We start from the raw sequence: 55,463 nt of genomic DNA on the forward strand, positions 1-55,463 counted from the left end.
AGGCCCCGGCTGCGGCCGCGCCAGCGCCCTCTCCACGCCACCAGGGCGGCGCCGCACAGCACGCCCAGCGCAAAGCCCAGGCCTGCGCCGGGATTCCACCATGTCAGCATGTCCATTGCGTCACTCCTGCTTCAAGGGTCGAAGGGTCGAGCCATGCCGCTTTACGCGGGCACCGCAATGCCGCGTTCGCGTGCCATGGTCAGCGCCGTGTCCTCGATCATGTCTTCCTGACCGCCCACCATGCCGCGCCGACCCAGCTCCACAAGCAGGTCGCGTGCCGGGATGCCGTACTTCTTCTCGGCCCGCTTGGCAAACAGCAAAAAGCTGCCGTACACGCCCGCGTAGCCCAGCGTGAGCGCATCGCGGTCGATGCGGATGGGGAAGTCCATCAGCGGCACCACCAGGTCTTCGGCCACGTCCTGGATCTTCCAGACATCCACACCGGTCTGGATGCCCATGCGGTCGAGGACCGCCACCAGCACTTCCATCGGGGTGTTGCCCGCCCCTGCGCCCAGCCCGGCAGCGGCAGCATCGATGCGGTTGGCCCCGGCTTGGATGGCCGCGACGCTGTTGGCCACGCCCATGGCCAGGTTGTGGTGGCCGTGAAAGCCCAGTTCGGTTTCAGGTTTGAGGGCATCGCGCACGGCGGCGATGCGTTCCCTGACCTGATCGGGCAGCAAATACCCGGCCGAGTCGGTGACGTAGATGCAGTTGGCGCCGTAGCCTTCCATGAGCTTGGCCTGCTGGATGAGGCCCGCTGCGTCGTTCATGTGCGCCATCATCAGAAAGCCCACGGTGTCCATGTCCAGCTTGCGGGCCAGGGTGATGTGCTGTTCGCTGACGTCGGCTTCGGTGCAGTGCGTGGCAACACGGATGGTGTGGACGCCCAGGCCGTGGGCCATTTTCAGGTGATCGACGGTGCCGATGCCCGGCAGCAGCAGGGCCGAGACTTTGGCCTGTTTCATCAGCGGGATGACGGTGCCCAGGTATTCCTCGTCGCTGTGCGCCGGAAAGCCGTAGTTGACCGAGGCGCCGCCCAGGCCGTCGCCGTGGGTGACTTCGATGAGGGGGATGCCGGCAGCGTCCAGCCCCTGGGCCACGGATTTCATCTGCTCCAGGGTCATCAGGTGGCGCTTGGGGTGCATGCCGTCGCGCAGGGTCATGTCGTGCAGGGTGATTTTTTGCGTCATGGTGGGGTTCTCCTTCAGGCGGCTTGCAGGGTGAGCTTGCCGGCCAGGATTTCCTCGGCAAACATTTCGGCGGTGCGGGCGGCGGCAGCGGTCATGATGTCCAGGTTGCCGGCGTATTTGGGCAGGTAGTCGCCCAGGCCTTCGACTTCCAGAAAGACGCTGATGCGGTTGCCGTCGAACACCGGGCCGTTGACCAGCTTGTAGCCGGGCACGTACTTCTGCACTTCGGCCAGCATGGCGTGGATGGAGGCGGTGATGGCTTGCTTGTCCGGCTCGCCTTCGACCAGGCAATGCACGGTGTCGCGCATGATCATGGGCGGCTCGGCCGGGTTGATGACGATGATGGCCTTGCCCTTCCTGGCCCCGCCGACTTTCTCGATGGCGCCTGCCGTGGTGCGGGTGAACTCGTCGATGTTCTTGCGCGTGCCCGGCCCGGCGGATTTGCTGGAGACGGTGGCGACGATCTCGGCGTACTCCACGGTCTGCACGCGGCTGACGGCCGCCACCATGGGGATGGTGGCCTGGCCGCCGCAGGTGACCATGTTCACGTTCATCTCGGCCTGGCCGACATGCTCCTTCAGGTTCACGGGCGGCACGCAGTAGGGGCCGATGGCCGCCGGCGTCAGGTCGATCATCATGGCGCCCTGGGCATTGACCTTGCGGGAGTTTTCCGCATGGACGTAGGCGCTGGTGGCATCGAAGACGATCTGCACGCCGTCGGCCTGCATGTGCGGCACCAGGCCGTCCACGCCCTCGGCGGTGGTCTTGATGCCCATGGCGCGGGCACGTTTCAGGCCGTCGGATTCGGGGTCGATGCCCACCATCCAGACCGGTTCCAGCACGGGGCTGCGTTGCAGTTTGGCCAGCAGGTCGGTGCCGATGTTGCCGGGGCCGATCAGGGCGCATTTGATTTTTTGGGTCATTGCCAGTCTCTCCAGTAATTAAACAAAGCGCACCGAGCAGCCGCCGATGCCGCCAATCGTCACGCGCAGGTTGTCGCCGGCAGCCACAGGCACCATGATGCCCAGCGAGCCGGACAGCACCACCTCGCCCGCTTCCAGGGCGATGCCCAGGCGGCCCAGGGTGTTGGCCAGCCACGCCACCGCGTTGGCCGGGTGGCCCAGGGCGGCCGCACCGGCGCCGGTGGCGACGATTTCGCCGTTTTTCTCCAGCACCATGCCGCAGGTGCCCAGGTCGACGTCACGCACATCGACCAGCCGGTCACCCAGCACGAACACGCCGCAACTGGCGTTGTCGGCCACGGTGTCCTGGATCCTGATCTTCCAGTTCTGGATGCGCGAATCGACGATCTCGAAGCAGGCCATCACGCCCTCGGTGGCGGCCAGCACGTCGGCGGCGGTGACGCCCGGGCCTTGCAGCGTTTTCTTCAGCACGAAGGCGATCTCGCCCTCGGCCTTGGGCTGGATCAGGGTGTCGGCGGGCACGGCCTCGCCTTCGTTGAAGACCATGCCGTCGGTCAGCCAGCCGAAGTCCGGCTGGAACACGCCCAGCATGTTCATCACCGCCTGGCTGGTGACGCCGATTTTCTTGCCCACCACTTTTTCACCGGCGGCCAGGCGGCGGGCCAGCATTTTTTGCTGGATGGCGTAAGCGTCTTCGATGGTGATTTCGGGGTGCTGGCTGGTCAGCGGCTCCAGCACCTGGCGGCTGCGCAGGGCCTGGTAGAGCGCATCACCGAGTTGATCGATAAGTTCAGGGGTCATCGTGGGTTAGCTCCGTGCAATCAGGGGATGAGGGGGTAAGGCTCTGCCGCATCGGCCTCGGCCAGGAAGTCGCCCACCAGCCGGGCAAAGCGGGCGGCGTGTTCGATTTGTGTCCAGTGGCCGCAGCGGCCATACACGTGCAGTTGCGCACGCGGCAGCCAGTCGGCCAGGGTATGGGCGTTGGACAGCGGGATCACCCGATCCTCCCGGCCATGCACCACCAGGGCTTCGTGCGGCAGGCGGCGGATGTCCGCCTCGCGGCTGGTCAGCGCATCCACCCAGCGCTGGCGGGGCGCGGGGAACATGGCGGCAAAGGATTCGTGAAAACCGGGGCGCACGCTGGCTTCGTAGCGCAGGCGGGCCAGCTCGTCGTTCACCAGCCCGCGGTCGAAGGCGAAGATGTCCAGCAGGCGGCGCATGGCCTCGATCGACGGCGTGTAGCCCCACACCGCATCCAGCCCCGGCGTGATGGCGAACGGCACGCCGACGCTGCCCATCAGCACCAGGCGGCGCACGCGCTGCGGGTGGCGAATGGCCAGCGCCAGCGCCAAGCCGCCGCCGAAAGAGTTGCCCACCAGGTCGGCGCGTTCAATGCCCAGGGCATCGAGCAGGCCCACAGCCTGGCGCACCCAGGCGTCCATGCCGTAGACGAAACCTGCCGGGCGTTCGCTGTAGCCAAAGCCCGCCATGTCCGGCGCGATGACGCGGGCCTGCGTGGCCAATGCGGGCATCACCAGCCGCCAGTTGGCCCAGGCCGACACGCCTGGCCCCGAGCCATGGATGAGCAGCACCGGCGGCTTGTCACCACCACTGTCGTGGTAGTTGGTGTGGATGCCCGCAGCATTCACGCTGTGGGCGATCTCGGGGTTGGCGGGGGATGGGGACATGGTTATTGCTCCTTTTAAAGAAGCTGTTACCGATCACGCATCAACAATTTCAATGAATAAATCATATGAAATTCAATGAATATCAGCGGAACAAGCTCTTTTTAAAATAGTAAATACCTAAAACTTCACCATCACGTTGCGCAGCTCGGTGTAGAACTCCAGCGAGTGCACGCCGCCCTCGCGGCCGATGCCGGACTGCTTGGAGCCGCCGAACGGCGTGCGCAAATCGCGCAGGAACCAGGCGTTGATCCAGCACAGGCCCACCTCGATCTGGTGCGCTAGGCGGTTGGCGCGGGCGATGTCCTGCGTGAACACCGCCGTGGCCAGACCGTAGCGGTTGGCGTTGACCTTGGCCAGCACTTCCTCCTCGCTGTCGAAGGGGCTGATGTGGCAGCAGGGGCCGAAGATTTCTTCCGTCACCACGGTGGCGGTTTCGGGCAGGCCCGTCCAGATGGTGGGCTGCACCCACGAGCCGTCCTTCAGCGCCTCGGGCATGTCGGGGATGCCGCCGCCGGTGACGATGGTCGCGCCTTCGTCCCTGGCGCTCTGGTACAGGCCCAGCACCTTGGCCTGGTGCTTCTTGCTGATGAGCGGGCCGATCTTGGTGTCCTTGTCGAACGGCAGGCCGGGCTTCATGGCCTCGGCACGGTCTTTCAGTGCGGCCACCAGTTTTTCAAAAATCGGGCGCTCGACGTACACGCGCTCGGTGCCCAGGCAGACCTGGCCGGCGTTTTCGAAGCACGAGCGCGTGAGCGTGTCCACGGCCACCTGGAAGTCGCAGTCGGCGAACACCACGGCGGCGTTCTTGCCGCCCATCTCCAGCGACACGGGGCGCACGCCGTCGGCGGCGGCCTTCATGATGGCGCTGCCGGTGCGCGTCTCGCCCGTGAAGGTGATGCCGTTCACGCCCGGGTGGCGCGTGAGAAATTCGCCCGCCGAGCCGGGGCCGAAGCCGTGCACCACGTTGTAGACGCCCTTGGGCATGCCCACGGCGTTCATCACCTCGCCCAGCAACGTGGCGGTGGCCGGGGTTTCCTCGCTGGGCTTGACGACCACGGTGTTGCCGCAGGCCAGCGCCGGGCCGACCTTCCAGGTCATGAGCAGCAGCGGCAGGTTCCACGGGCAGACCACGGCGATCACGCCCCGCGGCACGCGCACGCCGTAGCTGAGGGCCGTCTTGCCGTCGGGCGTGCGCAGGTTGAACGACTCGGTGGCCGTGCTCTTGATGGTGTCGATGAAGATCTGGAAGTTGGCCGCGCCGCGCGGAATGTCGACGTGCGAGGCCAGGTGGTGCGGCTTGCCGGTGTCGGCGATCTCGGCCTGCAGGAAGTCGTCGAAGCGGCGGTTGATCTCCCCCGCCACGGCGTCGAGCAGCTTGCAGCGTTCCACCACCGACAGGCGCCCCCAATCGCCCTTGAGCGCGGCCTGGGCCGCCGCCACGGCGGCATCCACCTCGCCCTGCCCGGCTTCGTAAATCTGGCCGATCACCTGGCCATTGACGGGATTGATGTCGGGAAACGTCTTGCCGCTGGTATTGCGAACGTACGCGCCGTTGATGAAATTGAGAAACTCTTGCATAGCCCTGCTCTGGTTGAAATAAAACGCTTGCCTGCGCCCCGGTACGGTGACAGCGCGAGGCCGCCACCGTGCCTGCGCCCTTGTCAGAAAGCCTTCACCAAAGTGAAGCGCACCAAGGAGCCCTTGGTGTTGTTCCTGACGCTGAACTCCTTGTAAGCCGCCGCTTTCAAGAACACCCCGGCGCCGGCAATGGGATAGACCAGCTCGGCCCCGACGGCATGGCGTCGCGCCCGGTCGGTGGTGGCGCCCGGCCCCTTGTCGTCGCTGGTCTGCCACTGGCTGTAGCCCACCACGCCGGCAGAGAAGGCGCCGAAGGATTTGCCCAGCCCCCACTCCACCGTCAGCTGCTGGCCGGGGCGGAAGCCGTCATCGTTCTTGCTGTTGAACTCGTAACGCGCCAGGGCCGAGCCGGAGAGGGTCTTGGCCCCGTCGAAGTAGTAGGTCAGCCCGCCCGTCAGCATGGTGCTTTTGAAGCCCTTGCCGGGCGAGGCCGGATGGCTGTCGCTGGCGTTGTCCAGCCACAGGCCGGCAGCGGCCACGGCATCCCACTGCGGGCCGTGCCAGCCCAGCACCAGCGGCCCCAGGTACACGTCGCCCACGCCGGAGCGCGAGTCGGAGACGCCCGGCGTGTTGAACGTCAGCGAGGTGCGCATGACCGGCACGATGGCTTCCATGCCGTAGTCCGCGCCCAGCAGCTTGTGGTTCGTGACCCAGACGAAACGGTTGGCCAGGGCGGTGACGGTGCCGGTGTTGTGGCCCGGCACCTTGCTGCTGCCCGGCGCACGCAGGCTGTCGATGCTGTAGTTCACCAGATAGCCCAGGTAATACATGCCTGCCGGGGGCACGCTGGGCCCCTGCATCCCTTCCACCCCCGGGACATAGTGACCGTCGGCCTGCGCCCCGGTGGCGGCCAGCAGGGCCAGGGCCGCGGCGCTGGCAATGTGTGTGACTTTCATTGGTTTGTTCCTTGTCTCTTTTTTCTATGCGTCGTCCAGGCCCAGCGCGGCCAGGGCGGCGCGGGCGCAGAGTTCATCCTGTTCGGCGCTGCCGCCCGACACCCCGATGCCACCGATCAGCACCCCGCCCTCGCGCAGCGGCAGGCCGCCGCCGAAGACCACGTTGCGCGGGCGGGTCGGCATCCCCAGGCGCAGCGCTTCGTCGCCTTGCAGAATGCCCGCCCACTGCGCCGTGGCAAAGCCGAAGCCGGCGCTGGTGTAGGCCTTGTCGATGGCGATGTCCACCGAGTGCAGGAAGGCGCCCGGCATCCGCAGAAAGGCGGCCAGCACGCCGGACGCATCGGTCACGGCGGCATTGATGCGGATGCCCAGTTCCCCCGCCTTGACCACCGCCGCCAGCACGGCGGCATGGGCGGCTTCGGCGGTAATGGCGCGTTGTTCGACGCTGTGCTGTGCCATCGTGCTGCGCTCCTCAGGTCACGACGCTCAGGAAGGCGTCGTTCAGCTTGCGGTCGTGGTAGAAGATGCCGCGCCCCACTTCTTCCCAGCTCCAGGTGATCGGGTGCATGTCCGGGTAGTGGTCGTAGCCGCCGGCAAAGGTTTCCAGGCGGTTGCCGCTGGGGTCGAAGAAGTAGATCGTCGTGCCCTGGGTGATGCCGTGGCGGGTGGGGCCGATGTCGATGGAGGTGCGGCTCACGCTCATGATGTCGGCGGCACGCAGCACGCTTTCCCAGCTCGGCATCTGGAAGGAGACGTGGTGCAGCTTGCCGTCCTCGGCATGGCGCACGAAGGCGATGTCGTGCGCCTTGGCGCTGCACGTCAGCCACACGGCCAGGTCGGTCTGGCCGTCTTCCAGCTTGACGCGCTCGACCAGGGTGAAGCCCAGCACTTCGGTGAACAGCTTGACGTTGCCGTCCACGTCGCCGCCGTACAGCAGGCAGTGGTCGAGGCGGATGGGGCGGATGCCCGGGCCGTCCAGCACGTCCACGTCAGGGTCGAAATAGCCCATGCCGTTGCCCACGTCGGTCTTTTCGGCGTACAGCTCGACCATGTGGCCCGTGGGAATCCGGAAACGCACGCGCTCGCCCGTTTCCAGCAGCTCGCCGGCGGGAATGCGCTCGGTCGTGATGCCGTAGGCCTGCAGCTTGCGGTCGAAGTCGTCCAGCGTGGCCTGGTCCAGCACCTTGAAGGCGAAGAAGTCGATGCCCGCCTGGTCGGCCTGGCGCAGGATGACGCTGTTGTGGTCGCGCTCGCTGCGGGTCTTGAAATAGACCCGGCCCTGGGCATCGCGGCCCATGGGCTTCAAGCCCAGCACGTCGGTGTACCACTTCACCGACTCTTCCAGGTCCAGCACCCGGATTTGTGCGTGCCCGGGACGTAAAACGCCAGTCATTGCCATGATTTGTCTCCTTTGATGTTTGATGGGTTCATGGGTTGGGGGAAAGGGAGGCCGCCCCGGCATCCGCCGGGCGGCATACGTTTTTCTTCATGGCGCCGACTACGTTCAGGCGCAGGTCGCTGCGCGGATAGATGCGGCAGGACAGCACGCAGCCGGCGGCCTCTTCCTCGGCGCTGACGTGGGCGCGGCTCATCACGCGGCGGGTGAACTGGCCTTCCAGCACCTGCACCTTGCACACGCCGCAGCCGCCCTGGCGGCAGCCCACGGGGATGCCTTTCTTGCCCAGCGCCTCCATGCCTTCGAGCACGGAGCGGGTGTCGGCGGCGGTGTAGGACTCGCCGGTTTCTTCGATGTGGATGACGAATTTCTGCATGGTTTTGTCTCCTTTGCGGTGCCCTCTTCGGGCGGGGCACCTGCAAGTCGCAAGGCAACGATAAAAAGAATTGCCGTTACCGTCCAATACAATTTTTCCTTTTGTTCAATACCGTTTCAGTATCGACAAACCGGCCCGGCCTATCCGGCTCTGGCGTGCAGCCAGGGATGCAGCCAGCGCGTCAGGCGCGGGGCCACGCCCCAGGTCATGATCACGACCACCAGCAGGGTGATCACCAGCACGCGCGGCACCAGAGGCCAGTCGGCCAGCAGCGGCGCCACGGTCAGGAACAGCAACAGCACCGTGGGGAAAATCCCCAGCCACGTCACCACCGCCACCTTCCAGCGCGGCGGGGCGGCGCGGGTGGTGCTGTCGGGCGCGGCAAACCAGTAGTCCAGCCCCGCCACGCGATGCAATTGCTGCGTGCCGACGGTGTGCGGCAGCACCTGCTGCAGCCACTGCGCCCGCTCTGCCGAGTCCTGCCAGGCGGCCAGATGCGCCTCGTTGTCAAAGGCAAAGACCACGTGGTACAGCAGCGGCTCGGCAGCGTCGCCTGCCTCCTGGGGCGGCACGAGTTGGCCGCCCAGATGGCCGGGAAAGCCTTCCGCTGCGGCCAGCATGCCCAGCATGGCGGCCTCGAAGGCGGCGACGGCAGCAGGCCGGACGCGGCGGGCAATCAGCACCGTGACGGCACGCGGCGGCGCCGCGGCACGGGCCGGGGAGGGAATGCGGGAGGCGTTGTCCATGTGACGGTCTTTCCTTGGCAGGCATCGCCGGGCAGCGACGGGGAATGCACGCCACGATAGGCAGCGCACTCGATACCTTCCAATACCGTTTACTCCAAACTTCGATACCATTTCGGCATTTCCAACTTTCCTGCCGGAGTGCGTCCCATGGACTTGCGTGACATGCGCTACTTTCTCGCCGTGGCCGAAGAAGGCCACATGGGCCGCGCTGCCGCCCGCCTGCACCTGTCGCAGCCGCCGCTGACGCGCCACATCCAGGCGCTGGAGGAAAAGCTGGGCGTGCCGCTGTTCCTGCGCACCCCCAAGGGGATGCAGCTCACCGAGGCCGGGCACACGCTGCTGCAGGAGGTGCCCAACCTGCTGGAGCTGGCGCAGCAGGCCGCCGAGCGCACGCGCCTGGCCGGGCAGGGCTGGATCGGGCAGCTGGACGTGGGGCTGTTCGGCTCGGGCATCCTGGACGTGATTCCGCGCATCCTGGCGCGGTTTCACCAGGCCCGCCCGGACGTGAAGATCGTGCTGCACAACCTGACCAAGGACGCCCAGTTGCAGGCACTGCGCGAACGGCGCATCACCGTCGGCTTCAACCGCCTGGTGCCGCAGGAGGCGGACATCCGCACCCAGACCGTGCTGCGCGAGCCGTTGATGGTGGCCATCGCCGCCACCCACCCCCTGGCGCAGCGCCCTTTGCTGCGCCTTCAGGACCTGGGCGGGGTGCCGCTGATCCTCTACCCCAACGTACCCCTGCGCGGGCTGGCGCAGGAAGTGACCGACGCCTTCCATGCCGAAGGCGTGCCGCTGCGCGTGGAGCAGGAAGTGGAGGACGTGGTGACCGCCGTGGCCCTGGTGTCGGCCGGTTTTGGCGCCGCCATTACCACCCGGTCGGCGGCCAACCTGCGCCTGCCGGGCGTGGCCTTCCGCCCGCTGCGCAGCCGCCAGCTCCAGGAGCTGGAGTTGAGCTGCCTGTACCGCCGGGGCGATCGCTCGCCCGCGCTGCGGGCCTTTCTGGACGTGGTGCAGACCTTCGCGGCCACGCCCTCGCCGCCCGTGCAGGAGTGAGGATCGGTCTGGCGCACGCATGTAGAACGACACGCTCTTAAATCTTGCGGAACAGCGGGCTGCGCACCTGCTGCGCGTCGGCGGCCGAGATGAACTTCTCGGTGTAGATGTCGCGCTCGAACAAACGGCCCTGCATCAGCGTGGTGATGCAGGCGTCGATCATCAGCGGCGGGCCGCACAGATAGGCCTTGTGGCCACGGAAGTCGTTGTTGAAATGCACCTTGGCCGCCTCGTGGACGAAGCCCCGGGCGCCGTCCCAGTCGCTGCCTTCGGGTTCGCCCGACAGCGCGGCGACGTAGGTGAAGTTGGGGTGCTGCTGCGCCAGTTGCACGAAGGCGTCGTGGTGGTACAGCTCGGCGCGGCTGCGGGCGCCGTTGACCAGGGTGATGGGGCGCGTGCAGCCCTGGGCCAGCAGGTCCAGCACCATCGAGCGCGGGCTGGACAGGCCCGAGCCGCCCGCCAGAAACAGATAGCCCAGGTCGCTGGCGCGGTGGGCGCTTTCGCGCAGGAAGAAGCGCCCGTAGGGGCCGGAGACTTTCACGCGCTCGCCCGCCCGCAACTGCTCGTGCACCCAGCCGGTGCCCATGCCGCCGGGCACGCGGCGGATGTTCAGCTCGATCTCGCCCTTTTGCGCCGGGGCGCTGGCGATGGAGAAGGCGCGGGTGCTGCCCTCGCCGGGAATGTGCAGGTTCACGTACTGCCCGGCCTGGAAGGTGATGGGCGCATCCAGTTCGATCCACACGCCCTTGATGGTGGGCGTCAGGTCTTCGATGCGCGAGACGGTGCCGGCAAAGTCCGCGACCGGCAGGTTCAGCGCGTCCGGCTCTTCCTCGATCTCGGCTTCGACCACCACGTCCGATTCGACGGTGGCGCAGCAGGCCAGGCACAGGCCTTCCTCGCGCTCGTAATCCATCAGGGCGAAGCCGCTGGCGTCGCCGTGTTCGATGTCGCCATCGGCCACCTGCACCTTGCAACTGCCGCACAGGCCATGGCCGCAGGCGTGGGGCAGGTAGATACCGGCACGCAGGGCGGCGTCCAGGATGGTCTGGCCTTCTTCAATGTCGATGGTCTGCCCCAGGGGCTCGATAGTGAGTTGATGGCTCATGGCAATCTCAATTTTTTAAAACTTATAGCTGTTTCCGCTGGATATATATTGATTTCAGATATTTTCATATCTGAAACCCTTTTATATCCAGCGGTACAAGCTCCTTAAAATTTTGCTTTGCAGCCCGGGGCTAGAAGCAAGAGCCGTTCAGCCCGGTCAGCCCCGGTGTGCGGAACCGGATGGCGCTTTTGTGGCCGATGCCGTGTTCGGCCAGGGTTTTGTCCATGTCCGGGGTGAAGGGCTGGCCGGACAGAAACCACTCGGTCTGCGCCCAGTCGATGCGGGCAAAGTCCGGGTGGGCGCTGTAGATGCCGGGCAGCGTGCCGCGCACCAGGTCGCCGAACGTGGTGGTGGGCGGCATGGGCACGCACACGGGCGAGCAGAACAGCTTGTGGTCTTCCCAGCCGATGTAGAGCAGCGGCGCGGGGAATTTGTCCACCGTGTCCTTGGGGGCGAACGGGTAGGGGGTCAGGGATTTGACAGCCATGGGATATCTCCTTTTTTTCTCTGGATTGCTGGCGCTTCAGTTGCCGGTGGCTTGCGCACGCCACGTCTCGAAGTTCTGCTTGTCCGGCGAGTCGGCGTAATCCATGTTGTCCTGGCCCTGGTTGATCTTGTACCAGCGCAGCACCTCGGCCAGGGGGTTGAAGTCGGGCTGGGTGGGGTCCACGTCTTCGGGGAAGCAGTTGCCCTGGTAGATCTGGTGGACGGGCAGCCAGCTTTGCACGTACTTCTCCGGCTCGTTGTCGAAGATGTGCTTGCAGCCGTCCGAGCAGCAGTGGTACTTCACGCCCTGGTATTCGCTCTCGCGGTAGGCGATCTTGGTGGGGTCGTCCGGCTCGGTGAAGAACATCGGCACCTGGCAGACCTGGCACAGCATGGGCAGCGTGCCGTTGTAGAAGCGCTTGCCCTCGGCCTGCTCCTTGGCGTAGTGCGTCCACAGCGGGCGGTAGTACTTGTCGAAGGTATCGGGGTACTTGGCCGACAGCCACTCCATGTCCTTCTCGCTGGGCGCCCAGGTGTGGAAGGGGGCGGCAGCGCCGTAGTTGTAGAACACGTTCCAGGCCTGGTGGCTCAGGTGGTCCTTGTCCTTGCAGGCCTGCTCCCAGCCCTTGGGCACCGTGATGCCGTAGCGGGCCAGGTCGTTGAACAGGGCCGCGCCGTTCTGCTCGGCGTAAATCTCCCAGGCTTCCTTCCAGCTCATCACGCGCTTGGGCAGCATGTAGTCCATCATCATCGCCACCAGGGTCAGCACGCGGTAGCCGCGCCAGAACCACTTGTCCAGCCAGGCCTGCACGATGGGCAGGTTGTCCGGGTCCTGCTCCAGGATGAACTTGATGATCTCCAGCCCCAGCGTCATGTGGCGCGATTCGTCGCTCTGCGCCGAGAAGCCGAAGGCCATCGCCCCCATGTCGCCGTTGTAGGCCGCGCCGCTGATGAAGGGCACGAACAGCAGGTTGGTCAGCACATATTCGAAGGCAAAGCCGATGGCGACGATGAACTCGAACGGCCCGGCACTGACGGCGTCGTCAAAGAAGGATTTGGGCACCGACAGGTACCACACGCGATCGTGCTGGTGGCGCCAGTTCTGGAAGCCGTTGTAGTGCTTGTTGTAGTTGGACAGGCTGTGAATCTGCGTCTGCGCGTGGCGGATTTCGTCCAGGCTCTGCATCATGCAGGCCACGCGCGGGCCGGCGCCGGGGTACTGGCGGCCCACGTGGGCAAAGCCCCGGTGCGCCATGTATTCCAGCGGCGAGACGCCCGTCAGGAACAGCTTCAGGGTGTTGATGTAGCGGGCATCGGTCACGCCCAGGTGGCCGTTGTTCTGCGTGAAGGCGTCGATGATGGCGTAGAGCTTGCGCTCCTTCTCGGCCTGGTACTTCCAGTACGAATCCATCGTCATGCGGAAGGGGTCCTCGAACTTGTCCCAGTCGTGGATCTTGATGCCCTCGTACTCCATGTACGGGAACACGTCCTTGACCGCCTGGTAGGTCGGCGTCCAGGCCAGGTCGCGGGTCATCAGGTTGTAGCGCTCTTTGAGGCCGAGCTTCTTGTTGGCTTTCATGTCCATGGGGTGTCTCCTTGGGTCGTCCGGATCGGTGTTACTGGTGCCAGGTGAGGGTGAACTCGTCGTCGGTCTCGTCGACGTTGCCGCTCATGGTGATGAGATGCACCTGCATCTCCTGCAGGTCGAAATCGCGGCCCATTTCTGCTTCGATGGTGCTTTTGCGCACGACCAGATGGCCGGGCACGTCGATCTTCACCATGGCCGGCTGGTCGCTGACGATGGCCTGTGGGTTGTCCGCCAGGATGGCGTTGACGATGGCGCGTGAGTCTTCGTTTTTCTGAAAGGCAATGAATACGTTGGACATTCCGGTACTCCTGAATGGAAAAGTGGTGTTCAGGCCGGAATGGCCAGACCCGCCTTGGCCATGCGGGCATCCAGCACGGCCACGCTGCGCTCCAGCGCGGCAGGGGCATCGGCGCCCAGGGCCAGCGCCGCCACGGGGGCCAGGGCCTGCTGCACGCGGCTGCGCCAGTCGGCGTACCAGCCGCTGAGCAGCGTCTGGTTGTCCGCGCTTTCGGCGGCGGCCGCCTTCATCACCGCATCCACCCACTTGTTGGCGTCCTGCGCCCATTCGGCCTGGAAGCGGGTGAGCATGGAAACGACCGGGCCGGCCTGCTGGCTCAGCGCCTCGTCCACCTCCCGGTAGGCCAGGGTGAACAGCACGCCGTCCAGCACCACGTTCTGCGCCACGAACAGCTCCATCCAGTCCTTCAGCACCCAGGTGTCCTCCACCACCCGGCGCAGCCCCTGCCAGGCGGGGGCTTCCAGCCAGGCCTGCTTGCCCGCTTCCAGCTCCCCCTGGTTGCCCAGCAGCAGGCCCAGGCGCGTCAGATACTGGGCAATGCCCAACTGGTCCATGCCCGCGTACAAACAGGGCTGGGTGATGGCCGTGCCGTAGCCATAGGCGCACTGGTAGGCGCCATTCATGTTTGCGCCCCAGGCCACGTGGCGCAGCGGCACGTAGAAATCCAGCGCCTTGCGGCGGGCGCCGTCGTCGTAGCGCTCGGCCAGCCCCCGGGTTTCGACCAGGTCGAAATCGGCCTCGGCCACCTCCTGCATCCGGGCGCGGGCCTGGGTGTAGGTGCCGTAGTAGAACTGGCGCGGGTCCTTCAGCGCATACCAGTCCTGCATCACCAGGCGGGTGCGGCGCGGGTCGAACAGCTCATGCTCGGGGTCCCAGGTCGGGCGGTAGTGGAAATTCGCATCGGGCTGCACGTTCATCGTGCCTTCGATGTAGCGTGAGGCGGGCTTGTCCGCGCCCAGCCGCTCGGCGATATGGTTGTAGGTCTGCCGCAGCGGCGTGATGCTGACGGTGCGCAAGTCGATTTGCATGAGGGGGTGTCTCCTTGGTTTGTGCAGTGGAAGAAAAGGGGGCCGGGAAAGCGGTCAGGGTGCGTGCAGGAAGTGCTGCTGGCGGGCGTCGTGCAGGCTCCAGTCCCATTCGTGTTCGGCACTGCCTGCGGCCTGCTCGGGCAGGCGGCCCCGGGTGGGCTGCACGCCGTGCATGGCGCAGAAGTCCTCGAACTCCGGGCGGGGCATGACCATTTCGACGAACAGGCCCGGCTCGCCGACGGCAAACTCGAACTCCACCATGCCGTTGTCGTGCTGTTGCACTTCCCGCACGTATTTGCGGGTCACGTCCCATTGCGCATCCGGCGTGCCAGGCGTAGCGGGCTTGGTATCCATGAAAGGCTCCTCAAAGTCGCGTAGTGCCCCGGGTTCCGCACAGACCATGCCAACTTTGGCAAAAATCCGATAAATATCGATAAATTCAGGGTAAACACTAAAAACCTTCGACTTCGCAGCCCGTCACCCCCGCCGCTGCCGCTGTAAAAAATCGGCACAGTCCTGCCGATATTGCGTTGCAACATGATGAAATACGCAACAACATTTAACCGAATTGATGAAATGATCAATTTCCCGACCGCCCAGGCATGGGGCTAGCCCCATAGGCAGGAAAAGTGTTTTTATCGATACTTTTGCGCATGTCCACGCTACTTCCTCCCATGCCTTCAGACCAGGATCTGCGCCGTCTGGTGCATTTCTCGGCCAACGATGGCCGCATCTGGCTGTCCGACCAGCGGATGCTGTTGCTGCACATGGCCGCCTTGCACGCCCTGCGCCGCGAGCTGATGGCCACTCTGGGCCGCACGCAGACGCGCCGGGTGCTGATGCGCTCGGGCTACGCCGCCGGCGAACGCGACGCCCTGCTGGCCCGCCAGATTCGCCCCGATGCCAGCCTGTTCGATGGCTTTGCCGTCGGCCCGCAGCTGCACATGCTGGAAGGGGCCGTGCAGGTCACCCCCCTGACCTTTGAACTGGACGAGGCCCGGGGCCATTTCCTGGCCCGCTTCCGCTGGGACCACAGCTGGGAGGCCGAAGTCCATGCCCGTGAATTCGGCCCACAGGACGACCCCGTGTGCTGGATGCTGCTGGGCTATGCCTCGGGCTATACCAGCGCCTTTTTCCGCCGCCCCGTGCTTTACAAGGAAGTGCAATGCGCCGCCTGCGGCCACGAGCATTGCGCCATCGAAGGCCGCTACGCCGAGGAATGGCCCGACGGCGAAGCCATGGCCCGCGACTACGACGCCGACTCCATGCTGGTCAAGCTCGACGAGCTGCAAGCCCAGGTACAGACCCTGCGCACGCAACTGCAACCGGCGGACGAGCTGGGGCCGCTGGTCGGCAGCTCCCCCGCCTTCCAGCGCACCGCCGAGCTGCTGCGCAAGGCCGCCGAAACCCAGGTCACCGTGCTGCTGACCGGCGAAACCGGCACGGGCAAGGAACGCTTTGCCCGTGCCCTGCACGCCATGAGTACGCGGGCGGACAAGCCGTTTGTCGCCGTGAACTGCGCCGCCCTGCCGGCCGAGCTGATCGAAAGCGAGCTGTTCGGTGCCGAAAAAGGCGCCTACACCGGCGCGGCCGCCCCGCGCATGGGCCGCTTCGAGCGGGCCCACGGCGGCACGCTGATGCTCGACGAACTGGGCGAACTGCCCCTGCCCGCCCAGGCCAAGCTGCTGCGCGTGCTGCAAAGCGGCGAGATCGACCGCCTGGGCGCCAGCCAGCCGCGCAAGGTGGACGTGCGCGTGGTGGCCGCCACCAACGTCGACCTGGAACAGGCCGTGCGCGAAGGGCGCTTCCGCCAGGATTTGCTGTACCGCCTGAACATCTACCCCATCCACATCCCGCCGCTGCGCGAGCGCGGCGAGGACATCGGCCAGTTGGCCATGCACCTGCTGCACAAATTCGCCACCCAGCACGGCAAGCGCCTGCTGGGCTTTACCGACCGGGCGCTGGCCGCCATGCAGGCGCACCAGTGGCCCGGCAACGTGCGCGAGCTGGAAAACCTGATCGAGCGCGGCATCATCCTCACCGCCAACGACGAGGAGGTGGACGCCGAGGCGCTGTTCCCCCACCTGAACCTGCCCGCCGGGGCCACGGTGGGGGTGGCCGGGCAACTGGAAGCCACCGCCTGCGACAGCCGGTTCACCGCCCAGTGGTACGACCACCTGCAACAAAGTGGCATGACGCTGGAAGCGCTGGAAAATGCCCTGCTGACCGAAGCCGTGGCCCGCGCCGGCGGCAACCTGGCCGCCGCCGCCCGGGCGCTGGGCCTGACACGCCCGCAACTGAGCTACCGGTTGCAACGCCTGCACGAGCGCTCCGGCCCCCTTCCTTCCTGAGCAGAAACGCATCTTTTATGGCCAAGCGCAGCTTTTCCCACCCCCTCCCCGCCCTGGACATCGGCAGCCCGCCCGCCGATGCCCCGTTCACGCACGCCAACCGCACCCTGATCGAGCAGACCTACGCCACGCTGCGCACCGACATCATCGAAGGCCGCCTGCCCCCGGGCAGCAAGCTGCGCATCGAACACCTGCGCACCCAGTACGCCGTAGGCGCCGGCACCCTGCGCGAAGCCCTGACGCGCCTGGTCAGCGATGCCCTGGTCACCACCGAAGGGCAGCGTGGCTTTCGCGTCGCGCCGATCGCGCTGGAGGAGCTGGAAGACATCACCCTCCTGCGCGTACAGATCGAAACCGAGGCGCTGCGCCTGTCCATCCGCAACGGCGATGCCCGCTGGCGGCGCGAGGTGGAGCAGGCGTATGCCGCCATCTCCACCGTGGAGCCCATCGCCCCGGAGCGACGGCCCCATTGGGAGCAGCTCAACGTCCGTTTTCACGAGGCACTGCTCGGCGGCCACCCGTCGCCCTGGACGCTGCGCGTGCTGCGCCTGCTCTCGCGCCACAGCGAGCGCTACCGCTGCTACGCCATGACCTTGCCGGGCTGCATCCGCGATGTCCATGCCGAACACGCCGCCATCGTCGAATACGCCCTCCAGGGCCAGGAAGCCCGCGCCGCCCTGGCGCTGGAGGCGCACATCCGCGCCACGCCCGACCTGCTCATCCGGGCGCTGCGCGAAGGCCGCATCGTGCTGCCGTAATGCCCTCGCGCTGCGCTGGCTTGAAACTATGAATCAAGGAGCTTCTTGCGCAGTCATACAAAAGATTTCAGATACAAAACATGCTGAAATCGTTTGAATACCTTCGGAAAAAGCTATTTTTATTGCTGCGAAAGCCGCCCGTCGATCGCCAGCAGCACCGCCAGCACGGCCTGGCTGGCCGGGCCGCAGCCGCGCTGCGCCCACTCGTATTGCGCCAGCGGATGCACGCTGCACGCGCCGGGCAGCGGCGCCCGGGCATCCAGCAGGGCGTGCAGGCGCGGCAGCAAAATCCATTGCAGCCATTGCTCGATGCGCAGGGTATCGACCATGAACGGCATGGTGGAGGCCAGCGCCTCGGGGCCGGGCGGCATCGGCTCCCAGAAACCGGCGTCGCGCAGCGCCGCTTCCAGGGCGTGCAGCAGGGGGCGCAAATCGGGGGGAAGGTCGTTGGTTTCGCTCATGCCTGCCATTGTCCGCAATGTCCGGCTGCTGCGTTCCGGCCGTGTTTTGCCCGGCTGTTCTACACTTGAACGCCTATGCCGTCTGCTGCCCTCTCCACCCTCTCGCGCCGCCGCTGGCTCCTGGCTGCCGGTGCGGCGGCGGTTGCCGTGCCCGCCCTGGCCCAGGTCGCGGTGGGCAGCGCCTCGCGGCTGCGCCATCTGGTGCCTGCCGAGCAGCTGGAACAATCCGCCGCCCAGCAGTACGCCCAGCTGCTGCAACAGGCCAGGGCCAAGGGCGCCCTGGTGCCCGATGGCGATGCGCAGGTGCAGCGCCTGCAGGCCATTGCCCGGCGGCTGATTCCGTTCACCCCGCCCTGGAACGAACGCGCCCGCCAGTGGCAGTGGCAGGTGGCGCTGATCCGCAGCGATGAGATCAACGCCTTCTGCATGCCCGGCGGCAAGATCGCCTTCTTCACCGGCATCCTGGACAAGCTGCGCCTGACCGACGACGAGGTCGCCATGGTCATGGGCCACGAAATGGCCCACGCCCTGCGCGAACATGCCCGCGAGCAGCTGGCGAAAAACTCGGCCACCGGCATCGGCCTGTCGCTGGGGGCGCAGTTGCTGGGCCTGGGCGACCTGGGCAATTACGCCGCACGGCTGGGCGGGCAGTTGCTCAGTCTGAATTTCAGCCGCAGCGACGAGACCGATGCCGATCTGGTCGGCCTGGAAATCGCCGCCCGCGCCGGTTTCAACCCGCAGGCCGCCGTGCGCCTGTGGGAAAAAATGGGCACCGCCACCGGCAGCAACGGCCAGGGGCTGAACTTCCTCTCCACCCACCCCAGCGGGCCGCAGCGCATCCGCCAGTTGCAGGCCAACGTACCCAAGGTGCAGGGCCTGTACGAGCAGGCGCGGCGGCGCTGACGGCGCCGGGGCTGGCACGCCGCCAAGCCCCCACCGCTGCCAGCCCGGCCCCCAGCGCCTACACTTGGCGCCCTTATGTCTTTGTCTGTTTCTTCTTCGGTGGACGCGGCGGCCACCCCAAAAATCACCGGTTTGCAAGGCCCCTGGCGTCGCGTGGTGTTCGTGGGCCTGTACGAGCTGATTGCCATTTTCTGCGCCAGCGGCCTGTTCATGCTGATCGGCCAGCAAGCGGGCGAATCGGGGGCCATGGCCATTGCGGCCTCGGTCATCGCCATGACCTGGAACGTGACCTTCAACCACTGGTTCGAGCGCTGGGAGCTGCGTCAGGCGGTCAAGGGCCGCTCGCTCAAGCGCCGCATCGCCCACGCCCTGGGGTTCGAGGGCGGGCTGGGGGCCATCCTGATCCCCATCATGGCCTGGTGGTTCGGCATCAGCCTGTGGGAGGCGACGGTGATGGAGGCCGGGATGCTGGCCTTCTTCCTGGTCTATACCTACGCCTTCAACTGGTCGTTCGACCGCATCTTCGGCCTGCCCGCCTCGGCCCAGGTGCAGGCCGGCAGTGCCGCAACACAATAAACGTAGCTGTTTCCGCTGACCAATTAACGACTTCAGGCATCAATCATGCTGAAATCAATGCTACATCAGCGGTAAAAGCTACTTTTTCAGGTACATCGGCAGTCAGCCGAAAGCGCCCGGCCCCGGCCTCCAGCCGCCGCGCCTGGTGGAACAGTTCCTGCGCGGCAGCGTGCGACTCGGCCACCAGACCGGCGTTCTGGCTGGTCATCTGATCGAGGGTCTGCACGGCGGCGCTGATCTGGGCAATGCCCTGGTTCTGCGCCTGCGCCGCTTCGGTGATCGAAGCGATCAGCGCACTGACCTGCTGCACGTCGCTGACGATGCGCTGCATCCGCTGGCCCGCCTGCTGCGCCAGCGCCTGGCCGGACTGCATCTGCGCGGTGGCGTGCGTCATCAGCTTGCGAATCTGCCGGGCCGCCTCGCCGCTGCGCTGGGCCAGTGCCCGCACTTCGGCCGCCACCACGGCAAAGCCCCGGCCCTGCGGCCCGGCGCGGGCGGCCTCGACGGCGGCATTGAGCGCCAGGAGGTTGGTCTGGAAGGCGATGTCGTCGATCACGCCGACGATGGCCGCCACCTGCCGGCTGCTGTGCGCCATGTCCTGCATGTTGCGCACCACTTCCTGCACCACGCTGCCGCCGCTGGCTGCGGCCTCGGCCACGCTGCGGGCGCTGCGGTCGGCATGCAGGGCGTTGTCGGCCGAGCGCGTGACCAGTTCCACCATGCTGTCGATGCTGCCCACGGTGGCACGCAACTGCCTGGTGGCATGGGCCGTGCGGTCGGACAGGGCGCTGTTGTCCTGCGCCATCTGGCTGGAGGCGGCGGCCACGGCCTCGACCCCGCCCTGCACCTCGCCCACCAGTCCGCGCAATTGCTGCGTCATCTGCGCCAGCGCCTGCATGAGCTGGCCCAGGTCGTCCCGGCGCCGGCTGTTCGGCACGTGGCTCAGGTCGCCTGCGGCAATGGTCTGCGCCAGCCGTACCGCCTCGCCCAGCGGGGTGGTGATGGAGCGGATGGCCGCCATGGACAGCAGCGCCCCCAGCAGCGCCATGCACAGGCCCACGCCCGCAGCCAGTTGCTTGGCCAGTGCGCTTTGCGCGTGGCCCTGTTCCAGCACCTCGGTGCGCTGGTGCTGCAAGGTGCCGATCAGCGCATCCTGCGCCTGCACGTAGCGCTGGGCGGCAGGGGTCAGCGCCGTGTCCACCAGGTGCTGCGCCTCCCAGGCCATGCCCAGATCGCGTGCCCGGTAGGCCTGGTCGTACACGTCCAGCACGGTCTTGCGGGCCATGTCCACCTGGGCCAGGCCGTCGCGCTCGGCTGCGCTGCGCACGTCGGCCTGCATCGATTCCTGCAGGCTGCCCGCCTGCGCCATCAGGCCCCGGGCCTTGTGCGAGAGCTGGGCGATCAGATGCTCCTCGGACGAAAGCACGCTGGCCAGCGCCGCCTCGACGCTTTGCAGCGTCAGCGCCTGCCAGCGCAGCGCCTGGTTGATGCGCTGGTCGGTGGCCTGCACGCTCTGGCTGACGCGCTGTTCCACGCTTTGCAGGTAGGCCAGCAGCCCGGCAGCCACCACCGTGCAGCACAGCAGCAGCCCCAGGAACAGGGCCCACATCTTGCGGGCCACGGATAGATTCTGAAAAACACTCAACGACGGCATGTCTGGATCGCTCCTTCCTTGCGGGCACCATGAAAAAAATCGTGAACGGGTTCTTACGATATGCAACATGTATGACGGCGCTGTGACACGCAGGCAGCCGGCGAACGGGCGGGCAGTTAATATCGCGCCCACGTTTTTTTCAAGGATCAATGCGATGGGCCTGTTTACCTGGTCAGAAAAACCTTCCTCGGCGCTGCAGGGCGGCGGAGTCATCGGCCCGGACGAGCGCCTGCCTTGGGCGCAGACCGGCCTGATGGGCGTGCAGCACGTCATCGCCATGTTCGGCTCGACCGTGCTGGCGCCGATCCTGATGGGGTTCGACCCCAATCTGGCGGTGCTGATGAGCGGCATCGGCACGCTGATCTTCTTCCTCATCACCGGCGGCAAGGTGCCCAGCTACCTGGGTTCGTCGTTCGCCTTCATCGGCGTGGTGATTGCCGCCACGGGCTACGGCGGCCAGGGGGCCAACGCCAATATCGGGCTGGCGCTGGGCGGCATCATTGCCTGCGGCGCGGTCTATACCCTGGTGGGGTTGCTGGTGCAGGCCATCGGCACGGGCTGGATCGAAAAGCTCATGCCGCCGGTGGTCACCGGCTCGGTGGTGGCCATCATCGGGCTGAACCTGGCCACCGTGCCGATCAAGAACATGGCGGCGAACAACTTTGAAGCCTGGATGCAGGCCATGACCTTCACCTGCGTGGCGCTGGTGGCGGTATTCACGCGCGGCATGTTGCAGCGGCTGCTGATTCTGCTGGGGCTGATCGTTGCCAGCCTGCTCTACGCCGCCTTCACCAACGGCCTGGGCTGGGGCAAGCCGGTGGACATGAGCGGGGTCGTCGCCGCCCCGTGGCTGGGCCTGCCCAGCCTGCACGCGCCGGTGTTCAGCGCCAACGCCATGCTGCTGATCGTGCCGGTGGTCATCATCCTGGTGGCCGAGAACCTGGGCCACATCAAGGCCGTCACCGCCATGACCGGCAAGAACATCGACCAGTACATGGGCCGCGCCTTCATCGGCGACGGCATCGCCACCATGGTCAGCGGCGCCGGCGGCGGCACGGGCGTGACCACCTATGCCGAGAACATCGGCGTGATGGCCGCCACGCGCATCTACTCCACCGCCGTGTTCCTGGTCGCCGCCCTGCTGGCGCTGCTGCTGGGCTTCTCGCCCAAGTTCGGGGCGCTGATCCAGGCCATTCCGCTGCCGGTGATGGGCGGCGTCTCCATCGTCGTCTTCGGCCTGATCGCCGTCGCCGGGGCACGCATCTGGGTGGACAACCGGGTGAATTTCGCCGACACGAAGAACCTCGTCGTCGCCGCCATCACGCTGATCCTGGGCACCGGCGAGTTCACGCTGAAATTCGGCGACTTCGCCCTGGGCGGCATCGGCACCGCCACCTTCGGGGCCATCGGGCTGCACTGGATTTTGTCGCGGGGGCGATGATACGACTACGTAAGGAATTGATTTTGTAGACCAGTACGGGTTTCTACTGATACCATTTCTTCAGAAATTTAATGAAACCGCCTGAACAGGCGGTTCTTTTTTTACCTTCTGGAGAGAGACGACACCATGAGCCTGGCCGACCGCGTTCGCTTTACCCCCTTTCACAACCGCGTGATGAGCGCAGCCGCCGCTGCGGCCCTCGTCCCCCACGGGGCCAACGTGGGCATGAGCGGCTTTACCGGCGCGGGCTACCCCAAGGCGCTGCCGCAGGCGATTGCCGCCCACGCCACGGCCGAACATGCCCAAGGCAAGCCGTACAGGATCAACGTCTGGACGGGCGCATCCACCGCGCCGGAGTGCGATGGCGCCCTGGCCCAGGCCCACGCCATCGGCCAGCGCCTGCCGTTCAACACCGACCCCATCGCCCGCCAGCAGATCAATGCCGGCGAGATCGACTTCATCGACATGCACCTGTCGCACGTCGCCCAGCACGCCTGGTTCGGCTTTTTCGGCAAGATGAACGTGGCGGTGGTCGAGGTGCTGGGCGTGACGGCGGACGGCCTGCTCATCCCCTCGACGGCGATCGGCAACAACAAGACCTGGCTGGAGATTGCCGACCAGGTCATCCTGGAAGTCAACACCAAGCTGCCCATCGCGATGGAGGGGATGCACGACATCTACTACGGCACCGCCATCCCGCCCCGGCGCATGCCCATTTCCATGACGCACGCCGACAACCGCATCGGCGAGGCGTATCTGAAGGTCGATCCCGCCAAGGTCATCGCCGTGGTGGAGACGCACGGCAGCGACCGCAACAACGTGTTTGCCGAGCCGGATGCCGATTCCAACCGCATCGCCAGCTCCATCATCGACTTCCTCACCCACGAGATGAAGGCGGGCCGCCTGCCCAAACAGATGCTGCCCATCCAGTCGGGCGTGGGCAACGTCGCCAATGCGGTGCTGGCCGGGCTGCTGCACGGCCCATTCGAGCAGTTGCTGGGCTTTACCGAGGTGCTGCAGGACGGAATGCTGGAGCTGCTGCGGGCCGGCAAGATGAGCCGCGCCTCGGCCACGGCGATTTCGCTGTCCAGCAAGGCGTTCGAGGATTTCGAAAAGAACATCGACTTCTACCGCAGCCGCATCATCCTGCGCCCGCAGGAAATATCGAACCACCCCGAGCTGGTGCGCCGCCTGGGCGTGATTGCGATGAACTCGATGATCGAGGCGGACATCTACGGCAACATCAACTCCACCCACCTGATGGGCAGCAGCATGATGAACGGCATCGGCGGCAGCGGCGACTTTGCCCGCAACGGCTACCTGTCGTTCTTCGTCACGCCGTCGGTGGCCAAGGGCGGCAAGATCAGCTGCATCGTGCCCATGTGCTCGCACGTCGATCACACCGAGCACGACACGCAGATCATCGTCACAGAACAAGGCCTGGCCGACCTGCGCGGCCTGGCACCCAAGCAACGCGCCAAGGTGATGATTGAAAAATGCGCCCACCCCAGCTACCGCCCCATGTTGCAAGACTACTTCGACCGCGCCTGCAGCAAAGGGGCGCTGCACACGCCGCACATCCTGACCGAGGCGCTGTCCTGGCACCAGCGCTTCCTGGATACGGGGGACATGCAACCGACGTAATGACAACGTCATCACAGGCGGCTACACTTTTCTGAATTTTTAGAGAAAGGGCCGCCATGACTGCCGCCAGTTTGAAGGCATCGCAACCAGCGCCACAGCGCGAGACGTTGAACCTGCGCATCAAATCCGAAGTGCGTGGCCTGATTGACCGGGCCGCCCAATTGCGGGGCAAGACCCGCACCGACTTCATCCTGGATGCCGCCCGCAGCGCAGCAGAAGAGGCGCTGCTTGACCGCGCCCTGGTGCAAGTCAGCCCCGAAGCCTACGCCGCCTTTGTGCAGCGTCTGGAGCAAGCGCCCGCCGCCAATGCCAGTCTGCAAAAAACCTTGCACACCCCCGCGCCCTGGGATGCGGCATGAGTCTGCAAGCGCCCCAGAGCCTGACGGCAACGCATGATTGCCGGGGCTTCGATTGCGGCGTTACCAGCCTGGACGACTGGCTCCAGCACCGCGCCTTGAAGAATCAGCACTCCGGCGCTTCCCGCACCTTTGTGGTGTGCGAAGGGGGGCAGGTGCGGGCCTATTACGCACTGGCGGCCAGCGCCGTCACGCCCCAGGCCGCCACCGGGCGGCTGCGGCGCAATATGCCCGACCCCATTCCCGTGGTGGTGCTGGGCCGCCTGGCGATTGACCAGCGCCTGCAGGGCCAGGGCCTGGCCCGCGCCCTGGTGCGGGATGCCGCCCTGCGCGTGGTGGCGGCGGCGGATGCGATCGGCATTCGTGGCCTGCTGGTACATGCCCTGTCCGACGCAGCCCGCCAGTTTTACCTGCATGTCGGGCTGGAGCCTTCGCCGCTGGACTCCATGACGCTGATGGCCACCATTGCCGATTTACGCCAGGGTTTGCTGGGGCAAGAGATATAAAAACAATATCTGCTACCGCCGGTATTCATTGGTTTTCAGATAGTTTTGCATCTGAAATACCGATGAACAAAGCGGAAGCAGCTCTCTTTTCAGATACGCGTCGCTTCCATCCCCTGCGCCTGCAGGGCGTGCAGCACCTGCTCGACATGCGCCTGGTTGCGCGTTTGCAGGACGAACTCGATCTCCACGTTCTGCGCGGCCAGCAGGGTGAAGGCGCGTTGGTGGTGTACTTCCTCGATGTTGGCCCCGGCCTCGGCCACGGTGGCGGTGATCCTGGCCAGCACGCCGGGCACGTCGCGGGCGCTGACCTTGATGCGGGCGAGGCGCCCGGAGCGGGCCATGCCGCGCTCGATGATCGAGGCCAGCAGCAGCGGGTCGATATTGCCGCCGGACAGGATCAGCCCGACTTTCTGCCCCTGGAATTTGTCGCCGTGGCGCACCAGCGCGGCCAGCCCGGCAGCGCCGGCGCCTTCGACCAGGGTTTTCTCGATTTCCAGCAGCATCAGCACGGCCTGCTCGATGTCGCCCTCATCGACCAGCAGCAGCTCGTCGACCAGCTCGCGCACCACGGTGCGGGTGAAGTCGCCCGCCGTGGCGACGGCGATGCCTTCGGCGATGGTGGCGTTGCCGATCGGCAGAGGGGGCAGATCGCTGCCCTGCACGGCGTTGAGCATCGAGGGAAAGCGCCGCGCCTGCACGCCGACGATGCGGATGCCGGGCTTGAGCGCCTTGGCCGCCGTCGCCACCCCGGCGATCAGCCCGCCGCCGCCGATGGCGACGATCAGCGTGTCCAGGTCGGGCTGCTCGGCCAGCATCTCCAGCGCCAGCGTGCCCTGGCCGGCGGCCACGGCCTCGTCGTCGAAGGGGTGGATGAAGGTCAGTTGCTGCTGCTCGGCCAGGGCGTAGGCGTGCTGGCGGGCCGCTTCCAGCGTGTCGCCGTGCAGCACCACTTCGGCGCCGAAGCTGCGCGTGCGCTCCACCTTCACGCCGGGGGTGAAGCGCGGCATGACGATCACCGCCCGCACCCCCATGCGCTGCGCGTGGTAGGCCACGCCCTGGGCATGGTTGCCCGCACTCATGGCGACCACGCCACGGGCCTTTTCTTCGGCGGTGAGCAGTTGCAGGCGGTTGGACGCGCCGCGCTCCTTGAACGAGGCGGTGAATTGCAGGTTTTCAAACTTCAGAAACACCTGGGCGCCAGTGATGTCGGACAGGGTCTGTGAGGCCACGCAGGGCGTTTGCAGCACCTGGTCGCGCAGCCGCGCTGCGGCGGCGTGGATATCGGGGATGGTCAGCATGGGGGCAATGGTTTAATAAATTCGTAGCTATCAGCGCTTGTATGGCAAGCGTTTCAGGCGGTTTCGCTTTATAGCGCAGAAATCGAACCGCTGCCGCCCGCAGTCGCCCGTCTGCGGGTTTTCCAGGTCCGTGCGATGGCGCAGCCCGGCCAGGGGCAGGGCAACGGGCGCACAATCGCCCGGCCCCTCCTGGCCAATGTCTGCCCGTGCCTGCCCACGCAGGCTTTGGTTTTTTGCTGGAAAGACTGTGATCCGCCGCACCGAACTGCCCCTTCTCCTGACCGGTTTCCTTGCCACCCTGAGCAGCATCGGCCTGGCCCGCTTCGCCTACACCGCGCTGATGCCGCAGATGGTGCTGTCGCACTGGTTCAACGGGGAGCAGGCGGCCTACCTGGGCGCAGCCAACCTGCTGGGCTACCTGATCGGCGCCGTGCTGGCCGCCCCGTGCGCCGAGCGCTTTGGCGCGGTGCGCGTGCTGACGCTGTCGTGGTGGGCGGTGGCCCTGAGCTTTGCCGCCAGCAGCTGGCCGCAGGGCATGGCGGTTTTCTCCTTCTGGCGCTTCGTGGCCGGGGTGACCGGGGCCATCCTGATGGTGCTGGGGCCGTCCGTGGCGATGAGCGCCGCGCCGCCCGGGCGCCGCGCCTTTCTCGGCCCGCTGATGTTCAGCGGCGTAGGCATGGGGGCGCTGTTTTCCGCGCTGATCGTGCCCGGCCTGATGCCGCTGGGCCTGGGCGCCGTGTGGTGGATGCTGGCCCTGGTCAGCGCCGTGGTCGCCCTGGCCGGGCAAGGGTGCGCCCGCCGCCTGCGCAGCCTGCCGCCGGTGGCGATCACCCCGCAGGCGGCCCCCGGTGCAGCATCCGGCACGGCCCCGCCGTTGTGGACGTGGGTGATCGTGCTGGTGTTCTGCGCCTACATGCTGGACGGCTTCGGCTTTGTCCCGCACACCGTGTTCTGGGTCGATTACCTCACGCGCGAGCTGGGCCTGGGCAGCGGCTATGCGGCCACGCAGTGGGCCTTGTTTGGCCTGGGGGCCATGGCCGGGCCGCTGGCCGTGGCATTCATCGCCCAGCGCTGGGGCTGGTGGCGCAGCATTACCGGGGCGTATCTGCTCAAGGGGCTGGCCATCAGCCTGCCGCTGTTCTGGGTCGGCTGGGTGGGGCACAGCCTGTCCAGCTTTGTCGTCGGGGCGCTGTCGCCGGGCATGTCGGCGATTACCTCGGGGTATCTGATGCAGCTCATCGGCCCGGCGCAGCACAAAAAGATGTGGGGCTACGCCACGGCAGCGTTCGCCCTGCTGCAAGCCACCGCCGGGTATGTGATGGCCTGGATTTACGCCCGCAGCGGCAGCTACCAACTGTTATTCGCCCTGGGCTGCTCGGCGCTGCTGACCGGCTGCGTGCTGGTCGCGCTGACCCGGCCCAAACCAACGCCTCATTCCATTACGAAAGGACTGCCATGACTCCCTGGATGCAACGCCTGGGCCTGCGCCACCCCATCATTCAAGCCCCGATGACCGGCACCGCCACCCCGGAGCTGGTCGCCGCCGTCAGCAACGCGGGCGCTTTGGGCTCCCTGGGCCTGGGCGCCTACGGCCTGGAAAAATCCCGCAGCGAAATCGAACGCACCCGGGCGCTCACCGCCGCGCCGTTCAACGTCAATCTGTTCTGCCACCAGCCGCCCCAGGCCGATGCCCGGCGCGAACAGGCCTGGCTGGACTACCTGGCCCCGGAATTTGCCCGCTTCGGCGCCCAGCCGCCCACGGCCCTGCACGCCATCTATCCCACCGCCCTGGGCAACCAGGCGCTACAGGAACTGATCCTGGCGCAGCGCCCGGCAGTGGTGAGCTTTCACTTCGGATTACCCGAACCCACTTTCCTGGCCGCGCTGCGCGACCAGGGCTGCATCACCATGGCCTGCGCCACCGATCTGGACGAAGCCCTGCACATCGAGCAAGCCGGCATCGACGTGGTGATCGCCCAGGGCGCGGAAGCCGGCGGCCACCGGGGCGTGTTCGACCCGGCACGCGACCAGCACCTGGGCACGCTGGCCCTGGTGCAGCTGCTGGTGCAACGCACGCGCCTGCCGGTGGTGGCCGCCGGCGGCATCATGGACGGCACGGGCATGGCCGCCGCGCTGCAACTGGGCGCGTGCGCGGTGCAGATGGGCACGGCCTTCGTCCCCTGCCCGGAAAGCGGCGCCAATGCCGCCTACCGCGCCGCGCTGCTCGACCCGGCAGTGCCGCGCACGGCGGTGACCAGCGCCATCTCGGGCCGCCCGGCACGCGGGCTGGTCAATCGCTTCCACGCCCTGGGGCAGGCCTACGGCCAGCCGCTGCCCGCCTACCCGCAGGTGTACGACGCCGGCAAGGCCCTGCACCAGGCGGCCAGCGCCCAGGGCTGCCAGGACTTTGCCCCCTTCTGGGCCGGGCAGGGGGTGGCCTTGGCGCGGGCATTGCCCGCCGCCGAGCTGGTGCAGACCCTGGCCACCGAACTGGCGCAGGCGCAAGCCAAAAAAGGCGAATGACGCGCCCTGCGTCATTCGCCATATCACTAATCTATATCAAGACATAGCCAGGAAAGCCCCCATTTTTAAGGGTTTTAACGGACAATCGCCCCCTTGTGGCCGGGGGGCGCTGCCCCTTCCTGCGCCGCAGTTGGCTGGCCCCCGGCGGGTTTGTTGTTGATTCTCTGTTGAATTGTTTATGAGTGCCTTTCACGAAGAACGTGTGTTGTCGGTGCATCACTGGACCGACCGTCTGTTTTCCTTCACCACCACCCGCGACCCCGGGCTGCGCTTTTCCAACGGTCACTTCACCATGATCGGCCTGAAGGTCGACAACAAACCCCTGCTGCGGGCCTATTCCATCGTCAGCCCGAACTGGGAGGAGCATCTGGAGTTCTTCTCGATCAAGGTGCCCAACGGCCCGCTGACCTCGCGCCTGCAGAACATCCAGGTGGGCGACACCGTCATCGTCGGCAAGAAGCCCACCGGCACCCTGGTGACCGACTACCTGCTGCCCGGCAAGAACCTGTACCTGCTGGGCACCGGCACCGGGCTGGCGCCGTGGCTGTCCATCATCCGTGACCCGGACACTTACGAGCGCTACGAAAAGGTCGTCGTCGTGCACGGCGTGCGCCACATCGAAGACCTGGCCTACAAGGACATGCTGGAAAAAGAGCTGCCCGAACACGAGCTGCTGGGCGAGATCGTCAAGGACAAGCTGATCTACTACCCCACCGTCACGCGCGAGCCGTTCCGCAACGAAGGGCGCATTTCCACGCAGATCGTCGAAGGCGTGTTCCCGCAAAAAATCGGCCTGCCCCCGCTGAACCGCGAAACCGACCGCGTCATGCTGTGCGGCAGCCCGGCCATGCTCGACGAGCTGAAAACCATCCTGGAAGAGCGCGGCTTCAACGAAGGCAACACCACCACGCCGGGCGACTTCGTCATCGAACGCGCGTTTGTGGAGAAATAAACCGCCAGCGGTTTTCCCCTCCCCTTCTTTCGCATCAGGCAGCCTCGGCTGCCTGTTTTTTTGTAGCTTCTTCCGCTGTTGAAATAAGATTATTTAATACATTTACACCTGAAATCATTATTTCATCATCGTAAAATGCTATTAAATAGTAAGCATTGACCATCAAAACCCCATGCTGCTGCACTCCGCCTTTCACCTGCCGCGCACCCTGCGCCGCGCTTTACTATCTGCCCTGGCCGTAGGGGCAGTATTGGCGGCCTATTTCCAACTACCGACACTGGCATATTACTGGGGACAAAGCCTGCTGCATGAAACGCAGCTGCGTCCCACATCGCTGTGGCTGCCGGATTACCGCGTCGTGATTCAGGGCCGACCCTTGCAAGGCGTGGATAAAAACCTGTCCGGCCTGACATTCAGCGACAGCACAGACACGCTGTTCGCTACCACCAACAACCCGGCGCAGATCGTGGAGCTGACGGCGGAGGGCGACGTGCTGCGCACCATCCGCGTGCATGGCGCACGGGATACGGAAGGTATCACCCACATCGAAGGCGGGCGCTTCATGCTCTCCGGCGAGCGCCACAACGCGCTGTATACCGTCGATATCGGCCCCGACAGCCGCGAAGTGCAGGCCCGTGAAATGGTGCGGCTGCCGCTGGAGACGCTGCACCACAACCTGGGCGTGGAAACCGTGTCCTGGGATGCGGGGGCGCAGCGTTTGCTGGTAGGCCAGGAAAAATGGCCGCTACGGCTGTGGAGCCTGCACGGTGTGCAGCCCGATATGCTGCCCCCTTTGCCGCACGCCTTGCTATCTACGCCCTCTTCGCCATCTGTGCCATCTGCGTCGCAGATAGCACCTGCCTGGCCCGGCCAGCCCTGGGGTGCACTGTTCATCAACGATCTGGCCTCGGTCACGGCCCACGCGCCCACCGGCAATCTGTTGCTGCTCAGTGAGGAATCTGCCTTGGTCGTGGAATATGACCGCCAAGGTGCGCCCGTCAGCTTGCTGCCGCTGTGGCGCGGTCTGCACGGGCTGGCACGCAAGATTCCCCAGCCCGAGGGACTGGCCCTGGCGCCCGATGGAAGGCTGTTCATCGTCTCCGAACCCAATTTGTTTTACCGCTTTGAGAAGCAGCCTGCGCTGCCAGGCCACTGCTGCGTGCCAGCGGCATCCATGCGTGCCACCTCGTAGAATCATTGGTTTTCTTTCAGGGGGGCGCAACCATTGTGCGGCCTTGTGCGGCACTTGTGTGCATGGTTGCCTGCCAACCCGCGCCCACCTGGGTTTGGCAGATTGTCTGAACGGCTGCGTTCAGTAGGCGAGAAAACATGCGCAATTCCACCCCCATCCCTCCCATGCGTCTCTCCGGCCTGGAGCCGGTGTTCATCGGCGAAGGCAGCCTGTTCGTGAACGTGGGCGAGCGCACCAACGTCACCGGCTCCAAGGCATTCGCGCGGATGATTCTGAACGAGCAGTACGAAGACGCCCTGTCCGTCGCCCGCCAGCAGGTGGAAAACGGCGCCCAGGTCATCGACGTGAACATGGACGAGGCCATGCTCGACAGCAAGGCCGCCATGGTGCGCTTTTTGAACCTGATCGCCTCCGAGCCGGACATCGCCAAGGTGCCGGTGATGGTCGATAGCTCCAAATGGGAAGTGATCGAGGCCGGCCTGCGCTGCCTGCAGGGCAAGGGCATCGTGAACTCCATCTCGATGAAAGAGGGGGTGGACAAGTTCAAGCACGAGGCCAAGCTGATCAAGCGCTACGGCGCCGCCGCCGTGGTCATGGCCTTCGATGAAAAAGGCCAGGCCGACACCTTCGAGCGCAAGATCGAAATCTGCGAACGTGCCTACCGCATCCTGGTCGACGAAGTGGGCTTTGCGCCCGAGGACATCATCTTCGACCCCAACATCTTCGCCATCGCCACCGGCATCGAGGAACACGCCAACTACGCCGTGGACTTCATCAACGCAGTGCGCTGGATCAAGGCCAACCTGCCGGGGGCGAAGATCAGCGGCGGCGTCTCCAACGTCAGCTTCTCCTTCCGGGGCAACGAGCCGGTGCGCGAGGCGATCCACACCGTGTTCCTGTACCACGCCATCCAGGCCGGGATGGACATGGGCATCGTCAACGCCGGCATGGTCGGCGTCTACGACGACCTGGACGCCGAGCTGCGCGAGCGCGTCGAAGACGTGGTGCTGAACCGCCGCGAGGACGCCGCCGAGCGCCTGCTGGAAATTGCCGAAGCCGCCAAGGGTGCCGCCAAGGACGACAGCAAGAAGCTGGAATGGCGCGGCACGCCGGACAACCCCAAGACCGTGGGCGAGCGCCTGTCGCACGCCCTGGTGCATGGCATTACCGACTTCATCGTGGAAGACACCGAGGAGGCCTACCAGCAGCTCGTCGTCCAGGGCGGGGGCCGCCCGCTGCACGTCATCGAAGGGCCGCTGATGGACGGCATGAACATCGTCGGCGACCTGTTCGGCGCGGGCAAGATGTTCCTGCCCCAGGTGGTCAAATCCGCCCGCGTGATGAAGCAGGCCGTGGCCCACCTCATCCCCTACATCGAGGAAGAAAAGCGCCAGCAGGAAGCCGCAGGCATCGACGTTTCCAGCAAGGGCCGCATCGTCATCGCCACCGTCAAGGGCGACGTGCATGACATCGGCAAGAACATCGTCACCGTCGTGCTGCAATGCAACAACTTTGAAGTCATCAACATGGGCGTGATGGTGCCCTGCCACGAAATCCTGGCCAAGGCCAAGGAGGTGAACGCCGACATGGTGGGCCTGTCCGGCCTCATCACCCCCAGCCTGGAAGAAATGCAGTACGTCGCCGGCGAGATGGACAAGGACGAGTACTTCCGCAGCCGCCAGACGCCGCTGCTGATCGGCGGGGCCACCTGCTCGCGCGTGCACACCGCCGTCAAAATTGCCCCGCAATACAACGGCCCGGTCATCTACGTGCCCGATGCCTCGCGCAGCGTGGGCGTGGCGCAAAGCCTGCTGGGCGAAAACCGCACCGCCTACCTGGCCGAAGTCGCCGCCGACTACGAACACGTGCGCCAGCTGCACGCCAAGCGCAAGAAGCAGCCCCTGTGGCCGATCGAAAAAGCCCGCGCCAACCTGCCGCAACTGGACTTTGCCAACCCGCCCCCCGTCACCCCCCGCGCCCTGGGGCGGCGCGTGTTCAAGAACTTCGACCTGGCCGAAATCGCCCAATACATCGACTGGGGGCCGTTCTTCCAGACCTGGGACTTGGCCGGCCCCTTCCCCGCCATCCTCGACGATGAGATCGTCGGCGAAGAAGCCCGCAAGGTCTTTGCCGACGGGCAGGCGATGCTGAAAAAAATCATCGAAGGCCGCTGGCTCACCGCCAACGGCGTCATGGGCCTGTTCCCGGCCAACCGCGTCGGCGACGACATCGTGTTCTACACCGACGAAACGCGCACCCAGGTGCTGATGACCTGGTACGGCCTGCGCCAGCAAACCGAAAAACAGGTGGACGCCGAAGGCCAGTTGCGCCCCAGCCGCTGCCTGGCCGACTTCGTTGCACCCAAGGAATCGGGCATTGCCGACTACGCCGGCATGTTTGCCGTGACGGCAGGCATCGGCAGCGAGAAGAAGGAAAAAGAGTTTCTGGACGCGCTGGACGACTACAGCAACATCATGTTCAAAGGCATCGCCGACCGCCTGGCCGAAGCCTTCGCCGAATGCCTACACCACCGTGTGCGCACCGACCTGTGGGGCTACGGCGCGGGCGAGGCGCTCACGAACGACGAACTGATCGCCGAAAAATACCAGGGCATCCGCCCCGCCCCCGGCTACCCCGCCTGCCCCGACCACACCGCCAAGATCGACCTGTTCAAAACGCTGCAAACCGATGAAATCGGCATGGCGCTGACCGACAGCATGGCCATGTACCCCGCCTCCAGCGTCAGCGGCTTCTACCTGGCGCACCCCCAGGCCACCTACTTCAGCGTCGGCACCATCGGCGACGACCAGGTACAGGACATGGCCCGGCGCCGGGGCATGGATGTGGAAGAACTGCGCCGGCGGCTGGCGCCGAGTTTGGGGTGACGGGTTTCTCCGCAAAAAAATCTGCGGTTTCACCCTTGGTATGCTCTTGATTTCCAAGCTGCTACCGATTGCAAAATCAGGTTTTCAGGCATCTTTACTGCTGAAAACCAACATCAGCCAGCAGTAGCAGCTCATCTTTTTAATCACTAACCGCAGCAGGCGCCTTCTTCACCAGACCAAAGTGCGCCAGCACAGGCAGTAATTCGGGGGTTTTTTCCGACTCCTGGTACAGGTAGCTCAATGCCTCTTCCAGTGCTGAAATGCCGAAAATATCTTTTAGCTTTATCAATTGTGTGATTGCTTTTTCTTGTCTCCCATTTAATGAGAAAATATAGCAAGATTTAACCAAAGAAAATTTTCTTGGAAAACGATTTGCAAAAACATCGACTCTTTCAAGCAAATCTTCACTATATCCAGACTTTAATGGGAATCTAGAAAAATAAACTGTTTCCTTTAATTCATCCAAAAGAATAGCTTGTGATACAGCTTGCACTTCTTCTGGAATAAAATTCTCTTCCATTTTTCGAGTAGCTTCTCGATAATCAGATTCAATAATCAAATAATTATTCCAAAAAGCTACTGTTACCGCCAACCCAATTATTGCAATAATTGCTATCGAATTTTTTGGAGCTGATATTTCAAATTCCCTACTGCGGTGCTGTCCTTCTACGATGCCAAGCAGTAATCCTGCAGGCAACAGCAAAAATAAATACGCATATGGATACTCCAACATACTGTGGATCAAGAAAAACAACAGCCCCAACCATGCAAAAAGACTTTTTACCGTATTTTTTTGGAAAAATAAAGTGCCTAGCCATGCTGAAAATAATACAACAATAATGCCGCCAATCCAGGGACCATTCCAAAGAAGAATATCTAAAACAATATTATGCGAATAATGGTAAAAAATTGCCTCCGGCGCTTGTGCTGAAAGCAAACTATGCGCCAAAGGAATTTGCCCCCAGCCAAATCCATACCACGGCCCATGGGCAATAAAGTAAAGGGCCTGTTTATACATATCCCACCGGTGTGCCTGCGTGGCCCGTTCCAGCACGGAACTGACTGGTGCTTCCAGGAAACTCCCTAATACAGGCAGCATCAGCACAAACCCGACATACACCCCAACCAACAGCAACACATGGCGGGCAGTGGTGCGCAGCGGCATCCGGTGGCTTTGCCAGAGCCAGAAAAACGGCAAAATCGCCGCCACCACCCAAGGGGTTCGAGATTGGGTCAACGCCAAGCCAAAAATCAGTAACAATGCCAGTATCAATGCGAAATAATTTCTGATCTTGTTCTGTTCAAAAAGATAAAACACCCCGGCCAAACCAAATCCGAAAAGGGTAGCGAGATTGTTTGGCTGCCCCAAATTAGCATAAGGACGAGAGCCTCGAATAGGCATAATCCAAGAAATATCTACTCCGTTTGCCAATCCAGTCCATTGAAGCATTGCAATTAAAAAAGATACCAAGCTGCCAATAATAAATACTATTGATAAGATTTTACAAAAATCAATGGAGTTATTTGAGTTATCTCTTATATTACTCCCGATAAAAACACTTAACCCAAAAAGAAAAAAGTAAATAAATGACTCAATCGCATCACCAAAATATAGCAAGACACCAATGGCAAATTGAATTATTGGAATCCATGCAATAACAAAACTCCCCACCAACGGAATGCTAAAATAATATTCTTTTTTATTATTTAAAGAAATTAATAAAATAAATAATGATAGTACCGCTGCAACTTCTTGATGCATCCTCGTCCAAGGTAGAAAGGATATTGGTAAAATCCAACCAATCATCAAGAATATTGAGAATAAAAAATAATTATATTTTAATTTCATAATGGATTTTAAAAACATTTTCCATATAAAAAGCCCACCGCATCCACGGTGGGCTTTAGAAAAAATTTTACAGTCAATTATTGCAGTTTACAGTTCGCATCCGCATCGCAAACGGCGTCCTTATCACCAGGCCCAGCAGCTTTCTTGTTACCTTTTACCTTACCACCATCAGCGGCACTGCCAGTAGATATATCAGTAAAACTGCCGCAAGCACTTGCTGTAACACTGGGTATGTCGCTAGGATTCCCACCTTCAGAACTCCAAACCAGAAGGGCATTGGAAAATCCTTTCGTTTCAGCCAAGCAAGCATTATTTGCAGATTTGGTTGTGTAATTACGATATTGCGGCAAAGCCACAGCAGCCAATATACCAATAATCGCTACGACGATCATCAGTTCGATCAGGGTAAAACCCTTTTGGGCAGAACGCAGGGTGCGCTTCATAGCAAACTCCTTGAAGAGGGATGAAAAATCAAACACATCTCTTCAAGCAAATGCTGTGCCAATTTTTTCACCCCCTGGCGCCAGAGCGTACCGGCTGGGAAAACTGCCAGGCAATGACAAAAACCCACGGTAATGAGTGACGGTTTATGGATGAGGTGACATTTTTTGTCAGTCGCTGGCAGCCAAAGTCAGCGTATCGAAGGCAACGATGTTGCGGCTGTCCCGGCTGAACTCCACGCCGATCAGGTGGATGGGTTCACCCCGGCTGCGGTATTTCTCGGCGTAGTTTCTGTCCTGCAATTGTTGTAGCGCCTTGCCCTCGGGCGCCAGCTCTACCACCTTGAACTCGAACAGGTAAACATGCCCGTCGAAGCGCACGGTCATGTCGATGCGGCCCTGGTTGGTGGCGTCTTCCAGGGTGATGTCGATACCCAGCGCCGCAAAGTGGCTGTAGAACACGCTGGCGTAGAAGCCCTCGTACCGGGCAATGGGGCTGCTGCGGTACCAGTCGTGCGGAATGCTGGCAAAAAAAGCATGGAACAAGTCCCGCATGGCGGGGACGTTGTGCGTCTTGAGCAGTTCGATCAGGCGCAGCCGCTGGCCAAAGGCGGTCATGCCGTCGGCCCCCATGCCCAACAGCAGACTGGCGTTGAGGCTGGCTTCCACTTCCTTGTTGGGGTAGCCCAGGGTGTAGACCCATTGGCCGATGATGGGTTGATCGACGCCGTGGATGGTCAGGTAGCCGGTCTGGAACAGCAGGGCCTCGCTGACGATGTTGTCCACGTCGAAGGTGGAGATCAGCGCTTCGCCCGCATACATCCGCGCAAGATTGGGGGTGAAGTAGCCGCGCTGGGTCAGCAGCTTGATCAGGAAGGTGGGTGTGCCGGTTTCAAACCAGTAGGGGCTGAAGATGCGGTTGCGAAACAGCAGCAGCAAGTCAAACGGGTTGTAGACCGATGTGCCCAGCCAGTTGTAGCCGTTGTACCAGCAGCGGATGTCCTCCCGGTTCAGTCCCGGCAGTTCGGGGGCAAATACGGTGTCGATGTCTTCGTCGGTGTAGCCGCAGATGGCGCTGTAGCGGGGTGAGAGGGTGATGTCTTCCAGATTATTCAGGCCAGAGAACAGGCTGACCTTGCTGAACTTCGATACCCCGGTCAGAAACGCAAAGCGCACATATTGGTCGCTGTCCTTGATGACGGAATAAAAATCCTTGAGTACCTCGCGGATGGCCTGGGCACGTTCAGGGTCTTCGATGCGATCAAGGATGGGTTTGTCGTATTCATCGACCAGGATGACGACGCGCTGGCCGCTGCTCGATTCCAGATGGCGAATCAGCTCGATGAACCGGCTGCGGGCATCGGGGTACTTTTGCGCCAGTCCGCTGCGCTCTTCATGGTGCCGCAGTTGGGCATGCAGGCTTTGCTGCAAGTCCTGCACCGACCCCAGCACACCGCCGCCAAAGCTGAAACGCAGCACGGGGTATTTGACCGACCAGTCCCAGTGCTGCTCGGCGTACAGCCCCTGAAACAGGGCGGCGTTGCCCTCGAACAATTCCTTCAACGTATCCAGAAACAGGCTTTTGCCAAAGCGCCGGGGGCGCGAGAGGAAGAAATGCGTGCCTTGCCGGACAAGTTCAATCGCCAGCGGTGTCTTGTCCACGTAATAGTGTTCGCCGCCCTCGCGGATTTTGGCGAAGGTCTGGATGCCGATGGGGAGTTTCTTGCGTTGCATCGGGCCATTGTAGGAGGGGCGTTTGCGGGCCGATGGCGGCGGCTATAGAAACGCCAGTCGCTGTCGCCTGAGTGCGTCACGGTCGATGCTGGCGGCCAGTAGCGCCATATCTGCCGGGCTGACGCCAAGCGCCGAGAAGTGCGCGACCCATCGATCAACGGTCGCTGCAACCTGCCGGATCAGTTCAATGGCGCGGGGCCTTTTAATGCCGTATTCGTTGATCTGGGTGAGCGCATTTTCAAGGCTGGATTCCGCCCCCATCGTGCCAACAATCAAGGCTTGGTAGCCAAGGTTTTGCAGGCTGGGAACGACGTCATAAGCAGGACTGAGGTCGTAGTAGCCATCCGCCAGGTTGAGGCAGAGGCTGTGGTTGCGCTCGTGGTCGTCGGTGTTGTCCATCAGGATGTTGAAGACCATGCGTTTGAACAGTTCTTCGCGCATGGCGGCTTGCCTGTCCGGGTGGCCCAGGCGCAAAAGGATGGTGGCCAGATTGCCGTAGCTTTGTTCCAGCCCTGCTGCACGCAAGGCGGTATTGGCAGATTGGCAATGCACGCGGTAGGGGCCGATGCGATCAAACCGTTCAATAGTGAGAGCGTGGCGCCGCTTGCCATGGCGCATGGGCAGCGGCAACACGGCGGTGTTGGCTACGTGCAGCCCAGTTTGGACGGCCAGCGTCATGGTGGCGTGTTCGATGAGTGGGGTGTCGACGGGGTCATCCACTTCGCTGAATTTGATGACGCAGGGGCCGTTATCCGTTTGCAGCAGTGCTTTGGGCCGTGCGCCGCCCAGGGTGACGCCGGGCTGGATGAGGCGCTGAATTTCTGCGGTGATCGGGGCTTGGGTCTGGACGTTTTCCACCGCTGCTGCAAGCTGGGCCAGATCCGCTAGATGTGGATAAGGGCTGAGACGGCGGGGGATGTATTGGTCTGCCGAGGTGGAAATGCCCAAGGCGCCAAAACGGTCATCTCCCGCAAAGAGCAGCATTTCCAGAATGGACAGGCGTGCAGGTCGATCGATGTGGCGGATGATGCGTTCACCCCAGCGGTCGGGTCGGGCATCGTCGATCGCGCCTGGGGCTGTGTTGTTTTCACCAGCGCTGAAAACTTGCCCCCGGATGATGGGCATGTCTTCGCTCAGAACCTGTTCACGATCTCAGCGCGAAGGCGTGCGGGATGTGGATCGGGATGGGCTGCCAGGCGCAAACCGCAGCCGTAGCGGTGCTATGGCGAGGATTTGCAACGACGCAGAGCGCCCGAGGCCACGACTGCACGCCCGCGTGGAGATCGTGAACAGGTTCTCAGGGCGAAGTGCCACCATTGCGGCGTGTAGACGAAAGTGGCGCAATCTTTGACCAGCGCGGAGAGGCTGACTTCTCCCACCAGCGTGGGGGCCGTTGGATTGACCATGGCCCACACATAGAGCTGGTCTTGGGGCACATAGGTGCGTGGAGACACTGCATGGCTTGCGAAGGCTGTCATTTCCTGTCGTGTCCTGTCATTTCTTTTCAGGGCCTGATTGGCCCAGCAGGGCGGCCAGGCCAGCGGCGGCTGATGAGGCAGGGGGCTGCTGATTTGCCGGGGTGGATACGGATACCTGGGGCGTTCCAAAAGCGATCGGGGCAAGCGGCGCGGGCCTGGCAGCCTGTTTGCGTTTGCCCTGCGCCTTGGCAACTTCTTTCTCCAGCGCCGCATGATCGTTTTGCGGCGCGATCAGGTCGGCCAGCCCGGCCGCCTGATTGACAAGCCATAGGCACATTACGTACGAGGCCATGGCAACGGATGGGTCGCCACGTTCGATACGTGCCATGGTCGGTTGTGATATGCCCAGTTTCCTGGCCCACTGCGCTTGAGATTCGCCGCGCCGCTTGCGGGCAATGACGATGTTTTGCGCAAGCTGCTCAATCTGCCTGAGTACGGCTTGCGGGTAGTTGGCGGGTGGGGTGTTTTGGCGCGGCATTCATTGATATTATTGTTTTTGCAAAAATATGCAAATCTATGAATCAATTCCCGCTACAGGGCCTTGAACACGCCCTCACAGCGCCAGTTCATACCCCACCGTCAGCGGCGCATGGTCGGAGAATTTTTCGCCCTTGTAGATATTGCTGCTGCGGGCCAGCGTGGCCAGGGCCGGGGTGGCCAGGTGGTAGTCGATGCGCCAGCCGACGTTGTTGGCATAGGCCTGGCCGCGATTGCTCCACCAGGTGTAGCCGGCGTCGGTGGCGTCCGGCTCCAGGCGGCGGTAGACGTCGTGCAGGCCACCGCTGGTTTTGTCCTCGGCCAGCAGCATGTCCATCCAGGCGCGTTCTTCGGGGGTGAAGCCGCTGTTTTTCTGGTTGCTGCGCCAGTTTTTGATGTCCTGCTTAGTATGGGCGATGTTGATGTCGCCGCACAGGATGAAGTCACGCTCCTGCTTCATCTGCATCAGGTGGCGGTGCATGGCGTCCAGGAAGCGGAACTTGGCGCTTTGCCGCTCTTCGCCCGACGAGCCGCTGGGAAAGTAGCTGCTGATGATGGAGAGCTTGCGCTGCGGCGTATCGAAACGGGCTTCGATGTAGCGGCCCTCGGCATCGAATTCGGCGTTGCCGAAGCCGACGATGACGTCGCTGGGCGCATAGCGGCTGTAGATGCCGACGCCGGAGTAGCCCTTTTTCTCGGCGCAGTGAAACCAGCCGGGCAGGCCAGCCAGCATCTCGAAACGTCCGGCGATATCCGGCTGCTGGGCCTTCAGCTCCTGCACGCAAATACAATCCGGGTTCATTGACGCCAGCCAGGATTCCAGCCCTTTGGTGGTGGCAGAGCGGATGCCGTTGAGGTTCAGGCTGGTGAGTTGAAACAGAGAAGAAGTATTCATGACCAATCAAAAGATCGCACCGACGGCGGACACCGCCGCCCTGGCGCAAGAGTTCGTGGAATTTGCCGTACAGGCCGGGGTGCTGCGCTTTGGCGAGTTCAAAACCAAGGCCGGGCGGATGAGCCCGTATTTTTTCAACGCAGGCTTGTTTGACGACGGTGCCAAGCTGGCACGCCTGGCGCAATTTTATGCACAGGCGATTGTTGCCAGCGGCATCGAATTCGACATGGTGTTCGGCCCCGCCTACAAAGGCATTCCCCTGGCCGCCACCGTTGCCGTCGAACTGGCCCGCATGGGCAGGAACGTGCCCTTTGCCTATAACCGCAAGGAAGCCAAGGACCATGGCGAAGGCGGCACCCTGGTCGGGGCGCCGCTCAAGGGGCGGGTACTCATCATCGACGACGTGATGAGCGCAGGCACTGCGGCCCGCGAATCGATCGCCCTGATCGGAGCGGCGGGCGCTACGCCGCACGCCGTGGCGATTGCCCTGGATCGCCAGGAAATGGCCACGGAAAACGGCCAGGACGTGCCCCACAGCGCCGTGCAATACGTGCGCCAGCAACTGGGTCTGCAAGTGTGTGCAATTGCTACACTGGCGGACTTGCTGGCCTATCTGGCCACCCAGGCCGATGGCGGCGCTGCGATGGCCGAACACTATCAACGGGTGGCGGCCTACCGCCAGCGCTACGGGGTGCAGCAATAGAAATAAACCAAGGTGCGAAAGCGGGGCAAAAACACATGCGTTATCACTTCGCGGTCGGTTGTTTGGCAATGACGGTGCTGGGCGCCGCCGCCGCGCAGAGTGTTGGCGTGTACACCTGCACCGACGACCATGGCCGCCGCCTGGTGGCCGACCGCCCCATCCCCGAGTGCCTGGACCGCGAGCAGCGCGTACTGGGCCCCAGCGGCGTCGAACGCACGCCACGGGCGCCCGTCCCCACCCAGGCCGAGCTGGAACGGGCCGCCCAGGAAAAGCAGCGCCGGTTGCAGGAACAGGAACGCATCCGGGAGCAGCACCGCATCGACCAGGCGCTGCTGCTGCGCTACCCGGACAGCGCCGCACATGAGGCCGAGCGCCTGCAGCAGGTGCAGCATCTTGACGAGTTGCAAACACTGGCCCGCGCCCGCCTGCAAGACCTGGAGCAGGCCTACGTTCAGGCGCAGAAAGACCTGGCGGCCCAAGGCAACACCCCGCAGCCTGCCGCCAGGAAGGCCGTGCAAGCCGCCCAAGCCGCCGTGCTGGGGCAAAAACGCTCCATCGAGGCCAACGAAATCAATCGCCAGCGCATCATGCTGCGCTTCGACGACGAGGCGCGACGGCTGGAAAAACTCTGGGCGGGCACGCAGCCCTGACCCCACTCCCCGCTGCCGCCTACTGCAAGGTGCAGGCGTTGCGCTGTCGCAGCTCTGCCCACGAGCGGCCATCCAGGCCGGGATTGGTGCTGCCGGGCCAGTCCGGCTGCGCAAGCAGCGCTCCATACCCCACGGCGCGAATCGCCGTCTCGGCCAGAAGGGCATTGGTGTGCTCTGCCGCCGGGGCTGGCCCGTCTGCCGGTGGTTGCAGGGCAAAGTCGGGCAATACGCTGGCGTGCTGCGTGCGGATGGCGGGATTGGCCCAGACGAGCATGGGCACTTCCAGGCTGCTCAGACCGGCGCCGTGGCGGTAATCCTCCGCGCAGGGCGGCAGCAGCACGCCGTGATCGCTGGTATAGAGCAGCAAGGCGCTGCGGTTCGTGCTGGCCGCCGCCAGCAACTCCGTCCACTGCGCCAGCAGATCGCTGCTGTAGCGCACGCTGCTGTCGTAGGCATCGGCCAGGGGGCGGTAGCCCAGGGGCGTGCGCTCTTGCGGCAGCGGATGGCTGCCATAGGTATGCAGAACGATCAGCTTGCGGGGCGCAGGATCGGCCAGAGCATCACGCAGGCTGGCCGTCAGCACCTCGTCAAGATCGCCGTTGCCCACTTTCTGGTACACCGTGCTGGAGCGGCGCAGGGCGTAACTGAAGAAATCTTCCTGGGCGCTGAAAAACCGCGAATTGGTAAACGCAAAGGTTTTGTACCCCGCGTGCCGGGCCAGATCGATGAACGACGGCGCCTGGCGTGCCGTGCTGTCCCGTGCCGACATGCCGGTCAGCATGAACGGCAGCGCAGCAGCGGTATTCCAGCCCTGGGCCAATACCGTCGTCACGGCCATGTCGGGCAGGCTGGCCAGCGGCGCATTGGTATCGCCCCCCTGGTAGCCCAGCAGCGACCAGCGCTGCGCCGTGGCGCTTTCCCCCAGCACGACCACCACGGTATCCACCTGAGCGCCGGAATCTGCCGGTGCAACAGGCAGGAGCGGCGGCTGAAAAAGGCCGTTGGCAATCTCCTGCTGGCGCATGGTTGCACGCACCATGTGCAAGGGATAAAGGCTTTTGGCCTTGCGCATGAACGTATTGGCGTTGAGCTGCTGCACCAGCACATACACCAGCACCAGTGCCCAGAACAGCCCGGCCCCTTGCCAGACTCTGCGCAGCAGCAGGGACGAGCCACGCAACCCGGGCAGCGTGCGCCAAAGCGTATGGCCCGCCCATGCACAGGCCAGCAGCCAAAGGCCTACCGCCATCCAGGCGCTGCCGGGAACGGTGGGCAGAAACTCCACCGTTTCCCCCGGAGTGGTGCGCAGCATGGTCGCGAGGAAAAACTCATCGGCCAGAGCACCGAAAAAACTGGCATGAACGATATTCAAACAGCCCAGCAACGCCAGCCCGCCGAACACGACAGGTTGCATCGGGCGCAGCAACAGCAGCGGTGAAAAACACCATGCAGCCAGCAGGAGGTGTGCCACCGATGCGACCGACACCCCTGGCAGCAAGCTGGGAATGAAAAAAAGCAGCCAGGCGGCCAGCACCCGCCCGGTCTTGATGCGCATCCGATTCATGGAGTGGTTTTTAATAAAAAATGGCCTGAACGCTTATCCAACAAGCGCAAACAGCTATCAAAATCAGGATAGAAAACCACGCTCGACCTGCAATTGCGCCACCTGCGCCATGATGCGTCGCTGTACCTTGCGCACGTAGTGACCGTTGATCCGGGCGCTCATTGCCCGGATGGGAATCAGCAACTTTTCTCCAATGCCGTCCACCAGCACGAACTCGGGTTGTTCGCTGCGGCTTTCGGTGTACATCAGCCCCGCAATGTTCACCTCTCCAAAGACGATGTGCAGGCGCACGCAATCGTCGAAGAAGCGTTCCAGCGCCTCGTAATGCCTGGACTGCAACGGGGTATCGCGGGCCAGGGCTTCCAGCGTCCAGCCCTGGCCGTCAGGGCCGGTGATTTTTTCCGTCACCAACCCCAGGCCATGGTCGGTAGCGACCAGGCCACAAGGCGTTTCGACCGGAAAGGTGAATTGCCCGGTGCCGTAGTGCGTCTTGCACAATTGCAGGTACTGGATGATTTCGCGGCGGAATTGGCGGTAAATGCCCTGGTGCAGATTCCGCTTCAACCACCCATGCCTGGCAAAACCGCCGTCACTGGCAACGATCGCGGGCTGGACGGTTTTTATGATTTGGCCGGCATGAACCGGATGCTGGTAAATATCCTTGATGGTTCCATTGCCAATTTTTCGGAGATTTTTAATTTCCAGCACCATGGTACGCCCAGCCTTTATTCGAGAATCTTGCACTGCAATACAGCCAGCACAGCATGATGATGAAGAAGTTATATTCTCTGGCATTCCACAGGGAGGCATTCACAAGGCTGTCCCCAATGAATATGGCAATGAATCCCATGAACAGCGGGCGGTATTTGGGATGGTTCCAGGCAGCCCAGACCAGGGTGGCCAGCAGCGCCAGGAACCAGGCGAAACCAAGAATGCCCATTTCGGTGAAGAAGAACAGGAATTGATTATGCGGCGTGCGGTCGCCCACATTGCACCATGCCGGTTCGGGGGCTTTTTCGCACCATTTGACGCCATGGCTGCCCAGGCCCCAGCCGGTCAGGGGGCGTTCTTGAATCAGTTCGATGGATTTCATCCACATATACCAGCGTGCGCCGATACTGGTGAGTTTGGGCGCTTCCTGGGCGTTCACCTGCTCGAAAATCAGAATGGTTTCCTGCCTGGCCTCCTGATAACGGGTTTGTATGCCTTTGGATGTATTGAATGCCGTCACGCCGGCAATAAAGACCAGGGCCAGGCTGATGATGGAAAGTTTCTTGGGCAGACGGAATACGATGTAGGCAGACACTCCCAGGAACAATGCGAGATACCCTGTGCGCCCAGCAGACAGGTAGAGTGTGGAGGTGGCAGCCAAAACGATGGCCAGAATCAGCAAAAGATTGATGAACATTTTCTTTTCCTTGCCGATCATGTCGATGCACAGCAGGGCAAAAAACGACATCATGATATTCTGGGTGATATAATTTCCGAAAACGGTATGGTCTCCACCCCAGCCCAGGTTTTTATTGCTTGACCAGGGTAGATTGAACCAGATACTCAAATAGGTAGATACCAGCACGAAAATCATGCCGATAAAAAATCCCTGCATACAGCGCTGGCGTGTTTTGTCGTCGGCCAGCAGCGGGAGCAGTACCACGGCAAGGGCTATTTTCAGGTATTTCTTGAAATTTTCACCCAGCGTGCCACTCCATGGCGAAAGGCTGTAAGTGGAGGTTATTATTATCAGAGCCAGAAGAGCAAGCAGAACAAGTACGAGGGGTTCTTTCTTGACTTGGGCAAGGGTCGATTTTATTTTGGGCAATGCAAGAACAATCGCCAGCGTATACCCGACATTGTGCAGTGCCAGCGAAAATGGCAGCGTCAGATAACTGAAAACAAGAAAAAATACCGCCAACGTATTTATGGTTTCCAGGTAATTTTCTTTTGCAAAAGGTTTTGACTTCATGAAAATCATTGTTAACTTCATCAATTTGGAGAAGGACGACGAGCGATGCAAAAGAATGCAGGCGCAGCTCGAAAATATCGGTTTTCCTGTGGAAAGGTTTTCTGCAGTATGGTGGAACGATCTGACGCCTGCGGCGCAGGAGAATTTATTTTCCAGCAGTAAAAACGCTCTACAGTATTACAAGCCTTTGGCAAATGGAGAAAAGGGATGCTACGCCAGCCATATTCACGTATGGCGCAAGCTATTGGCCAGCGATGCGCAGGCCATGGTGGTGCTGGAGGACGACGTGCGGCTGCATACCGATTTTTCCGAAGTGATTCATGGCATTGCCCGGATCGGGCAGCCGTGGGACATGATCAAGCTGGTGGGCCGCAGCCAGGAGAAGGTGCGGGCCCAGCGCCCTCTGGTGGCGGGCCATGGCTTGATTCAGTACGCGCGGGTGCCAAGTCTGACGGCCGCGTATGTTATCAGCCGGGCCGGGGCGGAAAAGCTGCTGCGCACCCGGGTGCCTTTTGGCCGTCCGGTCGATGTGGATCTGCGCTTCTGGTTTGAAAACGATCTGCATGTTTTCGGGGTGCTGCCTGCGGCGGTGTCCCTGGATGACACCAGCGAAATCAGCAGCATCTGGCAGCAGCGCTCCGGCCTGACATTGCCGCAGCGCTGGCGCAAGTTCTGCATGAAGCTGCAACTGGCCTGGGGCAACGCCAGGGCACGGCAGCCGCAGTTGCCGTTGAGCTGAAAGAATCCGGCTAGCTATTGATAAAAGAGCTGTTACTTCTGTTTATTCAATGATTTCAGGTATTTTTGTATCTGAAATTGTTTAAATACCAGCGGTACCAGCTCTTTTTTTCGGAGATTTTGAGGTTATCGCTTTGGTGCTGCCATTGTGGGAAGCAACGGTGCCTCCAGCAGCGCCTGATAGCGCTGCCCCATCTGTTCACGACCATAGCGGGCCAGGGCGGTGCGGCGGGCCTGGGCGCCAAGCTGGGCGGCTTGCTGTGGGTGGGTAAGCAGTTGCTGTAGCGCCTGGGCCAGCGCGGGGGCGTCCTGATGGGGGACGAGCAGGCCGTCGGCGGTGTCTTCAATCACTTCTTGCAACCCGACGACGCGGCTGCCGATGCAGGCGCAGCCGGCAGCCATACCCTCCATCATGGACAGGCCCAGCCCCTCCCAATGGGTGGACAGCACGCAGACTTGCACCCGCGCGAGGCGCTGCGGCAGATTATCGACGTTGCCCAGGAAGTGGACTTGGTCGTCCAGCCCCAGCGTGTGGGTGAGGTGTTCGGCCTGTTTGCGCAGCCGTGCGCTCCCCCCGCCGGCCAGATACAGCGTCGGCTGCAAGCCTTGTGTTTTGAGTATCGCCAAGGCACGGATCAGCGTGGCATGGTCTTTTTGCCGGGCGAAGCGGGCGGCCATGAGGATAGCTGGCTCGCGCTGCTGCCAGTCGGTGGGGATGAGGCTGTCGGGGAATTTCTCCAGCGCAATGCCGTTGAGGATGGCAATGCAGCGTTCGGGCGGAAAACCGCGCTCGATCAGGGCGGCCCGTACACCTTCGGAGACGCCGATACTGGCCTGCGTGGCGGGGGCCAGGGCCAGCGCCTGCTGCAAGCGGCGGGGCGTATAGCGCTCGCGGCTGTTGTGTTCGACGTGGAAGATGCGCGGCACGCCTTCGGCCACGGCGGCCTGACGGCCCCAGATGTGGTCGCTGAAGCCGTGGGCAAAGACGGCATCGGGCCGCCATTCGCGGATGATGCGCCGCAGCTCCCGCACGGTGAGTACGTGCAGCCAGTTGGAGACGACACGCACGTCCAGCCCCTGGTCACGCAGAGCCTGCACGCGCTCGGCGCTGGTGTTGCGTTTGCGCCGCAGCACCAGCAGCACCTGCGTGCCGGGCGTGCGCCGGGCGGCCAGGCACAGGTCGATGGCGACCTGGGTCGCGCCGGAAAAGCCGCCGGTGACAAAGTGCAGGATGCGCATGGAACCGAGAGGGAAAAGAAGGCAAGAAAAAAGGGCTTGGCAAGGCCAGCCCTTTGGCGGTTCTTAGTGCCCGCCCTTGAACACTTCGCCCGCTTTCAATTGGTAGACGGTGCCGCAGTAGGGGCATTTGCCTTTGCCGTCGTGGCCGACGTCGATGTAGACGCGCGGGTGGCTGTTCCACAGCTTCATGTCGGCCTTGGGGTGGGGGCAGTAGAAGTCGCCAGCGGGGTTGAGGTCGTGGGCGGTGAGTTCTACGGCAGCGGGAGCGGTGACGGTCATGCGGGTGTCTCTTTCTGGAGGAATCTGGACAAATCTGGCCGGAGGCGGTCAAGCGCCGGATTTTAGAGCGTGCTTGTGGTGCTGGGGCGGTGTTTACTCCAGGCCGCGCAGGGTGTCCATGGCTTCATCGACGCGCTCGACGGCGTGGATGGTCAGGCCCGGGATGGCTTTTTTCGGCGCGTTGGCCTTGGGCACGATGGCGGTGGTGAAGCCGAGTTTGGCAGCTTCCTTCAGGCGCTCCTGGCCGCGCGGGGCGGGGCGGATTTCGCCGGCCAGGCCGACTTCGCCAAAGGCGATGAAGCCGCGCGGCAGCGGTTTGCCGCGCAGGCTGCTGGTGATGGCCAGCATGACGGCCAGGTCGGCCGCCGGTTCGCTGATGCGCACGCCGCCAACGGCATTGACGAAGACGTCCTGGTCGGCGCAGGCGACACCGGCATGGCGGCTGAGGACGGCCAGCAGCATGGCGAGCCGGTCGCGCTCCAGCCCGACGGACAGGCGGCGCGGCGCGGGGCTGCCGCCATCGACCAGGGCTTGAATCTCGACCAGCAGCGGGCGTGTGCCTTCCAGGGTGACGAGGACGCAACTGCCGGGCACGGGTTCGCTGTGCTGGCTCAGAAAGATGGCGCTGGGGTTGCTGACGCCCTTCAGGCCTTTTTCCGTCATGGCGAAAACGCCGATTTCGTTCACCGCGCCAAAGCGGTTCTTGATGGCGCGGATGAGGCGGTGCGGGCTGTGCGTGTCGCCCTCGAAATACAGCACGGTATCGACCATATGCTCCAGCACGCGCGGCCCGGCCAGTGCGCCTTCCTTGGTGACGTGGCCGACCAGGATGACGGTGATGCCGGTGCTTTTGGCCATGCGCGTGAGGTGGGCGGCGCATTCGCGCACCTGGGCGACGGAGCCGGGGGCGCTGGAGAGCTGGTCGGAGTAGATGGTCTGGATGGAGTCGATGACCACCACGGCGGGCTGGGCCGCTTCGACGGTGGCAAGGATTTTTTCCAGCTGGATTTCCGCCAGCAGATTGACCTGGCTGCCGTCGATGCCCAGGCGGCGCGAGCGCAGGGCGACCTGGGCGCCGCTTTCTTCGCCAGTGACGTAGAGCGTGGGCAGGCCGTTGCGTTGCAGCGCATCCAGCGCTTGCAGCAGCAGGGTGGATTTGCCGATGCCGGGGTCGCCGCCGATCAGCACCACGCCGCCTTCGACCACGCCGCCGCCCAGCACGCGATCCAGCTCGCTCAAGCCGCTGGGGGTGCGGGCAACGTCCTGCGCCTCGATGGCCGAAAGCGGGGTGACGGGCTGGGCGTTGGCCAACCCGGCGTAACCCTGGGGTGCGCCCAGGCGGTTCTTGCCGCCGCTGGCGCTTTCAGCGACGGTTTCCACCAGGCTGTTCCAGGCGCCGCAACTGGGGCATTTGCCCAACCAGCGCGGGGTGGTGCCGCCGCAGGCGTTGCAGGTGAAGAGGGTTTTTTCTTTGGCCACGTTGCTTGAGAAAATGAAGCTTGTTCCGCAGACAAACAAACGATTTCAGAATGAAAACTATCTGAAATCGTTTTAATAGAAGCGGAAGAAGCTATTGATTTTTAATCATCGCACCTGTGGCACTGGCGCCGCAAGGGATGGGGGTGTCACCCCTGATCATGCACCAGCAGGTCGGCGGTGATTTCGCTGACGTTTTTCACGCTGGTCAGCGTCATGGCAACGCGCATTTCCTTTTCCAGCAGGTCGAGCAGGTTGGTCACGCCGGCTTCACCGTCGGTGGCCATGGCGTAGACGAAGGCGCGGCCGATCATGGTGCAGTCCGCGCCCAGGGCGAGCATCCGCACGATGTCCAGGCCGTTGCGCACGCCCGAGTCGGCCAGAATCTTGATCTGCCCCTTGACCGCATCGGCGATGGGCGGCAGGGCGCGGGCCGAGGACAGCACGCCGTCGAGCTGGCGGCCACCGTGGTTGGAGACGATGATACCGTCCGCGCCGAAGCGCACGGCGTCCTTGGCGTCCTCGGGGTCGAGGATGCCCTTGATGACCATCGGGCCTTGCCAGAAATCGCGAATCCACTCCAGGTCTTTCCACGAGATCGAGGGGTCGAAGTTCGCGCCCAGGTAGCCCATGTAGTCTTCCAGGCTGACGTTCTGGCCCTTGTAGGCCGAGATGTTGCCCAGCGTGTGCGGGCGGCCCAGCAGGCCGACGTTCAGCGCCCAGTGCGGATGCGTGACGGCCTGCAGGTAGCGGCGCAGGGCGGCGTTGGGGCCGCTCATGCCCGAGTGTGCGTCGCGGTAGCGGGCGCCGGGGGTGGGCATGTCCACGGTGAACACCAGGGTGGAGACGCCGGCGGCCTGGGCGCGTTCCAGCGCATTTTTCATGAAGCCCCGGTCTTTCAGCACGTAGAGCTGGAACCACATCGGGCGCTTGAGCCGGGGCGCGACCTCCTCGATGGGGCAGACCGAGACGCTGGACATGGTGAAGGGAATGCCCTTCTTGTCCGCCGCGACGGCAGCCTGCACTTCGCCCCGGCGGGCGAACATGCCGGTCAGGCCCACCGGGGCCAGGGCGACGGGCAGGGACAGCTTCTCGCCGAACAGCTCGATGCTGGTGTCCAGCTGGCTCATGTCCTTCAAGACGCGCTGGCGCAGGGCGACCTCTGCCAGGTCGCTGACGTTGCGGGCCAGCGTTTTCTCGGCATAGGCGCCGCCGTCGATGTAGTGAAACAGAAAGGGCGGCAGGCGCTTTTGTGCGGCGGCGCGGTAGTCGGTCGTGGAAGAAATGATCATGAAAACGTTCCCTGGATTGGCGGCAGCGCCTGCCACGATGATGGCCGCCAATGGTAGGCCGGGGCATTGGCGTTAGCCCGCCTTTGCCGCCGCCTTGCAAAAATTTCATGGGAGGCCAAAACGGCCTCAAACGGGCCTCAAACGGTGCAGACCACTTCCAGGTCCCAGCCCTGGCGCTCGGCCTGGGCGGCCAGCGCCTGCAACTGCGGCAGCAGCGTGGCGGCCATGTCCAGCGCCAGTGTCACCACCAGGCTGCGCTGGCCGGGCCAGTCGGCGCTGCTGGCGTCCAGTTGCCCCGCCAGGGCCGCCGCAGTGGCCGTATCCGGCGCCTGCGCCCACAGGATGACGCCGTCCACCTGGGGCAGGGCGCTCAACCGCGCATGGGCGCTGCGCAGCCGTGCAGGCGCAAAACCCTGCGCCCCGGCCCCCAGCAGTACCTGCAGGGGCTGCTGGCTTTTGTGCGCGGCCAGCCAATCGATGTGGGCGTCGCACGCCACGGCAGGCCACAGCCCCAGGCGCGAACACAGCTCCAGCGCCCGGGCGTCGGCCACGCCCGGCAGCAGCGCGATCGGGCCGCGCCAGCCCAGGCGGCGCAGTTGTCCGGCAGTGGCCACGTCCTGCACGGCAAAACCTTCGGCAGCGTGCAGGATTGAAAAATTTTTTGCGACCAACCCATCCTGCGCGGACAGGCCGCCCCACAGCCGTGCCTGGGGCAGCGCGGCAGACAGCATCGGCAACGGTGCAGTGGCGCAGGGCGCAGCGTGGGAAGAAGCGGCAGGGTCGGTCATGGCAGGGGTTCCGGCAAACGGCGGATTCTGACACTGGGCTGCGTGATATAACCACCCGTCTTTTTTCTTACAGGGGTGCCGGGCCTGCCATCACGCCGATCACGCAGGCTGGGCGGGTTTCTTATTGCATGAAGCGCGGTTTCTACACCATCATGGCGGCGCAGTTTTTCAGCTCGCTGGCCGATAACGCCCTGTTTGTCGTCGCCGTGGAGCTGCTGCGCGGCACTGGTGCCGGCGAATGGCAGCAAGCCGCCCTGGTGCCGATGTTCGCCTTGTTCTACGTGGTGCTGGCGCCCTTTGTCGGCGCATTTGCCGATGCCATGCCCAAGGGGCGGGTGATGTTCATCAGCAATGCCATCAAGGTGCTGGGCTGCCTGCTGATGCTGTGGGGCACGCATCCGCTGCTGGCGTATTCGCTGGTCGGTTTGGGCGCTGCGGCGTATTCCCCGGCCAAGTACGGCATCCTGACCGAGCTGCTGCCCCCCTCCCAACTGGTGCGGGCCAATGGCTGGATCGAGGGGTTGACGATTTCCTCCATCATCCTGGGCGTGCTGCTGGGCGGCCAACTGGTCGGGCCGGCCATTGCCCCCTATCTGCTGGGCCTGGGCGTCCCTGGCGCAGGCAGTGCGGCCAAGGCGGCGATTGCCGTGCTGGTGCTGGTCTATGCCGCAGCGGCCTTGTTCAACCTGGGGATTCCGCGCACCAAGGCGCCGTTGATGCCGTTCTGGCACAACACCCACCAGAACGGTACCGGTCTGGCCGGGTTGTTGCAGGATTTCTGGCGTTGCAACCGTAGCCTGTGGAGCGACAAGCTGGGGCAGATTTCGCTGTCGGCCACCACGCTGTTCTGGGGGGTGTCGGGCAATCTGCGCTATATCGTCCTGGCCTGGGCGGCAGTCGCGCTGGGCTACAACACCACCCAGGCGTCCGCCCTGGTCGGCGTGGTGGCGCTGGGCACCGCTGCCGGCGCCGTGCTGGCCGCCATACGCATGCGGCTGCAGTACGCCACGCGGGCCATTCCCGTCGGCATCGCCATGGGCTTGCTGGTGCTGGCCATGAACTTCATCCACCAGCTCTGGGTGGCGGTGCCCTTCCTGATCATGCTCGGCGCCCTGGGCGGCTATCTGGTAGTGCCGATGAACGCGCTGCTGCAACACCGGGGGCACTGCCTGATGGGCGCGGGCCGTTCGATTGCGGTGCAAAACTTCAATGAGCAGATCGCCATCCTGAGCCTGGGGGTGCTGTACAGCCTGGCGTCGCTGCTGGGGCTGACGGCCTACGGCGCGATCACTGCCTGCGGCCTGCTGGTCGCCATCTGCATGTGGCTGATCGGGCGCTGGTACGTCTACAACTGCCGCAATTTCGGGGGCGAGATGCGCAAGCTCCTGACCATTGCCCGCAGCGACAAGCACGAATAGCCGCCGAACCGCCCTTTGCGCCTGACGGCATCCAACCCCGCTGCGTTTGCAACCGCCATGTCCCTTCGCTTTGCCCCGCATGTCGCTTTGACGCTGAACGCCCTGGTGTGGGGGCTGTCCTGGTGGCCGTTCCAGACCATGCTGGCCGCCGGGCTGGCCGCGCCCTGGGCCACGGCGCTGATGTACGCCGTTTTGCTGGCCGCCATGGGCGTGCTGGCTCCGGGCGCCTGGCGGCACCTGCGCCACGACCGAGCGCTGTGGCTGCTGGCGCTGGCGGCGGGGCTGACCAATGTGGCGTTCAACACCGCCATGTCCTTTGGCGACGTGGTGCGGGTGATTCTGCTGTTCTACCTGATGCCCGCCTGGGCCGTGATGCTGGCCTGGCGTTTTCTGGGCGAGCGCCCCTCCCGCATGGCCGTGCTGCGCCTGGTGCTGGCGTTTGCCGGCATGGCCCTGGTTATCCTGCCGACGGGGGCGCAGGGCTGGCAGCGCCTGGGCAGCGATTTTTCGGTGGCCGATGGCCTGGGGCTGTTTGCCGGCATCTGCTTTGCCATTACCAACGTCACGCTGCGCCACCCCAGCGCGGCCCCGGCATCGGCCCGCATGCTGGCGATGTTTGCCGGCTGCATGGGGATGGGGCTGCTGTCCGCGCTGCTGGGCTGCGCCGTGGGGTGGCTGCCGGGGCTGCCGCCCGTGAATGCGGTGTGGGTCGTGGCCGTGCTGGGCATGGCCGCCTTGGTAGCCGGTGGCAATTGGGCATTGCAGTTTGGCGCGGCCCGCCTGCCGACGGCGACGACCTCGGTCATCATGCTGTCGGAAGTCCTGTTTGCCAGCGGCTCGGCCTGGCTGCTCGGGGCCACGCAGCTGACGGCGCAGATGCTGCTGGGCGGCGGCCTGATCGTGGGCGGCGCCCTGCTGGCCGCGCTCGCCCCGTAGGGGGTAGTAGCAAAGCAGGGCGGGGGCTTGCCCTACACTTTGGGCCATCCGATTCGACACTTTCCCCTCCTGCCATGAACCAACTGGACGCTTTGAAACAGGTCACCACCGTGGTGGCCGATACCGGCAATTTTCAACAACTGGCGCAGTTCCGGCCCCAGGACGCCACGACCAACCCCTCGCTGATTCTGAAAGCCGTGCAGCAGCCGCAGTACGCGCCTTTGCTGCAGGAAGTGGTGCAGCGCTTCGGCACCGCGTCCCTGGACGAGCTGATCGACCGCCTGCTGGTGCGCTTTGGCGGCGAAATCCTGGCCGTCGTGCCGGGCCGCGTGTCTACCGAAGTGGATGCCCGGCTGTCCTTCGACACCAGCGCCACCGTGACCCGTGCCCAGCGCCTGATCGAGCTGTACCAGGGCGCCGGGGTGCCCATCGACCGGGTGCTGATCAAGATCGCCGCCACCTGGGAGGGCATCGAAGCCGCCCGCATTCTGGAGCAGCAGGGCATTCACACCAATCTGACGCTGCTGTTCTCCAAAGTGCAGGCCATCGCCTGCGCCCAGGCCAGGGTGCAGCTGATCTCGCCCTTTGTCGGGCGCATTTACGACTGGTTCAAAAAGCAGGCCGGCAGCCAGTGGGACGAAGCGGCCATGGCCGGGGCCAACGACCCCGGCGTGCGTTCCGTGCGCGAGATTTACGAATACTTCAAGCGCTTTGGCATCGCCACTGAGGTGATGGGCGCCAGCTTTCGCAATACCGGGCAGATCGTGGCGCTGGCCGGGTGCGATCTGCTCACCATTGCACCGGAACTGCTGGCGCAGCTGGAGGCCAGCACGGCCCCGGTCGTCCCGGCCCTCGATGCCCGGGCGGCGCAGCAGCTGGACATTGCGCCGGTGCAGTACGACGAGGCCAGCTTCCGCTTCGCCCTGAACGAGGACGCCATGGCCACGGAAAAACTGGCCGAGGGCATCCGCGCCTTTGCCGTGGATACCCGCAAGCTCGAAACCCTGCTGCGCGAAGCCGGGGCACGGGCATGATGTGCCACGCCACCCCGGCGTGGGCGGCGCTGCAGGCGCACCACGCGGACGCGATGGCGCAGTTCGATCTGGTGCAGGCCTTTGCCGATGACCCGCAGCGGCTGGCGCAACTGGCGCAGCAGGCGCCGCATGTGTACGCCGATCTGTCCAAGAATCTTTGGACTGCGCAAACGGAAACCTTGCTGCAAACGCTGGCCCGGGAATGCGGCTGGCAAACCCGGCGCGATGCCATGCTGGCCGGGGCACCGGTCAATACCACCGAGGGCCGCGCCGCCATGCACTGGCTGCTGCGGATGCCGCCCGATGGCGGGGCGCTGCGCCAGCACCCGGTGGTCGCCAGCTGGCCCGAAGCGCAATGGGACACCCTGGCCGCAGCGCACGACACCCTGAACGCCATGCTGGCGCTGGCCGAGCAGGTGCGCAATGACCGCCGGATTACCGACATCGTGAACATCGGCATCGGCGGCTCGCACCTGGGGCCGGAAGTGGTGGTGCAGGGGCTGGAGGACTGGGTGGATGCAGACAAGCGTTTCCATTTCGTCTCCAACGTCGATGGGCACGAGCTGGGCCATGTGCTGCGCCAGGTGCGGCCCGAA

At 63.7% G+C, this 55,463-nt stretch carries 55 protein-coding genes and 1 pseudogene (1 of these 56 running past the window's edge); 21 read left to right on the plus strand and 35 right to left on the minus strand.

Annotation, left to right across the window (positions count from 1 at the left end; translation table 11 throughout):
* Nucleotides 1-161: 161 nt before the first annotated feature.
* From dmpG to ACFO3A_RS13480, 10 genes are all read right to left on the minus strand, one after another.
* Entirely contained in the window at nt 162-1,190 is a 1,029-nt protein-coding gene (gene dmpG / locus ACFO3A_RS13435; RefSeq protein WP_377727308.1) for a 4-hydroxy-2-oxovalerate aldolase, read from the minus strand.
* 14 nt (nt 1,191-1,204) lie between these two features.
* Complete coding sequence (locus ACFO3A_RS13440) at nt 1,205-2,113, minus strand: acetaldehyde dehydrogenase (acetylating) (RefSeq protein WP_377727311.1); 909 nt, start codon at nt 2,111-2,113, stop codon at nt 1,205-1,207.
* 18 nt (nt 2,114-2,131) lie between these two features.
* Complete coding sequence (gene dmpE, locus ACFO3A_RS13445) at nt 2,132-2,914, minus strand: 2-oxopent-4-enoate hydratase (protein ID WP_377727313.1); 783 nt, start codon at nt 2,912-2,914, stop codon at nt 2,132-2,134.
* A gap of 20 nt (nt 2,915-2,934) precedes the next feature.
* A complete protein-coding gene (locus ACFO3A_RS13450) occupies nt 2,935-3,801 on the minus strand; it encodes an alpha/beta fold hydrolase (RefSeq protein WP_377727315.1) in 867 nt (288 codons plus the stop codon).
* Between the two features lie 117 nt (nt 3,802-3,918).
* Nucleotides 3,919-5,379 (minus strand): 2-hydroxymuconic semialdehyde dehydrogenase, encoded by a 1,461-nt coding sequence (locus ACFO3A_RS13455; RefSeq protein ID WP_377727317.1) that lies wholly within the window; start codon nt 5,377-5,379, stop codon nt 3,919-3,921.
* Nucleotides 5,380-5,462: 83 nt separating this feature from the next.
* A complete protein-coding gene (locus ACFO3A_RS13460; protein WP_377727320.1) occupies nt 5,463-6,335 on the minus strand; it encodes a SphA family protein in 873 nt (290 codons plus the stop codon).
* Between the two features lie 24 nt (nt 6,336-6,359).
* The gene (locus tag ACFO3A_RS13465; protein WP_377727322.1) at nt 6,360-6,794 is read right to left on the minus strand and encodes a GlcG/HbpS family heme-binding protein; all 435 of its coding nucleotides are present in this window, start codon (nt 6,792-6,794) and stop codon (nt 6,360-6,362) included.
* Nucleotides 6,795-6,807: 13 nt separating this feature from the next.
* On the minus strand, nt 6,808-7,734 hold the full coding sequence (locus tag ACFO3A_RS13470) for a catechol 2,3-dioxygenase (RefSeq protein ID WP_377727325.1): 927 nt from the start codon (nt 7,732-7,734) through the stop codon (nt 6,808-6,810).
* 28 nt (nt 7,735-7,762) lie between these two features.
* Nucleotides 7,763-8,107, minus strand: a complete 345-nt coding sequence (locus ACFO3A_RS13475; RefSeq protein WP_377727328.1) for a 2Fe-2S iron-sulfur cluster-binding protein — start codon at nt 8,105-8,107, stop codon at nt 7,763-7,765.
* A 140-nt stretch (nt 8,108-8,247) separates the two neighbouring features.
* Nucleotides 8,248-8,853: an antibiotic biosynthesis monooxygenase gene (locus tag ACFO3A_RS13480; RefSeq protein ID WP_377727330.1), complete on the minus strand. Its 606-nt coding sequence runs from the start codon at nt 8,851-8,853 to the stop codon at nt 8,248-8,250.
* 147 nt (nt 8,854-9,000) lie between these two features.
* Here ACFO3A_RS13480 and ACFO3A_RS13485 point away from each other — a divergent pair, with 147 nt between their 5' ends.
* Nucleotides 9,001-9,909 carry a LysR family transcriptional regulator gene (locus ACFO3A_RS13485; protein WP_377727332.1) on the plus strand — a complete coding sequence of 303 codons (909 nt, stop codon included), beginning with the start codon at nt 9,001-9,003 and terminating at the stop codon, nt 9,907-9,909.
* Nucleotides 9,910-9,946: 37 nt separating this feature from the next.
* Here the strand turns inward: ACFO3A_RS13485 and ACFO3A_RS13490 are convergent, their stop codons facing one another.
* From ACFO3A_RS13490 to ACFO3A_RS13515, 6 genes are all read right to left on the minus strand, one after another.
* The gene (locus tag ACFO3A_RS13490; protein ID WP_377727335.1) at nt 9,947-11,014 is read right to left on the minus strand and encodes an NADH:ubiquinone reductase (Na(+)-transporting) subunit F; all 1,068 of its coding nucleotides are present in this window, start codon (nt 11,012-11,014) and stop codon (nt 9,947-9,949) included.
* A gap of 130 nt (nt 11,015-11,144) precedes the next feature.
* A complete protein-coding gene (locus tag ACFO3A_RS13495) occupies nt 11,145-11,501 on the minus strand; it encodes a phenol hydroxylase subunit P4 (protein WP_377727339.1) in 357 nt (118 codons plus the stop codon).
* A gap of 36 nt (nt 11,502-11,537) precedes the next feature.
* On the minus strand, nt 11,538-13,085 hold the full coding sequence (locus tag ACFO3A_RS13500; RefSeq protein ID WP_377727342.1) for an aromatic/alkene/methane monooxygenase hydroxylase/oxygenase subunit alpha: 1,548 nt from the start codon (nt 13,083-13,085) through the stop codon (nt 11,538-11,540).
* A gap of 31 nt (nt 13,086-13,116) precedes the next feature.
* Nucleotides 13,117-13,386 carry an MmoB/DmpM family protein gene (locus ACFO3A_RS13505; RefSeq protein WP_377727345.1) on the minus strand — a complete coding sequence of 90 codons (270 nt, stop codon included), beginning with the start codon at nt 13,384-13,386 and terminating at the stop codon, nt 13,117-13,119.
* Between the two features lie 29 nt (nt 13,387-13,415).
* Nucleotides 13,416-14,414 carry an aromatic/alkene monooxygenase hydroxylase subunit beta gene (locus ACFO3A_RS13510; RefSeq protein WP_377727348.1) on the minus strand — a complete coding sequence of 333 codons (999 nt, stop codon included), beginning with the start codon at nt 14,412-14,414 and terminating at the stop codon, nt 13,416-13,418.
* Between the two features lie 54 nt (nt 14,415-14,468).
* Entirely contained in the window at nt 14,469-14,768 is a 300-nt protein-coding gene (locus ACFO3A_RS13515) for a phenol hydroxylase subunit (protein ID WP_377727351.1), read from the minus strand.
* 320 nt (nt 14,769-15,088) lie between these two features.
* Between ACFO3A_RS13515 and ACFO3A_RS13520 the strand changes: the two genes are divergently transcribed.
* Together ACFO3A_RS13520 and ACFO3A_RS13525 are read left to right on the plus strand one after the other, a co-directional pair.
* Nucleotides 15,089-16,765 carry a sigma 54-interacting transcriptional regulator gene (locus ACFO3A_RS13520; RefSeq protein WP_377727354.1) on the plus strand — a complete coding sequence of 559 codons (1,677 nt, stop codon included), beginning with the start codon at nt 15,089-15,091 and terminating at the stop codon, nt 16,763-16,765.
* Between the two features lie 17 nt (nt 16,766-16,782).
* On the plus strand, nt 16,783-17,523 hold the full coding sequence (locus tag ACFO3A_RS13525) for a GntR family transcriptional regulator (RefSeq protein WP_377727357.1): 741 nt from the start codon (nt 16,783-16,785) through the stop codon (nt 17,521-17,523).
* 119 nt (nt 17,524-17,642) lie between these two features.
* Here ACFO3A_RS13525 and ACFO3A_RS13530 read toward each other — a convergent pair whose 3' ends face one another.
* On the minus strand, nt 17,643-17,984 hold the full coding sequence (locus ACFO3A_RS13530) for a YqcC family protein (RefSeq protein WP_377727360.1): 342 nt from the start codon (nt 17,982-17,984) through the stop codon (nt 17,643-17,645).
* A 75-nt stretch (nt 17,985-18,059) separates the two neighbouring features.
* Here ACFO3A_RS13530 and ACFO3A_RS13535 point away from each other — a divergent pair, with 75 nt between their 5' ends.
* Complete coding sequence (locus ACFO3A_RS13535; RefSeq protein ID WP_377727363.1) at nt 18,060-18,887, plus strand: M48 family metallopeptidase; 828 nt, start codon at nt 18,060-18,062, stop codon at nt 18,885-18,887.
* Between the two features lie 75 nt (nt 18,888-18,962).
* Nucleotides 18,963-19,463, plus strand: coding sequence for a PACE efflux transporter (locus ACFO3A_RS13540; protein WP_377727365.1), 501 nt, complete (start codon nt 18,963-18,965; stop codon nt 19,461-19,463).
* A gap of 43 nt (nt 19,464-19,506) precedes the next feature.
* On the opposite strand, the gene ACFO3A_RS13545 is transcribed toward ACFO3A_RS13540, so the two are convergent.
* Entirely contained in the window at nt 19,507-21,117 is a 1,611-nt protein-coding gene (locus ACFO3A_RS13545; protein ID WP_377727367.1) for a methyl-accepting chemotaxis protein, read from the minus strand.
* A gap of 154 nt (nt 21,118-21,271) precedes the next feature.
* On the opposite strand from ACFO3A_RS13545, the gene ACFO3A_RS13550 reads away from it, so the two are divergent.
* The 4 genes from ACFO3A_RS13550 to ACFO3A_RS13565 all read left to right on the plus strand — a co-directional run bounded on the left by ACFO3A_RS13550 (nt 21,272) and on the right by ACFO3A_RS13565 (nt 25,064).
* On the plus strand, nt 21,272-22,558 hold the full coding sequence (locus tag ACFO3A_RS13550; protein WP_377727369.1) for a solute carrier family 23 protein: 1,287 nt from the start codon (nt 21,272-21,274) through the stop codon (nt 22,556-22,558).
* A gap of 126 nt (nt 22,559-22,684) precedes the next feature.
* Entirely contained in the window at nt 22,685-24,202 is a 1,518-nt protein-coding gene (locus ACFO3A_RS13555; RefSeq protein ID WP_377727371.1) for an acetyl-CoA hydrolase/transferase family protein, read from the plus strand.
* A 56-nt stretch (nt 24,203-24,258) separates the two neighbouring features.
* Complete coding sequence (locus ACFO3A_RS13560) at nt 24,259-24,561, plus strand: type II toxin-antitoxin system TacA family antitoxin (RefSeq protein ID WP_377727373.1); 303 nt, start codon at nt 24,259-24,261, stop codon at nt 24,559-24,561.
* On the plus strand, nt 24,558-25,064 hold the full coding sequence (locus tag ACFO3A_RS13565) for a GNAT family N-acetyltransferase (RefSeq protein WP_377727375.1): 507 nt from the start codon (nt 24,558-24,560) through the stop codon (nt 25,062-25,064). The genes ACFO3A_RS13560 and ACFO3A_RS13565 overlap by 4 nt, the downstream gene beginning before the upstream one ends.
* 89 nt (nt 25,065-25,153) lie before the next feature.
* Here the strand turns inward: ACFO3A_RS13565 and ACFO3A_RS13570 are convergent, their stop codons facing one another.
* Nucleotides 25,154-26,362 carry a threonine ammonia-lyase gene (locus tag ACFO3A_RS13570; RefSeq protein WP_377727377.1) on the minus strand — a complete coding sequence of 403 codons (1,209 nt, stop codon included), beginning with the start codon at nt 26,360-26,362 and terminating at the stop codon, nt 25,154-25,156.
* Between the two features lie 247 nt (nt 26,363-26,609).
* Here ACFO3A_RS13570 and ACFO3A_RS13575 point away from each other — a divergent pair, with 247 nt between their 5' ends.
* From ACFO3A_RS13575 to ACFO3A_RS13585, 3 genes are all read left to right on the plus strand, one after another.
* The gene (locus ACFO3A_RS13575; protein WP_377727379.1) at nt 26,610-27,821 is read left to right on the plus strand and encodes a YbfB/YjiJ family MFS transporter; all 1,212 of its coding nucleotides are present in this window, start codon (nt 26,610-26,612) and stop codon (nt 27,819-27,821) included.
* Nucleotides 27,818-28,885, plus strand: a complete 1,068-nt coding sequence (locus tag ACFO3A_RS13580) for an NAD(P)H-dependent flavin oxidoreductase (RefSeq protein WP_377727381.1) — start codon at nt 27,818-27,820, stop codon at nt 28,883-28,885. The genes ACFO3A_RS13575 and ACFO3A_RS13580 overlap by 4 nt, the downstream gene beginning before the upstream one ends.
* Nucleotides 28,886-29,063: 178 nt before the next feature.
* Nucleotides 29,064-29,837, plus strand: a complete 774-nt coding sequence (locus tag ACFO3A_RS13585) for a ferredoxin--NADP reductase (RefSeq protein ID WP_377727383.1) — start codon at nt 29,064-29,066, stop codon at nt 29,835-29,837.
* 34 nt (nt 29,838-29,871) lie between these two features.
* On the opposite strand, the gene ACFO3A_RS13590 is transcribed toward ACFO3A_RS13585, so the two are convergent.
* A complete protein-coding gene (locus tag ACFO3A_RS13590) occupies nt 29,872-30,000 on the minus strand; it encodes a hypothetical protein (protein WP_377727385.1) in 129 nt (42 codons plus the stop codon).
* Nucleotides 30,001-30,009: 9 nt separating this feature from the next.
* Between ACFO3A_RS13590 and ACFO3A_RS13595 the strand changes: the two genes are divergently transcribed.
* Together ACFO3A_RS13595 and metH are read left to right on the plus strand one after the other, a co-directional pair.
* Nucleotides 30,010-31,029: an SdiA-regulated domain-containing protein gene (locus ACFO3A_RS13595; protein WP_377727387.1), complete on the plus strand. Its 1,020-nt coding sequence runs from the start codon at nt 30,010-30,012 to the stop codon at nt 31,027-31,029.
* 137 nt (nt 31,030-31,166) lie between these two features.
* Nucleotides 31,167-33,914, plus strand: coding sequence for a methionine synthase (gene metH, locus ACFO3A_RS13600; protein WP_377727389.1), 2,748 nt, complete (start codon nt 31,167-31,169; stop codon nt 33,912-33,914).
* 139 nt (nt 33,915-34,053) lie between these two features.
* Here the strand turns inward: metH and ACFO3A_RS13605 are convergent, their stop codons facing one another.
* From ACFO3A_RS13605 to ACFO3A_RS13635, 7 genes and pseudogenes are all read right to left on the minus strand, one after another.
* Nucleotides 34,054-35,676 carry an O-antigen ligase family protein gene (locus tag ACFO3A_RS13605; RefSeq protein ID WP_377727392.1) on the minus strand — a complete coding sequence of 541 codons (1,623 nt, stop codon included), beginning with the start codon at nt 35,674-35,676 and terminating at the stop codon, nt 34,054-34,056.
* Nucleotides 35,677-36,088: 412 nt separating this feature from the next.
* Nucleotides 36,089-36,206 (minus strand): annotated as a pseudogene (locus ACFO3A_RS13610) (type IV pilin protein); the annotation flags it as partial.
* A 168-nt stretch (nt 36,207-36,374) separates the two neighbouring features.
* Nucleotides 36,375-37,937: an ATP-binding protein gene (locus ACFO3A_RS13615; protein ID WP_377727394.1), complete on the minus strand. Its 1,563-nt coding sequence runs from the start codon at nt 37,935-37,937 to the stop codon at nt 36,375-36,377.
* Between the two features lie 42 nt (nt 37,938-37,979).
* A complete protein-coding gene (locus ACFO3A_RS13620; RefSeq protein WP_377727396.1) occupies nt 37,980-39,062 on the minus strand; it encodes a type II toxin-antitoxin system HipA family toxin in 1,083 nt (360 codons plus the stop codon).
* A 95-nt stretch (nt 39,063-39,157) separates the two neighbouring features.
* Nucleotides 39,158-39,415, minus strand: coding sequence for a hypothetical protein (locus ACFO3A_RS13625; protein ID WP_377727398.1), 258 nt, complete (start codon nt 39,413-39,415; stop codon nt 39,158-39,160).
* A 16-nt stretch (nt 39,416-39,431) separates the two neighbouring features.
* Nucleotides 39,432-39,893, minus strand: a complete 462-nt coding sequence (locus ACFO3A_RS13630; protein WP_377727400.1) for a helix-turn-helix transcriptional regulator — start codon at nt 39,891-39,893, stop codon at nt 39,432-39,434.
* 75 nt (nt 39,894-39,968) lie between these two features.
* Nucleotides 39,969-40,772, minus strand: a complete 804-nt coding sequence (locus ACFO3A_RS13635) for an exodeoxyribonuclease III (RefSeq protein ID WP_377727443.1) — start codon at nt 40,770-40,772, stop codon at nt 39,969-39,971.
* A 13-nt stretch (nt 40,773-40,785) separates the two neighbouring features.
* Between ACFO3A_RS13635 and pyrE the strand changes: the two genes are divergently transcribed.
* On the plus strand, nt 40,786-41,490 hold the full coding sequence (pyrE, locus tag ACFO3A_RS13640; RefSeq protein WP_377727402.1) for an orotate phosphoribosyltransferase: 705 nt from the start codon (nt 40,786-40,788) through the stop codon (nt 41,488-41,490).
* Between the two features lie 35 nt (nt 41,491-41,525).
* On the plus strand, nt 41,526-42,140 hold the full coding sequence (locus ACFO3A_RS13645) for a DUF4124 domain-containing protein (RefSeq protein ID WP_377727404.1): 615 nt from the start codon (nt 41,526-41,528) through the stop codon (nt 42,138-42,140).
* Between the two features lie 19 nt (nt 42,141-42,159).
* On the opposite strand, the gene ACFO3A_RS13650 is transcribed toward ACFO3A_RS13645, so the two are convergent.
* From ACFO3A_RS13650 to ACFO3A_RS13660, 3 genes are all read right to left on the minus strand, one after another.
* Entirely contained in the window at nt 42,160-43,704 is a 1,545-nt protein-coding gene (locus ACFO3A_RS13650; protein WP_377727406.1) for a sulfatase-like hydrolase/transferase, read from the minus strand.
* Nucleotides 43,705-43,767: 63 nt separating this feature from the next.
* Nucleotides 43,768-44,514, minus strand: coding sequence for a YrbL family protein (locus ACFO3A_RS13655; protein WP_377727410.1), 747 nt, complete (start codon nt 44,512-44,514; stop codon nt 43,768-43,770).
* Nucleotides 44,399-45,667 (minus strand): O-antigen ligase family protein, encoded by a 1,269-nt coding sequence (locus ACFO3A_RS13660; RefSeq protein WP_377727413.1) that lies wholly within the window; start codon nt 45,665-45,667, stop codon nt 44,399-44,401. The genes ACFO3A_RS13655 and ACFO3A_RS13660 overlap by 116 nt, the downstream gene beginning before the upstream one ends.
* Between ACFO3A_RS13660 and ACFO3A_RS13665 the strand changes: the two genes are divergently transcribed.
* A complete protein-coding gene (locus tag ACFO3A_RS13665) occupies nt 45,666-46,406 on the plus strand; it encodes a glycosyltransferase family 25 protein (RefSeq protein WP_377727415.1) in 741 nt (246 codons plus the stop codon). The two genes, ACFO3A_RS13660 and ACFO3A_RS13665, sit on opposite strands and share 2 nt — an antisense overlap.
* 125 nt (nt 46,407-46,531) lie before the next feature.
* Here the strand turns inward: ACFO3A_RS13665 and ACFO3A_RS13670 are convergent, their stop codons facing one another.
* From ACFO3A_RS13670 to ACFO3A_RS13690, 5 genes are all read right to left on the minus strand, one after another.
* A complete protein-coding gene (locus ACFO3A_RS13670) occupies nt 46,532-47,644 on the minus strand; it encodes a glycosyltransferase (protein WP_377727417.1) in 1,113 nt (370 codons plus the stop codon).
* A gap of 63 nt (nt 47,645-47,707) precedes the next feature.
* Nucleotides 47,708-47,923, minus strand: coding sequence for a zinc-finger domain-containing protein (locus ACFO3A_RS13675; protein WP_377727419.1), 216 nt, complete (start codon nt 47,921-47,923; stop codon nt 47,708-47,710).
* A gap of 93 nt (nt 47,924-48,016) precedes the next feature.
* The gene (gene radA / locus ACFO3A_RS13680; RefSeq protein WP_377727421.1) at nt 48,017-49,402 is read right to left on the minus strand and encodes a DNA repair protein RadA; all 1,386 of its coding nucleotides are present in this window, start codon (nt 49,400-49,402) and stop codon (nt 48,017-48,019) included.
* A 146-nt stretch (nt 49,403-49,548) separates the two neighbouring features.
* The gene (gene lldD, locus ACFO3A_RS13685) at nt 49,549-50,691 is read right to left on the minus strand and encodes an FMN-dependent L-lactate dehydrogenase LldD (RefSeq protein WP_377727423.1); all 1,143 of its coding nucleotides are present in this window, start codon (nt 50,689-50,691) and stop codon (nt 49,549-49,551) included.
* A gap of 137 nt (nt 50,692-50,828) precedes the next feature.
* The gene (locus ACFO3A_RS13690) at nt 50,829-51,479 is read right to left on the minus strand and encodes an alanine racemase (RefSeq protein ID WP_377727425.1); all 651 of its coding nucleotides are present in this window, start codon (nt 51,477-51,479) and stop codon (nt 50,829-50,831) included.
* Between the two features lie 128 nt (nt 51,480-51,607).
* Between ACFO3A_RS13690 and lplT the strand changes: the two genes are divergently transcribed.
* The 4 genes from lplT to pgi form a co-directional block, all read left to right on the plus strand.
* Nucleotides 51,608-52,897 (plus strand): lysophospholipid transporter LplT, encoded by a 1,290-nt coding sequence (gene lplT, locus ACFO3A_RS13695; RefSeq protein WP_377727427.1) that lies wholly within the window; start codon nt 51,608-51,610, stop codon nt 52,895-52,897.
* 57 nt (nt 52,898-52,954) lie between these two features.
* Complete coding sequence (locus ACFO3A_RS13700) at nt 52,955-53,833, plus strand: DMT family transporter (RefSeq protein WP_377727429.1); 879 nt, start codon at nt 52,955-52,957, stop codon at nt 53,831-53,833.
* 74 nt (nt 53,834-53,907) lie between these two features.
* Complete coding sequence (gene tal, locus ACFO3A_RS13705; protein WP_377727431.1) at nt 53,908-54,867, plus strand: transaldolase; 960 nt, start codon at nt 53,908-53,910, stop codon at nt 54,865-54,867.
* Nucleotides 54,864-55,463 carry the 5' portion of a glucose-6-phosphate isomerase gene (pgi, locus tag ACFO3A_RS13710; protein ID WP_377727433.1) on the plus strand. The gene runs 1,002 nt beyond the window's last position, so the window shows 600 of its 1,602 coding nt (coding positions 1-600); the start codon lies at nt 54,864-54,866; its stop codon lies off the right edge, out of view. The genes tal and pgi overlap by 4 nt, the downstream gene beginning before the upstream one ends.

The organism is Comamonas nitrativorans (assembly GCF_042654765.1).
Taxonomy (GTDB): domain Bacteria; phylum Pseudomonadota; class Gammaproteobacteria; order Burkholderiales; family Burkholderiaceae_C; genus Comamonas; species Comamonas nitrativorans.

Coding starts and splice junctions, on each gene's coding strand:
- ACFO3A_RS13515 (WP_377727351.1), bottom strand. CDS start 14,768: ATGGATACCAAGCCCGCTACGCCTGGCACGCCGGATGCGCAATGGGAC.
- tal (WP_377727431.1), top strand. CDS start 53,908: ATGAACCAACTGGACGCTTTGAAACAGGTCACCACCGTGGTGGCCGAT.
- lplT (WP_377727427.1), top strand. CDS start 51,608: ATGAAGCGCGGTTTCTACACCATCATGGCGGCGCAGTTTTTCAGCTCG.
- ACFO3A_RS13540 (WP_377727365.1), top strand. CDS start 18,963: ATGTCTTTGTCTGTTTCTTCTTCGGTGGACGCGGCGGCCACCCCAAAA.
- ACFO3A_RS13545 (WP_377727367.1), bottom strand. CDS start 21,117: ATGCCGTCGTTGAGTGTTTTTCAGAATCTATCCGTGGCCCGCAAGATG.
- metH (WP_377727389.1), top strand. CDS start 31,167: ATGCGCAATTCCACCCCCATCCCTCCCATGCGTCTCTCCGGCCTGGAG.
- ACFO3A_RS13655 (WP_377727410.1), bottom strand. CDS start 44,514: ATGCCTCCCTGTGGAATGCCAGAGAATATAACTTCTTCATCATCATGC.
- ACFO3A_RS13690 (WP_377727425.1), bottom strand. CDS start 51,479: ATGACCGACCCTGCCGCTTCTTCCCACGCTGCGCCCTGCGCCACTGCA.
- ACFO3A_RS13665 (WP_377727415.1), top strand. CDS start 45,666: ATGAAAATCATTGTTAACTTCATCAATTTGGAGAAGGACGACGAGCGA.
- ACFO3A_RS13675 (WP_377727419.1), bottom strand. CDS start 47,923: ATGACCGTCACCGCTCCCGCTGCCGTAGAACTCACCGCCCACGACCTC.
- ACFO3A_RS13550 (WP_377727369.1), top strand. CDS start 21,272: ATGGGCCTGTTTACCTGGTCAGAAAAACCTTCCTCGGCGCTGCAGGGC.
- ACFO3A_RS13510 (WP_377727348.1), bottom strand. CDS start 14,414: ATGCAAATCGACTTGCGCACCGTCAGCATCACGCCGCTGCGGCAGACC.
- ACFO3A_RS13450 (WP_377727315.1), bottom strand. CDS start 3,801: ATGTCCCCATCCCCCGCCAACCCCGAGATCGCCCACAGCGTGAATGCT.
- ACFO3A_RS13465 (WP_377727322.1), bottom strand. CDS start 6,794: ATGGCACAGCACAGCGTCGAACAACGCGCCATTACCGCCGAAGCCGCC.
- dmpG (WP_377727308.1), bottom strand. CDS start 1,190: ATGACGCAAAAAATCACCCTGCACGACATGACCCTGCGCGACGGCATG.
- ACFO3A_RS13590 (WP_377727385.1), bottom strand. CDS start 30,000: ATGGTCAATGCTTACTATTTAATAGCATTTTACGATGATGAAATAATG.
- ACFO3A_RS13535 (WP_377727363.1), top strand. CDS start 18,060: ATGCCGTCTGCTGCCCTCTCCACCCTCTCGCGCCGCCGCTGGCTCCTG.
- ACFO3A_RS13630 (WP_377727400.1), bottom strand. CDS start 39,893: ATGCCGCGCCAAAACACCCCACCCGCCAACTACCCGCAAGCCGTACTC.
- ACFO3A_RS13700 (WP_377727429.1), top strand. CDS start 52,955: ATGTCCCTTCGCTTTGCCCCGCATGTCGCTTTGACGCTGAACGCCCTG.
- ACFO3A_RS13520 (WP_377727354.1), top strand. CDS start 15,089: ATGCCTTCAGACCAGGATCTGCGCCGTCTGGTGCATTTCTCGGCCAAC.
- ACFO3A_RS13470 (WP_377727325.1), bottom strand. CDS start 7,734: ATGGCAATGACTGGCGTTTTACGTCCCGGGCACGCACAAATCCGGGTG.
- ACFO3A_RS13605 (WP_377727392.1), bottom strand. CDS start 35,676: ATGCATCAAGAAGTTGCAGCGGTACTATCATTATTTATTTTATTAATT.
- ACFO3A_RS13585 (WP_377727383.1), top strand. CDS start 29,064: ATGAGTGCCTTTCACGAAGAACGTGTGTTGTCGGTGCATCACTGGACC.
- ACFO3A_RS13485 (WP_377727332.1), top strand. CDS start 9,001: ATGGACTTGCGTGACATGCGCTACTTTCTCGCCGTGGCCGAAGAAGGC.
- ACFO3A_RS13455 (WP_377727317.1), bottom strand. CDS start 5,379: ATGCAAGAGTTTCTCAATTTCATCAACGGCGCGTACGTTCGCAATACC.
- ACFO3A_RS13530 (WP_377727360.1), bottom strand. CDS start 17,984: ATGAGCGAAACCAACGACCTTCCCCCCGATTTGCGCCCCCTGCTGCAC.
- lldD (WP_377727423.1), bottom strand. CDS start 50,691: ATGATCATTTCTTCCACGACCGACTACCGCGCCGCCGCACAAAAGCGC.
- ACFO3A_RS13570 (WP_377727377.1), bottom strand. CDS start 26,362: ATGCTGACCATCCCCGATATCCACGCCGCCGCAGCGCGGCTGCGCGAC.
- ACFO3A_RS13625 (WP_377727398.1), bottom strand. CDS start 39,415: ATGACAGCCTTCGCAAGCCATGCAGTGTCTCCACGCACCTATGTGCCC.
- ACFO3A_RS13480 (WP_377727330.1), bottom strand. CDS start 8,853: ATGGACAACGCCTCCCGCATTCCCTCCCCGGCCCGTGCCGCGGCGCCG.
- ACFO3A_RS13500 (WP_377727342.1), bottom strand. CDS start 13,085: ATGGACATGAAAGCCAACAAGAAGCTCGGCCTCAAAGAGCGCTACAAC.
- ACFO3A_RS13620 (WP_377727396.1), bottom strand. CDS start 39,062: ATGCCCATCATCCGGGGGCAAGTTTTCAGCGCTGGTGAAAACAACACA.
- ACFO3A_RS13645 (WP_377727404.1), top strand. CDS start 41,526: ATGCGTTATCACTTCGCGGTCGGTTGTTTGGCAATGACGGTGCTGGGC.
- dmpE (WP_377727313.1), bottom strand. CDS start 2,914: ATGACCCCTGAACTTATCGATCAACTCGGTGATGCGCTCTACCAGGCC.
- ACFO3A_RS13670 (WP_377727417.1), bottom strand. CDS start 47,644: ATGCGCATCCTGCACTTTGTCACCGGCGGCTTTTCCGGCGCGACCCAG.
- ACFO3A_RS13525 (WP_377727357.1), top strand. CDS start 16,783: ATGGCCAAGCGCAGCTTTTCCCACCCCCTCCCCGCCCTGGACATCGGC.
- ACFO3A_RS13580 (WP_377727381.1), top strand. CDS start 27,818: ATGACTCCCTGGATGCAACGCCTGGGCCTGCGCCACCCCATCATTCAA.
- ACFO3A_RS13595 (WP_377727387.1), top strand. CDS start 30,010: ATGCTGCTGCACTCCGCCTTTCACCTGCCGCGCACCCTGCGCCGCGCT.
- ACFO3A_RS13440 (WP_377727311.1), bottom strand. CDS start 2,113: ATGACCCAAAAAATCAAATGCGCCCTGATCGGCCCCGGCAACATCGGC.
- ACFO3A_RS13505 (WP_377727345.1), bottom strand. CDS start 13,386: ATGTCCAACGTATTCATTGCCTTTCAGAAAAACGAAGACTCACGCGCC.
- ACFO3A_RS13475 (WP_377727328.1), bottom strand. CDS start 8,107: ATGCAGAAATTCGTCATCCACATCGAAGAAACCGGCGAGTCCTACACC.
- ACFO3A_RS13460 (WP_377727320.1), bottom strand. CDS start 6,335: ATGAAAGTCACACACATTGCCAGCGCCGCGGCCCTGGCCCTGCTGGCC.
- ACFO3A_RS13490 (WP_377727335.1), bottom strand. CDS start 11,014: ATGAGCCATCAACTCACTATCGAGCCCCTGGGGCAGACCATCGACATT.
- ACFO3A_RS13555 (WP_377727371.1), top strand. CDS start 22,685: ATGAGCCTGGCCGACCGCGTTCGCTTTACCCCCTTTCACAACCGCGTG.
- ACFO3A_RS13495 (WP_377727339.1), bottom strand. CDS start 11,501: ATGGCTGTCAAATCCCTGACCCCCTACCCGTTCGCCCCCAAGGACACG.
- ACFO3A_RS13650 (WP_377727406.1), bottom strand. CDS start 43,704: ATGAATCGGATGCGCATCAAGACCGGGCGGGTGCTGGCCGCCTGGCTG.
- ACFO3A_RS13565 (WP_377727375.1), top strand. CDS start 24,558: ATGAGTCTGCAAGCGCCCCAGAGCCTGACGGCAACGCATGATTGCCGG.
- pyrE (WP_377727402.1), top strand. CDS start 40,786: ATGACCAATCAAAAGATCGCACCGACGGCGGACACCGCCGCCCTGGCG.
- ACFO3A_RS13560 (WP_377727373.1), top strand. CDS start 24,259: ATGACTGCCGCCAGTTTGAAGGCATCGCAACCAGCGCCACAGCGCGAG.
- ACFO3A_RS13660 (WP_377727413.1), bottom strand. CDS start 45,667: ATGAAGTCAAAACCTTTTGCAAAAGAAAATTACCTGGAAACCATAAAT.
- ACFO3A_RS13615 (WP_377727394.1), bottom strand. CDS start 37,937: ATGCAACGCAAGAAACTCCCCATCGGCATCCAGACCTTCGCCAAAATC.